47 protein-coding genes are annotated in these 42,780 nt (G+C 65.5%); 26 read left to right on the forward strand and 21 right to left on the reverse strand.

Going from position 1 to position 42,780, the window contains the following annotated elements; all coding sequences use genetic code 11:
• The 5 genes from lnt to ACFC3J_RS10765 form a co-directional block, all read left to right on the forward strand.
• On the forward strand, nucleotides 1-704 hold a 704-nt coding region (lnt, locus tag ACFC3J_RS10745), incomplete at its 5' end, for an apolipoprotein N-acyltransferase (RefSeq protein WP_375196162.1).
• A 58-nt stretch (nucleotides 705-762) separates the two neighbouring features.
• On the forward strand, nucleotides 763-1,968 hold the full coding sequence (metK, locus tag ACFC3J_RS10750; RefSeq protein ID WP_375196163.1) for a methionine adenosyltransferase: 1,206 nt from the start codon (nucleotides 763-765) through the stop codon (nucleotides 1,966-1,968).
• A 105-nt stretch (nucleotides 1,969-2,073) separates the two neighbouring features.
• Entirely contained in the window at nucleotides 2,074-2,784 is a 711-nt protein-coding gene (locus ACFC3J_RS10755) for a methyl-accepting chemotaxis protein (protein ID WP_375196164.1), read from the forward strand.
• 134 nt (nucleotides 2,785-2,918) lie between these two features.
• Nucleotides 2,919-3,113: a hypothetical protein gene (locus ACFC3J_RS10760; RefSeq protein ID WP_375196165.1), complete on the forward strand. Its 195-nt coding sequence runs from the start codon at nucleotides 2,919-2,921 to the stop codon at nucleotides 3,111-3,113.
• Between the two features lie 219 nt (nucleotides 3,114-3,332).
• The gene (locus ACFC3J_RS10765; RefSeq protein WP_375196166.1) at nucleotides 3,333-4,028 is read left to right on the forward strand and encodes a tRNA (guanine(46)-N(7))-methyltransferase TrmB; all 696 of its coding nucleotides are present in this window, start codon (nucleotides 3,333-3,335) and stop codon (nucleotides 4,026-4,028) included.
• A gap of 259 nt (nucleotides 4,029-4,287) precedes the next feature.
• Here ACFC3J_RS10765 and ACFC3J_RS10770 read toward each other — a convergent pair whose 3' ends face one another.
• From ACFC3J_RS10770 to ACFC3J_RS10780, 3 genes are all read right to left on the reverse strand, one after another.
• The gene (locus ACFC3J_RS10770) at nucleotides 4,288-4,836 is read right to left on the reverse strand and encodes a hypothetical protein (RefSeq protein WP_375196167.1); all 549 of its coding nucleotides are present in this window, start codon (nucleotides 4,834-4,836) and stop codon (nucleotides 4,288-4,290) included.
• A 301-nt stretch (nucleotides 4,837-5,137) separates the two neighbouring features.
• Nucleotides 5,138-5,389, reverse strand: coding sequence for a hypothetical protein (locus tag ACFC3J_RS10775; RefSeq protein ID WP_375196168.1), 252 nt, complete (start codon nucleotides 5,387-5,389; stop codon nucleotides 5,138-5,140).
• A gap of 85 nt (nucleotides 5,390-5,474) precedes the next feature.
• Nucleotides 5,475-5,687: a hypothetical protein gene (locus ACFC3J_RS10780; RefSeq protein WP_375196169.1), complete on the reverse strand. Its 213-nt coding sequence runs from the start codon at nucleotides 5,685-5,687 to the stop codon at nucleotides 5,475-5,477.
• A gap of 133 nt (nucleotides 5,688-5,820) precedes the next feature.
• Between ACFC3J_RS10780 and ACFC3J_RS10785 the strand changes: the two genes are divergently transcribed.
• Together ACFC3J_RS10785 and ACFC3J_RS10790 are read left to right on the forward strand one after the other, a co-directional pair.
• Nucleotides 5,821-6,933 (forward strand): sensor histidine kinase, encoded by a 1,113-nt coding sequence (locus ACFC3J_RS10785; RefSeq protein ID WP_375196170.1) that lies wholly within the window; start codon nucleotides 5,821-5,823, stop codon nucleotides 6,931-6,933.
• Between the two features lies 1 nt (nucleotide 6,934).
• Complete coding sequence (locus ACFC3J_RS10790) at nucleotides 6,935-7,675, forward strand: LytR/AlgR family response regulator transcription factor (RefSeq protein WP_375196171.1); 741 nt, start codon at nucleotides 6,935-6,937, stop codon at nucleotides 7,673-7,675.
• 46 nt (nucleotides 7,676-7,721) lie between these two features.
• On the opposite strand, the gene ACFC3J_RS10795 is transcribed toward ACFC3J_RS10790, so the two are convergent.
• The gene (locus ACFC3J_RS10795; RefSeq protein ID WP_375196172.1) at nucleotides 7,722-8,825 is read right to left on the reverse strand and encodes an NAD(P)/FAD-dependent oxidoreductase; all 1,104 of its coding nucleotides are present in this window, start codon (nucleotides 8,823-8,825) and stop codon (nucleotides 7,722-7,724) included.
• A complete protein-coding gene (locus ACFC3J_RS10800; RefSeq protein WP_375196205.1) occupies nucleotides 8,822-9,814 on the reverse strand; it encodes an alpha/beta hydrolase in 993 nt (330 codons plus the stop codon). Before ACFC3J_RS10800 ends, ACFC3J_RS10795 begins: the two co-directional genes overlap by 4 nt.
• Before the next feature lie 42 nt (nucleotides 9,815-9,856).
• Here ACFC3J_RS10800 and ACFC3J_RS10805 point away from each other — a divergent pair, with 42 nt between their 5' ends.
• The 8 genes from ACFC3J_RS10805 (at nucleotide 9,857) to ACFC3J_RS10840 (ending at nucleotide 17,526) form a co-directional block, all read left to right on the forward strand.
• A complete protein-coding gene (locus ACFC3J_RS10805; RefSeq protein ID WP_375196173.1) occupies nucleotides 9,857-10,330 on the forward strand; it encodes a prepilin peptidase in 474 nt (157 codons plus the stop codon).
• Nucleotides 10,331-10,382: 52 nt separating this feature from the next.
• Nucleotides 10,383-11,399 carry a Flp pilus assembly protein CpaB gene (cpaB, locus tag ACFC3J_RS10810; RefSeq protein WP_375196174.1) on the forward strand — a complete coding sequence of 339 codons (1,017 nt, stop codon included), beginning with the start codon at nucleotides 10,383-10,385 and terminating at the stop codon, nucleotides 11,397-11,399.
• Nucleotide 11,400: 1 nt separating this feature from the next.
• Entirely contained in the window at nucleotides 11,401-12,954 is a 1,554-nt protein-coding gene (locus tag ACFC3J_RS10815; RefSeq protein ID WP_375196175.1) for a type II and III secretion system protein family protein, read from the forward strand.
• A 17-nt stretch (nucleotides 12,955-12,971) separates the two neighbouring features.
• A complete protein-coding gene (locus ACFC3J_RS10820) occupies nucleotides 12,972-13,628 on the forward strand; it encodes a CpaD family pilus assembly protein (protein ID WP_375196176.1) in 657 nt (218 codons plus the stop codon).
• A 1-nt stretch (nucleotide 13,629) separates the two neighbouring features.
• A complete protein-coding gene (locus tag ACFC3J_RS10825; protein WP_375196177.1) occupies nucleotides 13,630-14,907 on the forward strand; it encodes a pilus assembly protein CpaE in 1,278 nt (425 codons plus the stop codon).
• A gap of 49 nt (nucleotides 14,908-14,956) precedes the next feature.
• A complete protein-coding gene (locus ACFC3J_RS10830; RefSeq protein ID WP_375196178.1) occupies nucleotides 14,957-15,955 on the forward strand; it encodes a type II secretion system F family protein in 999 nt (332 codons plus the stop codon).
• A 16-nt stretch (nucleotides 15,956-15,971) separates the two neighbouring features.
• Complete coding sequence (locus ACFC3J_RS10835; RefSeq protein WP_375196179.1) at nucleotides 15,972-16,964, forward strand: type II secretion system F family protein; 993 nt, start codon at nucleotides 15,972-15,974, stop codon at nucleotides 16,962-16,964.
• 130 nt (nucleotides 16,965-17,094) lie between these two features.
• Nucleotides 17,095-17,526, forward strand: coding sequence for a DUF2147 domain-containing protein (locus ACFC3J_RS10840; protein ID WP_375196180.1), 432 nt, complete (start codon nucleotides 17,095-17,097; stop codon nucleotides 17,524-17,526).
• Nucleotides 17,527-17,697: 171 nt separating this feature from the next.
• Here the strand turns inward: ACFC3J_RS10840 and ACFC3J_RS10845 are convergent, their stop codons facing one another.
• The 5 genes from ACFC3J_RS10845 to ACFC3J_RS10865 all read right to left on the reverse strand — a co-directional run bounded on the left by ACFC3J_RS10845 (nucleotide 17,698) and on the right by ACFC3J_RS10865 (nucleotide 20,844).
• Nucleotides 17,698-18,390, reverse strand: coding sequence for an aspartate/glutamate racemase family protein (locus ACFC3J_RS10845; protein WP_375196181.1), 693 nt, complete (start codon nucleotides 18,388-18,390; stop codon nucleotides 17,698-17,700).
• Between the two features lie 47 nt (nucleotides 18,391-18,437).
• On the reverse strand, nucleotides 18,438-19,250 hold the full coding sequence (locus ACFC3J_RS10850) for an NAD(P)(+) transhydrogenase (Re/Si-specific) subunit beta (protein WP_375196182.1): 813 nt from the start codon (nucleotides 19,248-19,250) through the stop codon (nucleotides 18,438-18,440).
• Nucleotides 19,247-19,507 (reverse strand): proton-translocating transhydrogenase family protein, encoded by a 261-nt coding sequence (locus ACFC3J_RS10855; RefSeq protein WP_375196183.1) that lies wholly within the window; start codon nucleotides 19,505-19,507, stop codon nucleotides 19,247-19,249. Before ACFC3J_RS10855 ends, ACFC3J_RS10850 begins: the two co-directional genes overlap by 4 nt.
• A gap of 68 nt (nucleotides 19,508-19,575) precedes the next feature.
• Complete coding sequence (locus tag ACFC3J_RS10860; RefSeq protein ID WP_375196184.1) at nucleotides 19,576-20,694, reverse strand: NAD(P) transhydrogenase subunit alpha; 1,119 nt, start codon at nucleotides 20,692-20,694, stop codon at nucleotides 19,576-19,578.
• Between the two features lie 42 nt (nucleotides 20,695-20,736).
• Nucleotides 20,737-20,844 carry an aa3-type cytochrome c oxidase subunit IV gene (locus tag ACFC3J_RS10865; RefSeq protein ID WP_375196185.1) on the reverse strand — a complete coding sequence of 36 codons (108 nt, stop codon included), beginning with the start codon at nucleotides 20,842-20,844 and terminating at the stop codon, nucleotides 20,737-20,739.
• A 168-nt stretch (nucleotides 20,845-21,012) separates the two neighbouring features.
• Between ACFC3J_RS10865 and ACFC3J_RS10870 the strand changes: the two genes are divergently transcribed.
• The gene (locus ACFC3J_RS10870) at nucleotides 21,013-22,461 is read left to right on the forward strand and encodes a sigma-54-dependent transcriptional regulator (RefSeq protein ID WP_375196186.1); all 1,449 of its coding nucleotides are present in this window, start codon (nucleotides 21,013-21,015) and stop codon (nucleotides 22,459-22,461) included.
• Nucleotides 22,462-22,579: 118 nt separating this feature from the next.
• Entirely contained in the window at nucleotides 22,580-23,206 is a 627-nt protein-coding gene (locus ACFC3J_RS10875) for a hypothetical protein (RefSeq protein ID WP_375196187.1), read from the forward strand.
• 198 nt (nucleotides 23,207-23,404) lie between these two features.
• Here the strand turns inward: ACFC3J_RS10875 and folP are convergent, their stop codons facing one another.
• Nucleotides 23,405-24,529, reverse strand: a complete 1,125-nt coding sequence (gene folP, locus ACFC3J_RS10880) for a dihydropteroate synthase (RefSeq protein ID WP_375196188.1) — start codon at nucleotides 24,527-24,529, stop codon at nucleotides 23,405-23,407.
• 61 nt (nucleotides 24,530-24,590) lie between these two features.
• Nucleotides 24,591-25,715, reverse strand: a complete 1,125-nt coding sequence (locus ACFC3J_RS10885) for a site-specific DNA-methyltransferase (protein WP_375196189.1) — start codon at nucleotides 25,713-25,715, stop codon at nucleotides 24,591-24,593.
• Nucleotides 25,716-26,004: 289 nt separating this feature from the next.
• On the opposite strand from ACFC3J_RS10885, the gene ACFC3J_RS10890 reads away from it, so the two are divergent.
• On the forward strand, nucleotides 26,005-26,346 hold the full coding sequence (locus ACFC3J_RS10890) for an ArsR/SmtB family transcription factor (protein WP_375196190.1): 342 nt from the start codon (nucleotides 26,005-26,007) through the stop codon (nucleotides 26,344-26,346).
• On the opposite strand, the gene ACFC3J_RS10895 is transcribed toward ACFC3J_RS10890, so the two are convergent.
• Both ACFC3J_RS10895 and ACFC3J_RS10900 read right to left on the reverse strand, forming a co-directional pair.
• Nucleotides 26,340-27,128 carry a nucleotidyltransferase family protein gene (locus tag ACFC3J_RS10895; RefSeq protein WP_375196191.1) on the reverse strand — a complete coding sequence of 263 codons (789 nt, stop codon included), beginning with the start codon at nucleotides 27,126-27,128 and terminating at the stop codon, nucleotides 26,340-26,342. The genes ACFC3J_RS10890 and ACFC3J_RS10895 overlap by 7 nt on opposite strands.
• A gap of 36 nt (nucleotides 27,129-27,164) precedes the next feature.
• Nucleotides 27,165-28,706: a M23 family metallopeptidase gene (locus ACFC3J_RS10900; RefSeq protein ID WP_375196192.1), complete on the reverse strand. Its 1,542-nt coding sequence runs from the start codon at nucleotides 28,704-28,706 to the stop codon at nucleotides 27,165-27,167.
• A gap of 224 nt (nucleotides 28,707-28,930) precedes the next feature.
• Here ACFC3J_RS10900 and ACFC3J_RS10905 point away from each other — a divergent pair, with 224 nt between their 5' ends.
• The 4 genes from ACFC3J_RS10905 (at nucleotide 28,931) to ACFC3J_RS10920 (ending at nucleotide 33,149) form a co-directional block, all read left to right on the forward strand.
• Nucleotides 28,931-31,603 (forward strand): helicase-related protein, encoded by a 2,673-nt coding sequence (locus ACFC3J_RS10905; RefSeq protein WP_375196206.1) that lies wholly within the window; start codon nucleotides 28,931-28,933, stop codon nucleotides 31,601-31,603.
• On the forward strand, nucleotides 31,596-31,892 hold the full coding sequence (locus ACFC3J_RS10910; protein WP_375196193.1) for an RNA-binding S4 domain-containing protein: 297 nt from the start codon (nucleotides 31,596-31,598) through the stop codon (nucleotides 31,890-31,892). Before ACFC3J_RS10905 ends, ACFC3J_RS10910 begins: the two co-directional genes overlap by 8 nt.
• A 112-nt stretch (nucleotides 31,893-32,004) precedes the next feature.
• Entirely contained in the window at nucleotides 32,005-32,343 is a 339-nt protein-coding gene (gene fdxA, locus ACFC3J_RS10915) for a ferredoxin FdxA (RefSeq protein WP_375196194.1), read from the forward strand.
• A gap of 278 nt (nucleotides 32,344-32,621) precedes the next feature.
• Entirely contained in the window at nucleotides 32,622-33,149 is a 528-nt protein-coding gene (locus ACFC3J_RS10920; RefSeq protein WP_007683582.1) for a CarD family transcriptional regulator, read from the forward strand.
• A 100-nt stretch (nucleotides 33,150-33,249) separates the two neighbouring features.
• Here the strand turns inward: ACFC3J_RS10920 and ACFC3J_RS10925 are convergent, their stop codons facing one another.
• Together ACFC3J_RS10925 and ACFC3J_RS10930 are read right to left on the reverse strand one after the other, a co-directional pair.
• A complete protein-coding gene (locus tag ACFC3J_RS10925; RefSeq protein ID WP_375196195.1) occupies nucleotides 33,250-33,489 on the reverse strand; it encodes a hypothetical protein in 240 nt (79 codons plus the stop codon).
• Between the two features lie 163 nt (nucleotides 33,490-33,652).
• Nucleotides 33,653-34,123, reverse strand: coding sequence for a hypothetical protein (locus tag ACFC3J_RS10930; protein ID WP_375196196.1), 471 nt, complete (start codon nucleotides 34,121-34,123; stop codon nucleotides 33,653-33,655).
• A gap of 127 nt (nucleotides 34,124-34,250) precedes the next feature.
• Between ACFC3J_RS10930 and betI the strand changes: the two genes are divergently transcribed.
• The 3 genes from betI to ahpF all read left to right on the forward strand — a co-directional run bounded on the left by betI (nucleotide 34,251) and on the right by ahpF (nucleotide 37,475).
• Nucleotides 34,251-34,913 carry a transcriptional regulator BetI gene (gene betI, locus ACFC3J_RS10935; RefSeq protein WP_375196197.1) on the forward strand — a complete coding sequence of 221 codons (663 nt, stop codon included), beginning with the start codon at nucleotides 34,251-34,253 and terminating at the stop codon, nucleotides 34,911-34,913.
• 120 nt (nucleotides 34,914-35,033) lie between these two features.
• Nucleotides 35,034-35,597: an alkyl hydroperoxide reductase subunit C gene (gene ahpC / locus ACFC3J_RS10940; protein WP_375196198.1), complete on the forward strand. Its 564-nt coding sequence runs from the start codon at nucleotides 35,034-35,036 to the stop codon at nucleotides 35,595-35,597.
• Nucleotides 35,598-35,891: 294 nt separating this feature from the next.
• Nucleotides 35,892-37,475, forward strand: coding sequence for an alkyl hydroperoxide reductase subunit F (ahpF, locus tag ACFC3J_RS10945; protein ID WP_375196199.1), 1,584 nt, complete (start codon nucleotides 35,892-35,894; stop codon nucleotides 37,473-37,475).
• A 192-nt stretch (nucleotides 37,476-37,667) separates the two neighbouring features.
• Here ahpF and ACFC3J_RS10950 read toward each other — a convergent pair whose 3' ends face one another.
• From ACFC3J_RS10950 to glmM, 5 genes are all read right to left on the reverse strand, one after another.
• Nucleotides 37,668-38,345 carry a L,D-transpeptidase family protein gene (locus ACFC3J_RS10950; protein WP_375196200.1) on the reverse strand — a complete coding sequence of 226 codons (678 nt, stop codon included), beginning with the start codon at nucleotides 38,343-38,345 and terminating at the stop codon, nucleotides 37,668-37,670.
• Nucleotides 38,346-38,472: 127 nt separating this feature from the next.
• A complete protein-coding gene (locus ACFC3J_RS10955) occupies nucleotides 38,473-39,072 on the reverse strand; it encodes a ribonuclease HII (RefSeq protein ID WP_375196201.1) in 600 nt (199 codons plus the stop codon).
• Entirely contained in the window at nucleotides 39,065-39,826 is a 762-nt protein-coding gene (gene thiD, locus ACFC3J_RS10960) for a bifunctional hydroxymethylpyrimidine kinase/phosphomethylpyrimidine kinase (protein ID WP_375196202.1), read from the reverse strand. The genes ACFC3J_RS10955 and thiD overlap by 8 nt, the downstream gene beginning before the upstream one ends.
• Complete coding sequence (locus ACFC3J_RS10965) at nucleotides 39,823-40,047, reverse strand: DUF1272 domain-containing protein (RefSeq protein ID WP_375196203.1); 225 nt, start codon at nucleotides 40,045-40,047, stop codon at nucleotides 39,823-39,825. The genes thiD and ACFC3J_RS10965 overlap by 4 nt, the downstream gene beginning before the upstream one ends.
• A complete protein-coding gene (gene glmM / locus ACFC3J_RS10970) occupies nucleotides 40,047-41,387 on the reverse strand; it encodes a phosphoglucosamine mutase (RefSeq protein ID WP_375196207.1) in 1,341 nt (446 codons plus the stop codon). The genes ACFC3J_RS10965 and glmM overlap by 1 nt, the downstream gene beginning before the upstream one ends.
• A gap of 90 nt (nucleotides 41,388-41,477) precedes the next feature.
• Here glmM and ACFC3J_RS10975 point away from each other — a divergent pair.
• Nucleotides 41,478-42,780, forward strand: a 1,303-nt coding sequence (locus ACFC3J_RS10975; RefSeq protein WP_375196204.1) for an alanine/glycine:cation symporter family protein, incomplete at its 3' end; no start/stop codon positions are given.

Consider the following 42,780-nt stretch of genomic DNA (forward strand, 5'->3'; position numbering starts at 1 on the left):
GCCCCGGCGACCTGCTGATGACCGGCGCCACCAAGGTCTATTTCAAAGAGGTCGCGAAAAACGGCGTTCTCGAAAACGTCCTCGCCGGCGCGAACAACAGCCTGTTCATCATCGACCCCAACGCCCGGCTGCTCGGCCGCTATGACAAGTCGCACCTCGTCCCCTACGGCGAATATCTCCCCATGCGCTCGATTCTCCAGCCCATGGGCCTGTCGCGCCTCGTTCCCGGCGATGTCGATTTCTGGCCCGGCCCCGGCCCGCAAAGCCTGACTCTGCCCGCCACGCTTGGCCGCCCGCAACTCAGCATGGGCGTGCAGATCTGCTATGAAATCATCTTTTCAGGGCGGGTGGTGGACGAGACCCATCGCCCCAGCTTCGTCTTCAACCCCTCCAACGACGCATGGTTCGGCAGTTGGGGTCCGGTCCAGCATCTCGCGCAGGCCCGACTGAGGGCATTGGAGGAAGGCATCCCCATCATCCGATCGACTCCCACCGGCGTCTCCGCCGTCGTCGACGCGCGGGGCCATGTGCTGGCCGCCATCGGCCGCCAGCGCGCGGGCTTTCTCGACACCGCGCTGCCGGCTCCGCTTCCTCCCACGCTTTTCTCCCGCCTTGGCAACTGGGCGCCCTTCGCCTTCCTGATCGCGCTCGTTGCACTTGCTTTGGCGCCAGGGGCCATTGCCACCCGCAAAACGAGCCGCTAATAGGCACATAAACTTTTCTTTATATCGCTCGTCCATCGAGCGTGGTAACGGGAGCCCCATGCGCAACAACTATCTCTTCACCTCGGAATCGGTTTCCGAAGGCCATCCCGACAAGGTCGCGGACCAGATTTCCGACGCCATTGTCGACCTGTTCCTCTCGAAGGATCCGGAAGCCCGCATCGCCTGCGAAACGCTGACCACGACGCAGCTGGTGGTGCTGGCAGGCGAAATCCGCTGCAAGGGCGTTTACGAAGATGGCGCATGGGCGCCGGGCGCACAGGAAGAGATCGAGCGCACCGTCCGCGAAACGGTGAAGCGCATCGGCTATGAACAGGACGGCTTCCACTGGGAAACGCTGCGCTTCGAAAACAACCTCCACGCCCAGTCCGCGCATATCGCGCAGGGCGTCGACGCCGCGGGCAACAAGGACGAAGGCGCCGGCGATCAGGGCATCATGTTCGGCTTCGCCTGCGACGAAACGCCCGACCTCATGCCCGCCACGCTGGACTACAGCCACAAGATCCTGGCCAAAATGGCGGCTGACCGCCACAGCGGTCGCGCACCCTTCCTCGAACCGGACGCCAAGAGCCAGGTCACGCTGCGCTTCGAGAACGGCAAGCCCGCCGCCGCGACGGCCATCGTCGTCTCGACCCAGCACGCGCCGGGCTATGACGAAGGCGCCAAGGAAGCCGAACTCAAGGCCTATGTGAAGGGCGTCGTGGCGGAGGTACTGCCGGGCGAGCTGCTTTCGGACGAAACCGTCTATCACATCAACCCGACCGGCAGCTTCGAAATCGGCGGTCCCGACGGCGACGCTGGCCTGACCGGCCGCAAGATCATCGTCGACACCTATGGCGGCGCCTCGCCCCATGGCGGCGGCGCGTTCAGCGGCAAGGACCCGACCAAGGTCGACCGTTCGGCCGCCTACATCACCCGCTATCTGGCGAAGAACATTGTAGCCGCGGGCCTTGCCAAGCGCTGCACGATCCAGCTGGCCTACGCCATCGGCGTTTCGGAACCGCTGTCGCTCTATGTCGACACCCACGGCACCGGCACGGTGGGCGATGACCGGATCGAACAGGCGATCAAGAATATCAAGGAACTGGGCGGTCTGACCCCTCGCGGCATCCGCACCCATCTGGGCCTCAACAAGCCGATCTACCAGCCGTCGGCCGCCTATGGCCATTTCGGCCGCAAGGCCGAGGGCGACTTCTTCCCCTGGGAACGCACCGATCTGGTGGACAGGCTCAAGGCGGCGCTCTGAGCCGACCGACAAGGGGCCGCCGGACCTTCCGGCGGCCCATTCGATTCAGCCTTACTTTTTCTTAACTACACACACCATAGGGCCGGGCCATAAGGAGTATATGGTTTGCCCTCTTCCCTTTCTTACGGCACCAACGGCGCGGAGGCGGCATGGACGGCCCTCCACCGCAGCCAGGCGATAATCGAGTTCGCCCTCGACGGCACGATCCTGACCGCCAACGCCAATTTCCTCGCTCTGATGGGCTATGCGCTGGAGGAGATCGCCGGTCAGCACCACCGGATTTTCTGCACCCCCGCCCACGCAGAATCGCAGGATTATGCAGCATTCTGGCAAAAGCTGGGCTCCGGCGCCTTTGACGCAGGCACATATGGCCGCCTGGCCCGGGACGGTCGGGAAATATGGCTTCAGGCCACCTATAACCCGGTTTTCGAAGCCGATGGCACCCTGCGCAAGGTGGTGAAGATCGCCACGGACATCACCCGCCAGGTGCAGCAGGAACGCGAGGCCCGCCACCGCCTGGCCGACAGCCGCCGCCTGCAACAGGATCTGGAGCAGCAGAAGGACGCGCTCGAAAAGACAATGGACCAACTGTCGGGGATCGTAACGACGATCAGGAGCATTGCAGCCCAGACCAACATGCTGGCTCTGAACGCCACCATAGAGGCTGCACGTGCCGGCGATGCCGGGCGCGGCTTTGCGGTCGTCGCTGGCGAGGTCAAGAAGCTGGCGGACGACACCCGTGCCGCCACGGAACGCGCCGCCGCGATGATGCAGCAGGAAACGACCGGCATGGCGGCAAGGGCGTTTCCGGCCTGATCCTCATCGCCGCAGCATGGCGACAACATGACGAAAAGTTCATTAGCCTGCTGCCCGCAAAACGCCCATAGACAGGGCGTCGGACCCGCACCCCTGTCGGGTCCGGCAACTCCCTCTCTCGAAAGGGGAATGCGATGACAAGCGGATTCGTTTCCCGCGCGCTGCCTTCCGTCCTTCTTGGCTTTGCTCTCATGGCCGGCAGCGCAGCTCCCGCGCTCGCCGCACCCTGCAAGGACGCCAGGGGCAAGTTCGTCAAATGTCCGCCCAAGCCGGTCGCCAAGAAGGGACCGTGCAAGGACGCCAAAGGCCGCTTCACCAAGTGCAAGTGACCTGACCGCTCCGGCCGTTCAGGGCAGCCCTCCTGCGCGGCCGCAACGTCGTCTCATCTCCATGAAAAAGCCTGTCGCCAGCCCACCGGCGTCAGGCCCCAGCCTCCTGTCCCCGTCTTATCTCCTCAACACCGGGGGCAGGAGGCGCCCCTTTTCGGACAGCGCCGCCTCTTTAGATAGCGGTTGCCCCCGCCACGCCCCGCAGCTATCGGGCGCGCCATGACAGCGCATAAATCCGGCGATCCCACCACGCTCAACCGCCTCTACGGCCGCCAGTCCGGACCCAAGCTCCGCAAGGGACAACAGGAACTGGTCGATACGCTGCTGCCAGCCCTGTCCGTTCCCGAAGAGGGCGAGGTCACGGCCGCTGGCCTGTTCGGTTACGATCGCCCGCTGCATTTCGAAATCGGCTTCGGCGGAGGCGAGCATCTCGCCTATCGCGCCGACCTGCTGCCCGATCATGGCTTCATCGGTTGCGAACCCTTCCTGAACGGCGTCGTCCAGGCGCTCGGCCATGTGCGCGATCAGGCGCTGGGCAATGTCCGCCTGCATATGGGCGATGCGCTTTCCGTGCTCAGCCGCATTCCCGACGGCGCGCTCAGCTTCGTCTATCTGCTGCACCCCGATCCCTGGCCCAAGGCGCGCCATGCCAAGCGCCGGATGATGAATCCCGGCCCGGTTTCTTTGATCGCGAAGAAATTGAGGCCCGGCGGCGAATTCCGTTTCGGTACGGATCATCCCGTCTATCTGCGCTGGGCGCTGATGGTGATGAACGGCCATCCCGATTTCGACTGGCTGGCGAGCGAGCCGAAGGATTTTCAGACCCGCCCCGGCGGCTGGCCCGAAACCCGCTACGAAGCGAAGGCGCGCCGCCTTGGCCATGAAGTCTGGTATTTCCGCTACCGCCGCCGCTGATGCCGCACAAATTTTCTGGTAGCATCTTGAAACTGAATTGACGCACCCTATTTCACGGTCGTCCCGGCGTTCCCTCCCCCCCTTGAGCCGGGACATCCCTCTTGACGGCCCCGGCGTTCCCTTGCGCCGGGGCTTATTTTTTCGTGCGGGGCGCCCCCCCCCCGAAAAGGCAACGGCGCGGCGAGCCATTGCCCGCCACGCCGTCATGGCATGATCCTCGTGCTGCGCCCCTCCCCCCGGACGGCCGCAGGCCAAAGGCTCAGTTCGCCTTGCTCAGATCCACCTTCTCGACCCATTCGGGATAGAAGGTCGGTTCGCGGTTCGACCAGCCAACCGCCGTCGCCGCCGCTTCGCTGATGGACTGGAGCAGCGCCCGGCGCTTTTCCGGATGCAGGTGCGGCAGGCTCGCCGCCGCGCAGAAGGCGCCCGGCAACCAGGGACGTGCCCCCGCTCCCAAAAGGCGTTCGTAGAGGAAGCGATAGGCCGAAAAGCTGCTAAGCCGGTCCTGCCCCAGATCGAAGGCCGACACCGTCACCAGCGGCGCCATGAACGGCTCCATCTGATCAAGCCCACTGTCGTCAGGCACCATCGCCTTGATTTCCTCCAGCCGCCCGTAAATCCTGGCCTGGGCGCGGATGCTTGCTTCCTCCACCATGTCGCGCGACCATAATTTCATGGCGTCGCGCCGATGGAGGCCGATGTCCAGCGATCTTCGGATATAGCGTTGCGTAGCGGCCGGGAAGCTGGCGAATTCACGCAATTCCGCCAGGGTGATGGCTCCGTCCGCAGGTCTTGCACTCGTGCCCATGTCATGCCCTCCGACTTCAAGTCGTAAGCAGATCATGCGCCCAATATGGTTTCTACAAGATTAAGCGCCGGATCTGCCGACAGTTACAGGGAATCATGTTTCCTTGTGCAGTGCAACATGTAATTTTTGTGAATGCGCCGAAATGCTTGTGCATTGGCGGTCAAGAGCCGTCCCCCTGCGCCGCCAGCGGCTTCCAACGCAGACAAGCTGCCATATGCGGTCGATCCGCCCCATCAGCATGCCTGCGACGGGTGCCTGCATCGTCCGGTAACGCGCCAGCGAGCCGATGCGCCCTGCCAGTTTAATCGACGGGGCGCTCCAGCACCGCCCCGATCATGTTGCGCCACACCGCCACGTCGCCTGCCTGCGCCATCTGCGCATCAGGTTCGCGCAGAGTGTGCAGGATAGCATAGGCGTCGTCGACATGGTCCTTCCAGCTGGCATCGACTGCGCTCGCCGCGTGCGGATCGCTGCCCCCGCCGTTCAGGCTGAGCTGACGGCCTGCCAGTACGCGGGCAATGCGCTCGATCGCGGGAGTGGCGGAAGTCGGCATTGGCTATAGCTCCTCTCACCTGCGGATGGGCCGCGTTTTCGCGCCCTCCGCAGTCGATCATATCATGATTTGCCTGCCCGTCTATTCAGTCCTCATCCTCCTTATATCCGGAGGAGGGCACCGGATCGCCATGGTCCCCCGGCGCCGTGGCGGCAGGCGGATCGGAGGCATCCATGGAATCCTTGAGTCCCTCGTCCAGCTTTTCTTCCGGCGTAACGGCATGGTCCTGCGCATCGGTCGAGCGCCTGTCATGCGCTTCCTCGCGGCTGTTGGGCCGGATATCGGTCTTCTCGCTCATATCGCTCTCCTTGCTTTCCCGGATCAACGGGCAGCGGCGAGAGCGGGTTCCCGATCGACCAACATGGCAAAGCCTTCGACCAGCTTCACCGCCAAGGGGCGACAGAGCGCGCGCCATCGCATAGACTTGCACCATGAACATGAAGAATGAAGACGGCGAGCCGGGTGTGCCGCCGACGGTCGCGCTCTATTCGCTACTGGGCTTCTGGTTCTTCTATGCTGTGCTGATCACGCTGCGCGCCTCGATCATGGGGTTCGAGGCGCAGGGCGCGATGGCCGCCCGCCGCGCCGTGGTGACGGTGATCGGCATCGTCGTCACCTGGGTCTTCTATCTCTGCCTGCGCCGCTTCGACGGAAGGCCGCTGATAGCCCGCATCGTCGCCGCTTTCACCCTCGCCATTCCCTTCGCGCTGGCGACGGCGGCGGCCAATTTCTACGTCTTCAACATTTACGACCCCGCCTCGCTCTTCCCTGACGCCGACTATCAGAAATATGCCAGCGAACGGGGTTTCGCACTGATGCAGATCGTCGAGGACGCGATCAGCCGCTATTTCTTCCTCGCGGCCTGGGCGGGTCTGTATCTGGCGCTCAGCTATGCCAGCGAAGCGCATCGCGTCGAACGCCGCGCCGATCGACTGGAACGCGCCGCGCAACAGGCGGAACTGCGGTCCCTGCGCTATCAGGTGAACCCGCATTTCCTGTTCAATACGCTCAACTCCCTCTCCTCGCTGGTGATGAAGGACCGGCGGGACGAGGCCGAGCAGATGATCCTCTCCCTCTCCAACTTCTACCGCACCAGCCTGACCGGCGATCCGCTAGAGGATGTCTCTCTGGAAGAGGAAGTGCATCTCCAGAAACTCTATCTGGATATCGAAGCGGTGCGCTTTCCCGATCGGCTGTCGACCAGCATCCAGATTCCGGACAGGCTGCTCAACGCATGCGTGCCCGGCCTCATTCTGCAACCTCTGGTCGAAAATGCGATCAAATATGGCGTGTCGCGCACCCCCAGCCCGGTGACCATCACGATAGCGGCGCGCGAGGACGGCGGACTGCTGCATCTCACCGTCAGCGACAACGGCAACAAGCCGCCCCAAGGCGCCGACGCGGGCAGCGGCATCGGCCTTGCCAATGTGCGCGACCGCCTGACCGCGCGTTTTGGCGAGCAGGGCCGGATCGATTATGGTCCCCGCCCCGGCGGGGGGTTCACCGTGCGCCTCACCCTGCCCATCATCCGGCGGAGCTGCTGAAATGACTATCCGCACCCTGATCGTCGACGATGAACCCCTTGCGGTCGAACGGCTCCAGATGCTGTGCGCCCGCGAACCCCGCATCGCGCTGGTCGGCACGGCGAGCGACGGCGAAGCGGCGCTGCGGCTGATCGAGGGGCTGGAGCCGGACCTCGTCATGCTCGACATCGCCATGCCCCTGCTCGACGGGATCGGCGTGGCGCGGGCGACCTCGCGCATGGGCATCTGTCCCGCCGTGATCTTCGTAACCGCGTTCGAAGGCTTTGCCGTCGAGGCGTTCGACCTTGCGGCGGTCGATTATCTGCTGAAACCGGTCGCGCACGAACGTCTTTCCCGCGCCATCGACCGGGTGGAGCAGGCGCTGGGCAACCGCGCCCCCGCACCTGCCACGACGACCGCGCCGGCATCCGAATGGGCCGAGGAATTCTGGGTTCCCCACCGATCCGAGCTGATCCGAATCGGCGCGGTCCAGATCGACCGGATCGAGGCGGAACGCGACTATATGCGTCTGCATGTCGGGCAGAACAGCTATTTGCTGCACCAGACGATCAGTTCGCTGGAAAACCGGCTGGACCCCCAGCAGTTCGTGCGCCTGCACCGCTCCCATATCGTGCGGCGCGACCACATCGCGCGGCTTCGCCATGACGGCAGCGGCGTCTGGTCGGCCTGCCTGATCGACGACACCGAAATCCGGATCGGCCGCACCTATCTCGCCAACGCCCGCGCAATGGCCGGCCGGTAAGGCGCAGGCGGCAAATTGGGCTGAAGCCGCTCTCCGGACCGTTGCGCTACCGAAACCGCGCTGGAGAATAGGCGGCGGCGTCGATGCCCGCAATCGCCGGATCCGGCGCATCTCCGGTCAGCAGGCTGGCCGCCAGCAAGGCCGCCGCCGGGGACGTTTGGATGCCAAATCCCCCCTGCCCGGCAAACCAGAAAAAGCCCGGCACCACGGGGTCGAAGCCATAGACCGGCGCCCGATCCTGGGAAAAGCTGCGCAGTCCCGCCCATTTGCGTTCCACCGCCGCGACCGGCCAGTCCACCACGCTTTCGAAGCGCGCAATGGCCTGCGCCACCGCCAGTTCCTCCGGCGCAGCGTCGCAGGGCGGGGACGGCTCCTCATCATGCGGTGTCAGCCAGATGCGCCCCTCCCCCTCCGGCTTGAAGTAGAATTGGGAGGCCAGATCCATGACCAGCGGCAGGTCGACCGAGGGCAAGGACGGGACGCGCAACTGCGCCACCGTCCGTCTGAGCGGCGCGATTCCGACAGGATCGACGCCGCAACCGCGCGCCACGTCATCGGCCCACGCCCCGGCCGCGTTGACCAGAATGCCGCAATCGATCGCGCCCTCATCCGTCTCCAGCCGCCAGCCGCCGCTAACGGCCTTCCCGGCCCGGAGCCTGCTCGCCAGCCTCAGCGCGCCGCGCCGCCGCGCAAACTGCCGCAGCCATGCCTGATGCAGGGCCGCCACGTCGATGTCGCACACTCCCGGCTCCAGCACGCCCAGCGTCCATTCGGGCCGCAACCCCGGCACCAGCGGCGCAGGATCAACGATGTGCAGTTCCACCTTGCCTGCAAATTCGTCAAGCAGCCGGTCGCGCGCGGCCTCATCCCCCGCCCTGCCGACGTGCAGCGTCTGCCGCGGCGAAAGAAAGGAGCGTTCGGAAAAATCGGGATCTGGCATGGCCAGCATCGGCCCCGAAGCCGTCGTCAGGGGCTGGACGGAAAGGCCGCCATAGGTCTCTTCCCAAAAGGAAACGGCCCGTCCCGTCGCATGATAGCCCGCGCTCGATTCCATCTCCAGAATCAGCACGCTCGCCTTTTCCGCGAGCACCGCGCCCAGGCTCGCTCCGGCAATCCCTCCTCCTATGATCACGATATCGGCGCGAGTCATCGGACTGCGCCTTGCGGCGCCACTTCATCCAGAAAACCGTCGATCCGCGCGAGCGCGTCCAGCCGCACCGGGTCCAGCTCGCGCAGGATTTCATGTGCCGCTTCGCGCCCGTAGACGTGCAGCCTTGCGCCGGGAATCCGGGCCGCCGCCCGCCGGATCGCCGCCGTCGACACCAGCCGGTCCTGCTGCGCGGCCAATATGAGCAGCGGCACCGCTATCCGCTCCAGTCCCCGCTCCCGCTCCATCAGCCGCGTCGAATGCAGCGCCTGCTCCACCCACCGCCAGCTCGGCGGCCCCAGCGCGATGTCGCGGCTATGGTCACGCCACCAGAGTTCATCGGCATAGCGATCCGGATCATGCGTCAGCCGTTTCTGCCGCATTCGTCGCTGCCGGTCCGACTCCTCCTTCTGGGTCCAGGCCTGCTTCTTTGCAAAACCCATCGCACACATGCTCTCAGCGATCCCCGCTGCCAGCCAGCGGGGCAGCGGCGCGCTGTGCACGCCCATCATCGGCGCCACCGTCACCGCAGCATCGGGCGCCGTCATTCCCTCCGCCAGCGCACGCAGCAGCAGATGCCCGCCCATGCTGTGCGCGACGATCACGGCAGGCCCGCTTCCTTCGGCGCGCCAGTCCGCGACGAAGGCGTGGAGGTCCCCAATCCACTGACCGAAATCCTGGATATGGCCGCAGAGCGGATCATCGGTCATCCGCCCCGATCCGCCCTGCCCGCGCCAGTCGAAGCTGGTGACGCTCCAGCTGCGCTGCGCCCAGTGATGGATGACCTCCAGATATTTCTCGACCATGTCGCCCCGGCCGCCCAGCACGAGCATCCGGCCCCGTTCGCCTTCGCCGAGCCGATAGCGGCGCAGCGCCCAGCCATCGGGCGCATGCCAATAGTCCAGCCGCCCATCCATCGGCCAGGCGCGCCTGTCGATCAGCGAAGGGTCATGGGCAGGCGAAATCAAGCGGGGCGAATCCATCGGCGGCATGGTTACGGTTTGGTAAGCCATCGGGTCTAGACTTTTGATCCCATGACGGGGGAATATTTCAGACTGGCGCTGATCGGCGCCCTGGCAGTGATGCTGATCGTGGCTTCGGTCACCGATTTGCGGTCACGCATCATCTCCAACCGGCTGAACCTGGGAGTGGCCGCGCTGGCGCCCCTCTGGTGGCTCGCCTGCGGGCTGCCGCTATGGCCGGGCATGGCGGTGCAGATTCTTGTCGCGCTGATCGTCTTCCTGGCCTTCGCCACCCTGTTCGCGCTCGGCTGCATGGGCGGCGGCGACGTCAAGCTGCTGGGCGCTCTTGCCTTGTGGTTTCCATGGCAGGCGACCCTGTCGATGCTGATGCTGATGGCGGTGCTGGGGGGCGTCGTCACCATCATAACCGTCGTGCACCATCGCATGACCCGGCGGCTGGGACAGCCGCAAATCCCCTATGGCATCGCCATTTCGGTCGCCGCGCTTTGGCTGATTGGCGAACGATATATTAACCAATTTGCGTGAACATCGGGGATCTCAGACGCAACTCGTCTGATTGAGGGAGGCGAATTTCATCATGGATGCCAAGAAGATCGTGCTGCTGGTGGGGGCGCTGATCATAGCGGTCACTACAGCTCTACTTGCACGCAACATGCTGAGTTCGTCAGGTTCGCCGCAGGCGGGCGCTTCTTCCATGCCGGTCGAGGCGGACCAGCCTAACGTGCTGGTCGCGACCAAGGCGCTGCCGGTGGGCACCATCCTGGACGCGGAAAGCTTCCGTTTCCAGCCCTGGCCCAAGGACCTCATCGAACAGGCCTATTATATCAAGGGCCAGGCCGATCCGCAGAAGCTGGTGGGCAGCGTCGTGCGCACCGCCATTTCGGCGGGTCAGCCGATGACCATCGGTTCCGTCATCAAGCCGGGCGATCGCGGCTTCCTGGCCGCGGCACTCGGGCCGGGCATGCGCGCCGTGACGGTGCCGGTGTCGGCCACCAATTCGGTCGCGGGCTTCGTCTTCCCCGGCGACCGCGTCGACCTTGTCCTCACGCAAAGCGTCAGCGGCGGCGGCGACGGCGAACCGCTCAAGGTCTCCGAAACGATCCTGCGCAACCTGCGCGTGCTCGCCACCGACCAGCGCATGGACGCGCTGGGCGCCGACGGCAAGCCCGTGGTCCAGACCTATTCCAACGTCACCATCGAAGTGACGCCCAAGATCGCCGAAAAGATCGCGGTCGCGCAGACCATCGGTTCGCTCTCGCTCTCGCTGCGCTCGCTGGCCGACAACAGCTCGGAACTGGACGCCGCCATCGCGGGCACCGACATGAACCTGCCCGACGGCAGCAATCCGAACGCAGAAAAGAAGATGCTGGCCAGCCTGTCGGCCCGCCCGGTCGACCGCGGCAGCACCTATTCCACCGGCGCCGACGTCTCGCGCTATCAGCGCAGCAGCGTCCCCGCCAAATCCGTGCAGGCCCTGCCCGCGGGCGGCGTTCCCATGGGCGGCGCGCCCGCCATGGCTGCCGCGGTCCAGGGTCCGGTGATCCGCGTCGCCCGCGGCACCAGTGTGACCGTCGTTCCGGTCGGGGGGAAGTAAGATGAAGGGGTTTTCGGTTCTCTCGGTAAGCACGGCCAAACCGCTGCTCGGCCCGGCCATCGCGCTCGGGCTGGCCTTCGCCGCCGCCGCCGCGCCGACCAGCGCGCTGAACGCTGCGCCCGCCTCCATGCAGGACAATGCGATCCTGATGTCGGCAGGCGGCAGCAGGGTCATCAACCTGTCCGCCAGGATGTCCGACGTGGTGATCGGCGACCCGGATGTGGTCGACGTCCATGTCCGCTCGCAGAACCAGCTTTATCTGATCGCGAAGAAGGCCGGCGAAACCACCGTCTTCGTCACCGCGACCAACGGCAAGGTGCTGTTTTCCGGCACGGTGCGCGTCGGCAACAACCTGACCAGCATCGATGACATGCTGAAGCTGGCGATGCCGAACGCGGACATCGCGGTCAACAAGATGAACGGCATGGTCCTGCTGACCGGCACCGTCGCCGCGCCCGAAGATGCGGCCGAAGCCGAACGGCTGACGCAGGCCTTCGTCGGCAAGGAAGTGACCGTGGTGAGCCGCCTGCGCACCGCGACCCCGCTTCAGGTCATGTTGCAGGTCAAAATCTCCGAGGTGAGCAAGGATGTGGGCCACAAGATAGGCACCAATTTCGCTTCAGTCGATCGGAGCGGGGGGAACGTCGCAGGCAACATCGGCGGCGGCTCGCGAAACTTCGCAACGTATACGCGCGGCAATCTCACGCAGACCCTTAACTCCGACGGTACCTATACGACAACCGGTACGCCCAGCTACTGGACCTTCAATAATCCCATTGACGGAAGCTTCAGCCTGGGCGGTATCGCCAAGATACTGGGAATTGATGTCGCCGCAGCGCTGGACTTGGCGGAATCAAGCGGCCTTGCCACCATCCTCGCCCAACCTAACCTGACTTCGCTGTCCGGCGAAACCGCCAGCTTCCTGGCGGGCGGCGAATATCCCTACACCGTCAGCAACGGCACGCAGGGCAACAGCATCGAATTCAAGCAATATGGCGTGCAGCTGGCCTTTACGCCCACGGTTCTGGCCGACGGGCGCATCTCGCTGCGCGTCCGCCCGACCGTATCGAGCCTCGACTTCTCGGTCAGTGCCAGCGTGCCCGCGCTCAGGAGCCGTACTGCCGAAACCACGGTAGAACTGGGTTCGGGTCAGGCCTTCATGATCGCGGGCCTGCTCAACAGTGATACGGCGAACAATATCAACAAGGTTCCCGGCCTCGGCAATCTGCCGATACTTGGCAGCCTGTTCAAATCGCGCAATTTCCAACGACATGAAACCGAACTGGTCATCGTCGTCACCCCCTATCTGGTGAAGCCGATGAACGCATCGGACGTGCGCCTGCCGACCGACGGCTTCCGCAACGCCAATGAGGGTCAGGGCCTGTTCCTTCAGCAGGGCCATGACGGCGTCAGCGGCGCCCGATCGCCCATGCCGCGCCGCGCGCCCGGCGGCCCCGTCCCCGCCCCCGGCCCGCAGACAACGGCCGCAATGCCACCGCTCGCGGCACGGGACAACAAGCGGTCCAAGGACGCCGCGCCCGGCTTCAGCTTCTGATCCGAAGGACGATGACCATGACTTTCCCGTCTCGCAAGAACCTCGTCCGCCTTGGCTCGCTGGCCGTGCTGGCGCTGCCGCTGGCCGCCTGCCAGACCGATCAGGGGGCCAATCGCGGCGTCCAGTCGGTCCACCAGCCGGTCGTCAGCCATACCGCTTTCACCTATGATGTTCAGGGCGGCCCCGACGGCAGCCTGACCGGATCGGAAGCCCGCCGCCTGGACGACTGGTTCGTCTCGATCGGCCTTGGCTATGGCGATCAGGTCGCGATGGCGACCGACGCCGCTTATGTCAGCCCCGCCCTGCGCGAAGGCATCGCCAATGTCGTCGCCCGCCACGGCATGCTGGTGGGTGAGGACAGCTCGGCCGCCGCAGGCGCCGCGCCGCAGGGCAGCGTCCGCCTGATCGTGCGCCGCGCCAGCGCCAGCGTGCCCGGCTGCCCCGACTGGTCGGACAAGCCGGAAACCGACCAGCAACTGGGCGCGTCCACCAATTTCGGCTGCGGCGTCAACGGCAATCTCGCCGCGATGATCGCCAATCCGGAGGATCTGGTCCGCGGCCAGACCACCGACAGCGACCTGCGCACGGCGACCTCGAACCGCGCCATCTCCACCTATCGCGAAAAGGCGCCGACCGGCTCCGGCGACCTCAAGACCTTGTCGGGAGGCAACTAAGATGAACGCACCCTGGAAACCCGGCGCATCCGGCCAGCGCGATCCCTTCCACGCGTTCGTCTGCGACGATCACAGCTTCGACCTGCTGCGCGTGGTCGCCGCCGAAATGGGCTGGGCGCCCGAAAAGGTGAACAAGGGCGGCATGCGCAATGCGGTGCAGAGCCTTTCGATCACCGCCTCGCCCCAGATCCTGTTCATCGACATGTCGGAAAGCGGCGATCCGCTGGGCGACATCAACAGCCTGGCCGAAGTCTGCGAACCCGGCACGGTCGTCATCGCGGCGGGTCAGGTCAACGACGTGCGCCTCTATCGCGACCTGCTGGCCAGCGGCATTCAGGATTATCTGCTGAAGCCCTTCGGCGCCGACCAGCTGCGCGACGCGCTGGCGCAGGCGCAGGCCGTGTTCTTCGCCCCCCGCGACGCCGGGCCGGAACGCCCGCACATGACCACCGCCGTCATCGGCACGCGCGGAGGTGTCGGTGCCTCCAGCATCGCCACCTCGCTCGCCTGGCTGCTGAGCGAAAAGAAGAGCCGGCCGACCGCGCTGCTCGACCTCGACGTCCATTTCGGCACCAATGCGCTGGCAATGGATCTGGAGCCGGGCCGGGGTCTTACCGACGCGATCGAAAATCCCAGCCGCATCGACGGGCTGTTCATCGAACGCGCGATGGTCCGCGCCAGCGACAATCTGGCGATCCTGTCCGCCGAAGCGCCGATCAGCCAGCCGATGCTGACCGACGGCGGCGCCTTTTACCAGCTGCTGGAGGAATTTCGCGCCGCCTTCGAATGCAGCGTCGTCGACCTGCCGCGCGGCATGCTGATCCAGCACCCGCATCTGATGAGCGACGTCACCGTCACCGTGGTCGTTACCGAACTGACGCTGGCGGCGGCGCGGGATTCGATCCGCATCCTTTCATGGCTCAAGACCAACGCGCCGCAGTCGCGGGTGCTGGTCGTCGCCAATCGCGTCCATCCCGGTGCACCGGAGATCAGCCGCAAGGATTTCGAACAGTCGATCGAGCGCAAGGTCGACATCTGCATCCCCTTCGATCTCAAGATCGCGTCGCAGGCGGCAAAGCTGGGCAAGACACTGGCCGAAACCGCCAAGGGCAGCAAGGTCGGCGCGTCCTGTACCGCCCTGCTGGAAGCCTTGCTGGGCGCAGCGGAGGATGGCGAGGCTGAAACCAGCGCACCGTCGAAAAAGGGCGACTCGCTGCTCGGCAAGATCGCCGATCTCAAGGGCATGATCCCGTCGCGCAGGGACAAGAAGACCGCGTGATCTGAGACATAGCGGCAAGGGCAGGAATCGGATTGGAACGGGCAGGCTCATGAACGGCAATATCATCCTGATCGCGGTGCTGCTCGCGGCCATGCTGGGCATGGTCGTCATGGCCTTCGCCGGTCCGTCGCCGGAAAAGGCGCAGAAACGCCGCATCGATCTGATCCGCGGACGGCACAGCGATTCCCAGGATGCGATCCTGGAAGCGCGCATGCGCAAGGCGATCTCCAATCGCCCCGCCACCCCCGAATCCTCCATGCTGGTGTCGCTGGTTCCCAATCCGGAAAATCTGGCCAAGCGCATCCGCATGACGGGCAAGAAATGGACCGTCAGCCAATATATGACCTCCTGCGCGGTCATTTTTCTCGTCCTCTGCGCCCTGCTGATGCTGCGCGGCTTTCCGCCGCTGTTCGCAGTGATGCTGGGCCTCGCCGCTGGCCTTGGCCTGCCGCACATGTGGGTCAGCCGCCTCATCAAGGGACGCGTTCAGAAATTCACCGCGAAATTCCCCGACGCTCTTGAACTGCTGACCCGCGGTCTGCGTTCGGGCCTGCCCATCGCGGAAACGCTGAACGTGGTGTCGAGCGAAGTCCCCGGCCCGGTGGGCGAGGAATTCAGGATGATCACGGAGCGGATCAAGATCGGCAAGACCATGGATCAGGCGCTTCAGGAAACCGCCGACCGCCTCGGCACGCCCGAATTCCAGTTCTTCGTGATCAGCCTGGCGATTCAGCGGGAAACCGGCGGCAACCTCGCCGAAACCCTGTCCAACCTCGCCACCGTGCTCCGCCAGCGGTCGCAGATGAAGCTCAAGATCCGCGCCATGTCCTCGGAATCCAAGGCGTCCGCCTACATCATCGGCGTGCTGCCCTTCCTCGTCTTCGGGCTGATCTGCTATATCAACTATAATTATATGTCGCCCTTCTTCACGCCCGATCCGGCGGGGATATTCGGGCTGTCGACGATGCAGGTCATCGGCATCGGCGGCATGTGCTGGATGGCCATCGGCGCCTTCATCATGGCCCAGATGATCAATTTCGAGATCTGACAAGGAACCGATCGAGATGGAACCCACGCCCGTCGCCGCCGGCACCCTGTTCGGTCTGACCGCCACCGATTTCGGCACGCTGCTGGCCGCTCTGGCGACGCTGGCGATGCTGTTCGCGCTCTATGCGGTGATGACCGTGCGCGACCCGATGGCGAAGCGGGTCAAGGCGCTGAACGAACGGCGCGAGCAGCTCAAGGCCGGCATCACCGCCTCCACCAGCCGGCGCCGCGCCAAGTTGGTGCAGAAGAATCAGGCGACCGACCGGATGCGCTCCTTCCTGTCCAGCCTGAAAGTGCTTCAGGACGACCAGCTCAAGGACGCGCAGATCAAGCTGGCACAGGCGGGCATCCGGTCGAAGGACTGGGCCGTCGCCGTGATCTTCGGCCGCATGATCCTGCCGATCGTGATTGGCGGCACGGCGGCTCTCCTGCTCTACGCCGTCGGGATCTTTCCCGAATGGGGCGGCGCGAAGCGCTTCATGGCCTTTGCCGGGGCGCTGCTGCTGTCTTACAAGGCGCCCGACATCTTCATCGACAACAAGATCCAGAAGCGCTCCGCCGCGATCCGCAAGGGGCTTCCCGACGCGCTCGACCTGCTGGTGATCTGCGCGGAGGCGGGCCTGACCGTCGACGCCGCCTTCAGCCGCGTGGCCCGCGAACTGGGCAAGGCCTATCCGGAGCTGGGCGACGAATTTCACCTGACCGCCATTGAACTGAGCTTCCTCACCGAACGGCGCATGGCGTTCGAGAATCTTGCCAGTCGCGTGAAGCTGGACGCGGTGAAGGGCGTGGTGACGACCATGATCCAGACGGAGAAATACGGCACGCCGCTGGCGTCCGCGCTACGGGTACTGTCGGCCGAATTCCGCCACGAACGCATGATGCGGGCAGAGGAAAAGGCCGCCCGCCTGCCCGCGATCATGACGGTGCCTCTGATTCTCTTCATCCTGCCGACCCTGTTCGTCGTCATTCTGGGTCCGGCCGCCTGCTCGATCAGCCAAGCCTTCTAAATTTTGGAGCGGCGAAGGGCCGCTGCCGTAGCGTCCCTTCGAAATCCGCGCGAAACCGTCGATTTTCCCGCTTGGCGGCGCGCTCGAACCTGCTCTATCCCAGCCGCCAGGACATATGATGGAGAGGTTGATGCCCCTGTTTGCCCGTTACGCGATCCGCGCCGCGCTGATCGCGCTGCCTCTGGCCGCCGCCCTTCCGGCTCAGGCCGCGCAGCCCATTACGGGCCGCTGGGCCACGGTCGACGGCAAGGCCATCGTCCAGATCGCGCCCTGCGGCAAGACGCTTTGCGGGCGCATCGAAAAGGTCGTGAAGCCGACCCCCGGCCGCCCCCAGACCGACATCAACAACCCGAATCCGGCGCTGCGGTCAAAACCGCTGACCGGCCTTGCCCTGTTGAGCGGCTTCGAGGATGCGGGCGATCTCTGGAAGGGCACGATCTACGACCCGGAGAGCGGCAAGAACTACAACAGCAAGGTCAGCCGCAACAGCGACGGCACGCTGAAGGTTCAGGGCTGCATCATGTTTTTCTGCAAGACCCAGACCTGGACGCCGATGCGCTGAACCGGCCGGGATGCGTGGATTCAACACGCCGTCCTCAAACCCGTCACCCCAGCGAAGGTCGTTGGCAGGCATGTGACTCCCGGCGGGGCGGGGTCTCAAGCCAGATTGGGCGCACCGTCCTGAGATTCCGGCCTTCGCTGGAATGACGGAATATGACCAAAGCCCGCCGTCTTATTCCCCCAAAATCACATCCACGCCGGCGCGTGCGTGGATGCTGGTGCCGTCATAGATCGGCAACACATTGGCCTTCACGTCGACGATCATTTCCAGTTCGGTGCAGGCCAGTATCGCGGCCTGCACATTTTCCTTGGCGATGTCGGTCAGTTCCGATTTCATGTAGCGTTCCGACTCCCGGCTGACCTTGCCGATGGTCAGCTCGTCGTAAACGATCCGGTCGATCCGCTCCGCCAGCTCCATGTCCGGCGGCAGCAGCGAAATGCCGTGCGCCACCAGCCGCTGGCGATAGAATTTCTCCGTCATCACGTTGCGGGTGCCGATCAGCGCAGCCTTTTCGATGCCGTCGGCCTGCATCTTGCGCCCGACCGCCTCGGCGATGTTGATGATCGGAATGTCGACCCCGGCCTGCACCTCGTCATAGACGCGATGCATGCTGTTGGCGCAGATCAGCAGCGCCGCGGCGCCGCACTGCTCCAGCCGCCGCGCCGACGCGGTCAGAACCTGCGCGGCATGCGTCCATTCTTCCTCCGTCGTGGAGCGCCCGATATCGGCGAAGTCCAGGCTTTCGATCAGCAGCGGCGCACTGTGCTGGCCACCACGCGCGCGATATACGGCCTGGTTGATGATCTGATAATAGCGCGCCGTCGACGTCCAGCTAAGACCGCCTATCAGACCCAGTTTCTTCATCTATCCGCTTACCCCAATGCGCCCAGCAGGGCTCTTCCTGCAAATCGTTAGGGATGGCGGCCTGCATCGGCAAGCCCCTTCCTGCCCGCCCCACCGCAAAGGCGCAGCGCAAAAAGGCTGGCCGCCGCACCCGCCAGCCCCCCGGCAACAGCCAGACCCATGTTTTCCAGCAGAAAACCGCAGGCCGCGACAGCCCACCCGGCCATCCCGCCCGCCAGCGCCAGAGCCGGTCCAGTTCCAGCCTTCAGCGCCGCTTTCACAAGCCCATGACCGGCGATCAGCCCGACTCCGATGCCGCCGCCCATCAAGCCCAGTTGCGGATCATGCGCAAAGGCGCGGACCGCGCCGCCCGCCAGCATCGCCAACCCGCAGCCGAACAGCAGCGGCCCGATCCATGTCCCCCTGCGCCGCAGGATCGTGATCGCCCCGGCGCAGGCCATCGCACCGAAACCGGCGCCCAGCCCCATCGCCGCGACCGCACCCGGCGCCATGCCGTCCGTCGCATCGTCCAGCAGCCCGAAAGCGTGCGGATTGCGCCAGGCCGCCACGGCCACCAACACTGCCGCCAATCCCGCCTGCCCCGCAAAAACCCCAAGCCATGCGGGCAAGGCAGCCTTCGGCACGCCCCGCCCGATCAGCAGCCCCAGCGCGCCGCCGGCCAACAGTGCGGCGCACATCCGCGGCATGGCCATCACGTCATGGCTGTAGAGGGTCACCGCCCCCAGCACCGCCACGCCTGCAAAACCGATATGCGCGCCGCGCCGCAACTGCCCCGCGGCGGCCAGCCATAGCGACAGGCCAAAGAGCAGCGCCGCCAGCGACCAGCCGAACAGGATCGCCTGATTGAACCCTTCGGTCACGGCCGATCCAGCCGCCGCGCCGCGGCCAGCCCGCCGCAGAGCGCCGCGCTGCCCAACAGCACCGCCAGCAGCCCCAGGTTGCGGGCCGCCGCGCTCCCGGCCTCCGCCGCGACGATCAGCCCGCCGACCACTATGGCCGCGCATATGATCTGAACCAGCGCCACCAGCGCCCAGCCTTCATCCGGCCGCGCGCGCCAACCCGCGATCAGCCCCATCGCGCAGGCCGCCAAAAAGGAAATGAGGAGGAACAGGGTCATCTGTTCCTCCTCATTGCATTGTTTGCGCGCCGGTCAAGTCCCGCCCGGCGAGGAGGCCCGACCGCTCGTCAGAGCAGACGCTCGTTCACGATCTTTCCGCCCTGGGTGATGCGGATGGCGTTGCCGATCTCCTCATCCAGCACCGGCGCATTCTGGTCCTTGTTCCAGAAGGCGGAGAGGAAATTATAGAGGTTGCGCGCGAACAGCGCCGAAGCGTCCGCCGCCAGACGCGACGGCACATTCTTGTGCCCGACGATCTTGACCCCATGGCGCTCGACCACTTCGCCCAGCACCGCGCCCTCGACGTTGCCGCCCTGCTCGACGGCCAGATCGACGATCACGCTGCCCGGCCGCATCGATGCGATCTGCGCGTCCGAAATCAGGCGCGGCGCCGGCTTGCCCGGAATCAGCGCGGTGGTGATGACGATATCCTGCTTGGCGATATGGCCGGACACCAGTTCGGCCTGCGCCTTTTGATAATCCTCGGACATTTCGGTGGCATAGCCGCCCTTGCCCTCGCCCTCGATCCCCGCAACGCTCTCGACGAAGATCGCCTTGGCGCCGAGGCTCTCGATCTGCTCCCGGGTGGCCGAGCGGACGTCGGTGGCCGATACCTGCGCGCCCAGACGCTTGGCGGTGGCGATGGCCTGAAGCCCCGCAACGCCCACGCCCATGATGAAGGCCTTGGCCGGGGACACGGTGCCCGCAGCGGTCATCATCATCGGCAGCGACCGGCCATATTCCGCCGCCGCGTCCAGCACGGCCTTGTAGCCGGACAGGTTCGACTGGGACGAAAGAATATCCATCGACTGGGCGCGGGTGATGCGCGGCATGAACTCCATCGCCAGCGCCTCATAGCCCGCCGCTGCATAGGCATCGACGCGCGCCCGCTCGACAAAGGGATTGAGGCCCGCGACGATCCAGGCGCCGGGCTTCGCGCCCGAAATGCTGGCTACGTCCGGACCCTGAACGCCCAATATGATGTCCGCGCCCGCCACGGTCGCGGCGCGATCGGCCACGGTCGCACCCATGGCGGCGTAATCGGCATCGGCGATGGCGGCGGTCAGGCCCGCGCCCGATTCCACCGCGACATCGGCGCCCAGCGCCTTGAACTTCTTGACGGTTTCCGGCGTGCCGGAAACGCGGCGCTCACCTTCGGCAAGCTCCTTCACTATGGCAATTTTCATGAATTTCCCCCTGTCGCCGCCAGCCTCGCGAAGCGCGAGGCTTCAGCTGGCGATCAGCACCACAACCAGAGCACCGACGAGGGCGCAGGCAACAGTGCCCCATTTCATCAGGGACACGAACCCCTCATAAGTCTGGGTTGCGCTCTTCATATTCCCTTCCGACGCCATGCTCGGTCCCTCTCGCCTGTTTTGACGGCCTCCTCTTATCGTCAAGGCCGCCCCCCCTCAAGGCTTCACCGAACAAGAAAATCTTTCCGGTTAAGCCCGTCTTTACCCCCTCGCTCTACCTTCGCATCGTGGTTCAGAAAGAGGGTTAAGATGGCGCGCGACGGCGTTCCCATGCTGATGTTGATCGACGACGAGCCGGCCCAGCGCCGTCTGGTGTCCGCGCTCGCCGCCCGCGCAGGGTGGCGCACGATCTTCGCCAATGACGGCGATACCGCCATTGCGATGCTGGGCACGCAGGACGGGATGCGGCTGGACGCGGTCATCCTCGATCAATGGAGTCCCAGCTATGAGCCGACCGGGCTGGTCCGCGAGCTGCGGGCGCGCCGTCCGGCGCTGCCGATCCTGATTCTGACCGCGCACAACAATGTCGCCGTCGCGGTCGAGGCGATGCGCGCAGGCGCCACCGACTATCTGTCGAAACCGATCGCGCCCGAACGGCTGCTGGCCGCGCTCAACGCCACGCTGAACGGCGACCATGGCAAGGGCGAGCTGCGCCCGCTGACGGAAAAGATTCCCGCCTCTCTCTCCTTCGAGGATGTGGTGGGCGCCGCGCCGCAATTCCGCGCCGCGCTCGCGATCGCGGCCAAGGCCGCCCGCGCCCGCGTTCCCGTGCTGATCGAGGGCGAAAGCGGCGTCGGCAAGGATGTGCTGGCCCGCGCCATCCATGCCGCCTCCCCCCGGCACAGGCAGGCGATGATCACGGTCAATTGCGGCGCCATTCCCGCCAATCTGGTCGAATCGGACCTGTTCGGTCATGAACGCGGGGCCTTTACCGGCGCCTTCGACCGGCAGGTCGGCAAATTCGTCGCCGCCGACATGGGCACCATCTTCCTCGACGAAGTCAGCGAAATGCCGCTCGACGCGCAGGTAAAGCTGTTGCGCGTGCTTCAGGATGGAGAGGTTCAACCCATCGGCGCCCGCCGCCCCACCCATGTCGACGTCCGCGTCATCGCCGCCACCAACAAACGCCTGCATGAAGAAATAGAGGCGGGCCGTTTCCGCGAGGATCTCTATTACCGCCTCAACGTGGTGCAGCTTACCATTCCCCCGCTACGCGAACGGCTGGGCGACGTCCCTGCGCTGTGCCGCCATCTGCTCGCGCGCATCGCGACCCAGCCGGGGCTCAGGGGCCTCGGCCTCACCGACGATGCGCTGGCGCTGCTGATGCAACATGACTGGCCGGGCAATGTCCGCCAGCTTCAGAACGCCCTGTTCCGCGCCGCCGTGCTTTGCGAGGGCGACGCGCTGACCGCGCAGGATTTCCCGCAGATCGCGGCCGTCATCCGCAACCGCGCCCATGGCGATGCACCTCATGCGCGCCTGCGCGCCGTGCCGCAAACGCATCGCGAGGCCGCGGGCATCACCCTGTTCGAAGGCGACGGCCATGTCCGCCAGCTCGCCGAGATCGAGGCCGACGTCATCCGCCTCGCCATCGGCCATTATCGCGGCCGCATGACCGAAGTGGCCCGGCGGCTGGGCATTGGCCGCTCGACCCTTTACCGGAAGCTTGCCGAACTGGGCATCGACAGCGCAGCTTAAGGGTCGGGACGCGCTTGCCGGTGCATGTACGGCACCGACAGGCGCTCTTCCACGCATTTCCAGAAGAGCTGATGGCTGCGCCGTTGAAATATCGGAGCGCCTATGCTTTGGAAAGCGCATGAAAACCGCTTCCCTTGCCATCGCCATTCCCCTCCTGTTGCTGGTCGCCTGCGGCCGGGCCGAGCCGGTGGAGGATCTGCCCAGCCAGGAAGAGCTGGCCGCCGCCGCCAATGCCGCCGCGGCCAAGGCCATGGCGGCGGCCAAGGCCGACACCCCGGCGTCCCGCAATTATGTTAACGTCGAACGCGGCTATTCCTTCACCTTCCCTGAAGGCTGGGAAAAGGACGGATCGGCCGGCAACGCCGACGGGGCCGTCTATCGGGATCCCGGCGCCGGGGCGGATGTCCGCGTCTTCTGGCAGAAGAATGAGGGCGACCAGACGCTGCAGCAGCTGGTCAAGACGGTCAATGAAGGCTCCGAAGGCGTCAGCGGCGACTTTATCGGCGACAATGAATATCGCGGCACCGCCAATGACGGCGAAGGCAATAATGTCGCGCTGCGCCTCATCAAACAGGCGGACGGAACGCTGGTCAGCGCCACCTTCGTCTATCCCGAAATGCTCAGCGAACAATATCAGGCGATGGCGGAAAAGGCGCTCGACAGTCTGAAGATCTTTGCACCCAAGGCGCAGACGCCAGAGGGCGGCGCCGCCCCCGCTGCCGCCGATAACAGCGCCGCGCCCTGATGCCGTCCGAAATCGCCCCCGGCGCTGCGGGGACGAATATGGCATCGCCGTCACCGCGCAGGACCGGTCCGACCTGTCGGGCATAGCGGGCTTCTGCCGGAACGGCGCGGGCGACTTCCGGAACGCCGGTCAGGATAGGCGGGTAATCGGCACCATCGGACTGCGCGACAGGGGCGCGGGATTGCCGCGGGCAAAAAATCAGACAGCGCTCAACCCGGCGTCCGCCAGCCCGCGCCACAGGTGCAGCGCCTGCACGCTTTCCTTGACGTCATGCACGCGCACCATCTGCGCGCCCAGTTCCGCCGCCCGGAACGCCAGCGCGACCGATCCGCCCAATCGCTCCGGCGCAGGCGCCTCGTTCGACAGCGCGCCGATCAGCCGCTTCCGGCTGCCTGCGAACAGCAAGGGCACGCCCAGCCCCTGAAATGCCGCCAGCCCGTTCACCAGCGCCAGATTATCGCTGAGCGACTTGCCGAAACCCAGCCCCGGATCGACCATGATCTTCTCACGCGCAATCCCCGCCGCAAGGCAGGCCTCGACCCGCGCGTCCAGCATGTCGAACACATCGGCCACGACATCGCGGTAACCGGCAGGATTATCGTGCGGATCATCCCCGGCCGAGGGCGCGTGCATCAGGATCACCGGGCATCCCGCCTTAACCACCACCTCCATCGCGCGCGGATCGTGCAACAGCGCGCTCACATCGTTGACCACGCCCGCGCCCGCCGCCAGCGCCGCCTCCATCACCCCTGCCTTGCGCGTGTCGATCGACATGGGCACGCCCGCCGCAGCCAGCTTCTCGATCACCGGCACGACGCGGGCGATCTCATCGCCTTCCCACAAGCGCGGCGCCCTGGGCCGGGTCGATTCCCCGCCGACATCGATCAGCGCCGCCCCTGCCGCCGCCATGGCGAAGCCCGCATCGGCCGCCGCCTGCGGATCGTCCATATGCTTGCCGCCGTCGGAAAAACTGTCGGGCGTGATGTTGAGGATCGCCATCACCTGCGGCGCGTCGAAACGGATGGTCCGATCGCCCAGCACCAGAGGTCGCCGTAGCGCCGAGATATTCGCCGCCAGCAGCTGCGCCCGTTCCGCCAGCGCATCGGGCAGCCGCGCCACGGCGTCGGCAAATTCCTCGACCGGGATGGTCGCCCGCGCCAGCCGATCCCCGCCCCTGCGCGCCGTCAGCTCGTAGGCCTGAAACCACAGCAGCCCGTTGCCCATCCGTGCCGCCGACCCATCCGGCAGCCCGACGGGCGATGGCGCGAACCATGTGGGACGGAGGTAAAGCCGCGCATCGGCGGGAAGGGGGGGAAGTGTCATGACGCCCCTGTAATCCGCTGGAGCCGGGCCTGTCGACCCGGCAGCCGAACGGAGCCGAACGTCAAGGCTCGTTCGCCAGCAGATAGGTCTGGCGCAGCGTATCGATCGGCTTCAGCGCGCCATCGGTCTCATGATGCCAGAAGGTCCAGCCATTGCAGCTCGGCGCGCCCTGAAGCGTCGCCCCCATCTTGTGGATCGACCCGCTGTCCGTGCCGACGCTGAGCGAGCCGTCAGCCCGCACCACTGCCCGCCAGCGCCGCCTGGCGTCGGTCAGCACCGCGCCCGGCTGCAGATAGCCCGTCTCGACCAGCGTACCGAAGGCAACCTTGGGCTGCTGCCGCGCCGTCTGCATGATGGTGAGCGCGCTTTCATCCAGCGGCAGCGCCGCCTCGATCCGCTCCAGCGCCACCTCGATATAGTCGTCCTCGCGCTCGATGCCGATCCATTGGCGGCCCAGCCGCTTCGCCACCGCGCCGGTCGTGCCGGTGCCGAAAAAGGGATCGAGCACGACGTCGCCCGGCTTGGTGCAGGCCAGCATCACGCGATACAGCAGCGCTTCCGGCTTCTGCGTCGGGTGCGCCTTGGTGCCGTTGCGCTTCAGACGTTCCTGCCCGCCGCAGATCGGCAACACCCAGTCGGAGCGCATCTGCAACTCGTCGTTCAGCGTCTTCATCGCCTTGTAGTTGAACGTATATTTGGCGTCCTCGCCCTGGCTCGCCCAGATCAGCGTCTCATGCGCGTTGGTGAAACGCGTGCCCTTGAAATTGGGCATGGGATTGGACTTGCGCCAGATGATGTCGTTGAGGATCCAGAAACCTTCATCCTGCAAGGCGGTGCCGACGCGGAAGATATTGTGATAGCTGCCGATCACCCAGATCGAGCCGTTGGGCTTCAGGATGCGGCGCGCCTCGCGCAGCCACGCCTTGGTGAAACGGTCATAGGAGCCAAGCGTATCGAACTTGTCCCAGTCATTGTCGACCGCATCGACGCGGCTGCCCTCCGGCCGGAACAGGTCGCCGCCCAGCTGAAGATTATAGGGCGGATCGGCGAAGATCATGTCGATGCAGGCGTCGGGCAGCTTCGCCATCTCTGAAATGCAGTCGCCACGCAGCAGGCGGTTGGCCTCGATCTCGACCGGCGCAATCGCCTTTTTCCGCCGCGGCGCGACGCGTTCCATGACACCCATTATGTGACCCCCGTTCGGTTCTGAGGCCCAGCGATGAGTCCTGCGGAGTCCGCCGTCAAGATCAGCGACTTAGGGTTCATGCCTCACACAAGGGTTAACGCGCACCGGAACGAACCGGGTAGCCACGACATATTGAGTCTCACACGACTCGGCAGACTCAATATCGGGTAGTGTGACTCAAAAGACTCAGCGGAAAAGCCCCGAAAAGTTTTTTTGGTTAACGCGCCGTCGGAGGGCAAAAAGGGGGCGCAGCTTGACCAATTCATAACCTGATGATTATGAAAACGGAATGACAGAGAATATATTGAGGGGCGATCGCTCGGCCGCCTGCGACGAACTTTTCAAGGCGCTGGCCGATGGCACGAGGCGGGCCCTGCTCGAATATCTGGTGCGCGAAGGTGAACAGAGCGTCCATGCCCTCACCGCCATCTCCGGCGTATCCCAACCCATGGTGTCCCGCCACCTCGGCAAGCTGAAGCGCGCCAACCTCGTGACGGCCCGCCGGGCAGGCCGCGAAACCTGGTACACCGCCCGCGCCAAAGGGCTTGCTCCGGTGGTTCAGTGGATGGCGGTGTATGGCGCCCTCTGGTCGCAGCGCTTCACGGCGTTGGAGGAACTCGACGGTTACTGAGCGAGAATCCGCTCGATCAACACGACATCGTCCGGCTTGTCCGCATCGATGCAGGCCTCCGCCTGATCCATCGCGACCAGCCGGGCCGAGAGGCCAAAGCGCCGCCCCACCCGCGCGATTCCGCCGCGCAGCGTCGAAATCCGCAGCAAAGCCCCCAGCAACGCCAGAGGCCCGAAGGCGGAGAGGATCTTCCACCCCTTTTTCCGGTCCTGCTCGACCTCCTGCCACAAGGCGATCACCGGCCGCGCCCTGTCGCTGCCGAACCAGAAGATGTTCGCCCCCGACCACCAGCCGTCGCGGAATTTGAGCCATGTGCGCCGCGATGCCGGATAATGCGCCAGCAGGGTCGCCCGCTCGACCATCGCGACCGCGACGTCCGCACCGGAAGCCTGCGCCACCATCTGGTCCAGCATCGCCCCGTCCAGCAGAACATGATCCGCCGTCGTCATCATCATCGGAAAGGGAAAATCCCCCCGATCCAGAAAATCGACCAGCGAAGAGGCAATCCCGCCTCCGCTCCGTTCGAACCGCACTTTGGGATGCTCTGCCAGCCAGGCCGTCGCAGGATCGGCGGCAAACAGTTCCGGCGCCTGGCTGAGCACGACCAGCCGCCCGATCGCGGGATGCGCCAGCAGGGCCCGCGCCGGATAGTTGATCATCGGCTGCCCCGCCACCGGCACCAGCGGCTTCACCGACACGCCCGCCGCCACCGCGAGCGGATCGGCACCCGGACGCGAGCCTGCAAGCAGAATGGCGGTGATGTCGGAAGCCGGTTCGGTCATCCGCGCCCGTTAGCGAAGGCCGCTGCCCGCGAAAAGCTATTTTCCGGTCGCGGCCGGAGCGGCACTTGCGGCCTGCCGCTGTTGCGCCACCTGCACCGGCAGACCGATGCGCAGGCTTTTCAACTGCACCAGACGCGCCCGGAACGCCGCCAGCTCGCGGCCGGCCAGTTGCGAGCTGGTCGTGAACTTCACCGACAGCGGATTGACCGTCTGGCCATTGCGATACAGCTCATAATGCAGATGCGGCCCGGTCGACAGACCCGTCGACCCGACATAGCCGATCACCTGCCCCTGCCGCACCCGCTGGCCCGGCGCCGCCGCGATCCGGCTCATATGGCCATAGCCGGTGGCGAGGCCATGACCATGTTCCAGCCGCACATAATTGCCATGCCCGCCATGCCGCCCGGCATAGGAGACGACGCCGTCCGTCACCGCATAGATGGGCGATCCATAGGGCGCCGCGAAATCGATCCCGGCATGCATGCGGGTATAACCCAGAATCGGATGCCGCCGCAGCCCGAAGCTGGACGACACGCGCCCCGCCACCGGGGAGGACAGCACGCCGCGCCGCTGGCCGACGCCCGACGCCTCGAACCATTGGACCCGGCCGTCCTGCGTCCATTTCAGCATGTCGATCCCGCGCCCGCTGGCCCGGTGCAGCCCCGCGAACAGCAGATCGCCCACCTCCACGTCGCCGGTGTCGGCCCGCCGATATTCGGTGATGATGTCATAACGGTCGCCTGCCGAGATCGACCCCAGATCGACCTGCTGCGCCACCACGCGCAGGAAGCTCTGGATCGCCTTGGGCGGCGCACCCGCGGCCCGCGCCGAACGATAAAGGCTCTCGCCCACCACGCCCTGAATGCGCAGCGGCGTCTCATCGACGTGGATGGCGGTGCGCTGCACCTGCAACAGGCCGCCGACCCGCGCAATCTCGATCCCCAGATCCAGCCGCGCGCGGAAACTCAACCGGTCCAGCGGCCGCGGCATGTCGCGGCTCGCCCGGCGGCCCAGCACGATGTCGAGCGGCGTGCCGGGCTTCAGTCCGGCCCCGGCATCGCCCGCCACCAGGCTCGTCACGGTCGCCACATCACCGCCGCTCACGCCTGCCCGCGTCAGCGCGCTCCCCAGCGAATCGCTTCCGCCAATCTGCGCGCGCAGCTCGATCTGCGGCCGTTCCGGCGTCGCGCGCAGCGGCTGCACCGCGTCGGTCGGTCCCATGCGGCGCCCGCTGTCCGCGCCCAGACCAAGCGGCGTAATCATCTGGCTGCGCACTTCGTCGAACTGCCTGGACGCCAGCAAAGGCTGCGGCGCACCCGGCAGGGCATGGAAGCCCGGCGACAGATAGAGCGCCGCCGCGCACAGCCCGAAACAGGTCGCAAGTCCCCGAAACCATGTGAAACTGCCGACCCGCTGCCCCAGATCGGGGACCAGCTCGACATCCTCGGCCCAGTCGCGAACCTTTTCGCGCCAGCCGCGCTCGTCGGCCGCGGGCCGGCCATGGCGCAGGGAGTCAGTCAGCCACAGCGACGCAGAGGCGCCGCCCTGCTGGGCATTGATCTGACTTCCATGAAACACGGTGAAAAAGGCCCCCGGGGCAAACCGCCACGACCCCCGCCGCGCGTTCCTGGGCCAATTCTGTAAATGCACAGAGTTAAAGTCAAATAAACGCGGCTTTTTTAACCCTTTTTCTGCGGCCAGACGTGCCGCCCGAAGGATCGGCGCCCATTGGTCCCGACAATGCGCGGATTTACCAAAGCTTTCCCCTTGCCCTTGCCCTTTCCATGCCCGACATGAGGTCCATGGCCCAGTTCGCCCGTTCGCCTGTCACCGCCGTGCTAGGCCCCACCAATACCGGCAAGACTCACCTCGCCGTCGAACGCATGTGCGGCCATTCATCCGGGATGATGGGCTTTCCGCTGCGCCTGCTGGCGCGGGAGGTCTATGACCGGGTGGTCGGCATGAAAGGGCCGCAACAGGTCGCGCTCATCACCGGCGAAGAGAAGATCGTGCCGCCGAACGCCCGCTATTTCCTCTGCACGGCGGAATCCATGCCGATCAGCGGCGGAAGGGAAACGGGCGCGAAGGAGGATTTCGCGTTCGTGGCGCTGGACGAAGCCCAGCTCGGCTCCGACCCGGAGCGCGGCCATATCTTCACCGACCGTTTGCTGAGAGCGCGGGGCCGGGAGGAAACCATGATCCTCGGCTCCGCCAGCATCAGCCGCGTGGTGAAGGCGCTGGTCCCCGATGTGGAGATTATCGGCCGGCCGCGCTTCTCCACCCTCTCCTATGCCGGCGCGAAAAAGCTCTCCCGCCTGCCCAAGCGCTCCGCCGTCGTCGCCTTCTCCGCCGAGGAGGTCTACGCCGTGGCCGAAATGCTCCGCCGCTTCCGGGGCGGGGCGGCTGTGGTGATGGGCGCCCTCTCCCCCCGCACCCGCAACGCGCAGGTCCAGATGTTCCTGAACGGCGAGGTGGACTATCTGGTCGCTACCGACGCGATCGGCATGGGGTTGAACCTCGACGTCGCGCATGTCGCCTTCGCCTCGCTGCGCAAGTTCGACGGCCGCCGCAGCCGTCGCCTCACGGTCAGCGAAATGGCCCAGATCGCAGGCCGCGCCGGACGCCATCACAGGGACGGCACCTTCGGCAGCCTTGGGGCCGAGGATGGCGAAGCCGCCTTCACGCCGGAGGAAATCGAGGCGATCGAGGCCCACCGCTTTCCGCCGGTGGAGCAGCTTTTCTGGCGCGACGGCACCCCGCGCACCGACCGGCTCGACCATCTCCTCTTCGATCTGGAGCAAAAGCCCGAACGCCCCGAACTGCGTCCCGCGCCCGAAGCGGTCGACCTCGCGGTGCTCAAACGCCTTGCCGACGACCCGCTGGTCATCGAACGCGCCAGGGGCAAGCACCAGGTCGAAAGGCTCTGGGCCGCCTGCGGCCTGCCCGATTTCCAGAAGCTGGGCGCCGAACATCACGCCCGCACCGTCAGCCGCATCTGGCGCTACCTCTCGGAAGGGAATGGTCACATCCCCCGCGACTGGTTCGCCCAGCAAATCGCGCGACTCGATTCGGTTCAGGGCGATATCGACACGCTGTCGGGCCGGATCGCGGCGGCGCGCACATGGTCCTACATCGCCCATCGCGCCGACTGGCTGGCCCATCCGGCGGAAATGGCCGAACGCACCCGCGCCCTCGAAGAAAAACTCTCCGATGCGCTCCACGCCGCGCTGACGCAGCGATTCGTGGACCGCCGCACCACGGTTCTGCTAAGGGATATCGGCCAGAGCGCGGCCAATCTGCCGGTCGACATAGAACCGGACGGGACGGTCTGCGTCGATGGCGAGACGATCGGGCGACTTGACGGATTTCGTTTCTCGGTCGATCCCGCTACCCGGCATCAGGACAGGAAGATGCTGTTGGCGGCCGCTGAACGGCGCCTTGGAAGGATATTGCGAGTGAAGGCTGAAGAATTACTGGGCGCACCCGATACTGATTTCGCGCTCATGGACGAAGCAGGACAGGCCCCCGGCATCAGCTGGAAGGGTGACGCGGTGGCCACGCTGCATGGCGGCGCCGCGCTGCTGAACCCGGAAATCCGGCTGGATCGCGCGCTTCTGGCCGTGGGCCAGGATGTGCAGAAGCAGGTGGCGACCCGCCTGACGAACTGGTTCGACGCGCAGAAGGAAAAGCACCTCCTGCCTCTCACCAAGATGGTCGCCAGCAGCGCCGACCCCGAAGTGCCCGCCGTCGTGCGCGCCGTCTTCGCGCAGCTGGCCGATGCAGGCGGCGTGATCGCGCGCACCGATCTCGATTCGGCGCTCGGCCATCTCGACAAGGACCAGCGGCACCTTCTCCGCCGCGCCGGCATCGACATCGGCGTGCTCGACATCTATCATCCCGGCCTGCTGAAGCCCGGCTCGGCCCGCTGGCGCGCAGCCCTGCTCGCCGCACGCCTCGGCAGGCCCTGCCTGCCTTTGCCCGGTCCCGGCCTCACCCTGATCCCGGCGGGCGAAAAGCCTGAGCAGATGGGTGCCCGCATCGCGGGCTTCCGCGGCTTTGGCGAACAGATGCTGCGCATCGACATGGCCGAACGCATGGCCCGCACCGCGCATGAAGCCATCGCCAGGAATGAGGCCTTCACCGCGCAGAGCCCGCAGATCGTCTCGCTCGGCCTCTCCGAAGAAGCATTCCTGCAACTGATGCGCCTTGCGGGCTTCCGCCCGGTCGAAACCCCCGAGGAAGGCGCGCCCAACTGGGTCTTCCGCGGCCGTCAAAAGGCCCGCCCGCATCAGCAGCGCGGCGTCCCGGCAGAGGGTCAGCGTCAGGGCAAGCCCCATGGCAAGCCGCGTGACCGGGATAATCGGGCCAAGGATAATCGAGACAGACCGCAACGCCCGGCCGCCGCGACCGCTGCTCCGGCGACCAGCAACCACGCTTTTGCGGGTCTGGCCGAACTGCTGGGCCGCAATGGCTGACGCGGGCATGGCGTCGGCCCACGGGCCAAGCCTGCGCATCGACAAGTTCCTCTGGTTCGCGCGGCTCGCGAAGAGCCGCTCGGTCGCCCAGAAAATGGCGGAGGACGGCCATATCCGCCTCAACGGCCGCCGCATCGACCGCTCGCACTCCCCGGTGCGGGCGGGCGACCTCATCACCTTCCCCCACCCCAGCGGCGTGCGGGTGGTCCGCGTGATGCTGCTCCCCCACCGCCGCGGCCCGGCACCGGAAGCACAGGCCTGCTACGAGGAACTCACTGTAGGTGCCTGAAAACGCACCGGCTGAAGGCCAACAATCACCCTCGCAACAATATCCTCATTGACCTTCGCCACGACCGCGCATAGCAGAGCGCCCATTGTCCTTATTCCAAGAGTGTTGACCCATGACCTATGTCGTGACCGATAACTGCATCCGCTGCAAATATATGGATTGCGTCGAGGTTTGCCCCGTGGACTGTTTCTACGAGGGCGAGAATATGCTGGTCATCAATCCCAACGAGTGCATCGACTGCGGCGTGTGCGAACCGGAATGTCCGGCCGAGGCGATCCTGCCCGACACCGAAAACGGTCTGGAAAAGTGGCTGGAACTCAACACGAAATTCTCCGCCGAATGGCCCAACATCACCGTCAAGGGCGACGCGCCCGCCGACGCCGATGACATGAAGGGCGTCGAAAACAAGCTGGAGAAGTTCTTCTCGCCCGAACCCGGCTCGGGCAGCTGATCTGACGCAGCGCAGCGCCGCCCCGGACAGGCTCCGGACAGCAGCGTAAAAACTAGCTATTGCGTTTTATTTCCAGGCCCACTCCCGGATTTGGTGTCCGGGGGTGGCCATTTTGTTACGAATCTGCTAAATAGGACGCCAAGAAGCGGACATGGTCGCGTCCGCCCTGGAGAAAATGCCTGATGTTTTGATGGTGCGCCGCGTCCTCCTCGGCCTGTGCGTCTTCGCATATGCAACGCGAATGTCACCGCTCCCCCGGTAGAATAGAAAGGTTTCAAATGGCTGCCAAGGCGCTGTCCTTTGACGTTGGTGATTATGTTGTTTACCCCAAGCATGGCGTTGGCCGCGTCATCGAACTGCAGAAGGAGCAGATTGCGGGCATGGAGCTGGAGCTCTATGTTCTCCGCTTTGAAAAGGAGCGGATGACGCTCCGCGTGCCCACGAACAAGGCCGAAGGCGTCGGCATGCGCAAGCTGTCCTCCAACAAGACGCTGGAGGAAGCGGTCGAAACGCTGAAGGGCAAGCCCAAGGTAAAGCGCACCATGTGGTCGCGCCGCGCCCAGGAATATGAAGCGAAGATCAATTCGGGCGACCTGGTGTCGATCGCCGAAGTGACGCGCGACCTGTTCCGCGCCGACGACCAGCCGGAGCAGAGCTATTCGGAACGCCAGATTTTCGAAGCCGCCTCCAGCCGCCTCGCCCGCGAACTCGCGGCGATGGAAGAGACGGACGAACCGAGCGCGCTGAAGAAGATCCTGCGCATCCTCAACGAAGCGGCGCCCAAGCACGCCAAGGTCGAGGGTTAAGAGCTTCGGCCGAGCCGTCGACGGCAGGCCGATCCAAAAAAGGGCGTCCCGAACCGGGGCGCCCTTTTTTTTCATGGCTCCGTTCGAAGCAAGCAGACGATTACTGCTCCTTCACGGCGCCCGCCGCGTCCTTGGCGGCGTCACTGACGTCGCTGGCCGCCTGACCGACCTGACTTGCCGCACCTTCAACGGCGCTGTCCTTGCGCGTCTGACTGCTGATCAGGAAGAAGGCGGCAATCGCCACGACCACGACCAGCAGGAGAACGGCTATCATGGTGCCCCCGCCGCCACGCTTTTCGATCACCGTGGTCGTCGCCGGACGTTCCTGATAATCCGCCATGTAAGTCCTCCTCGTCTCTACGCCACCCGGGTCAACAATGCGCGGAGCCGCGGACCGGTTCCGGCACCGCAACGGCCCGCGCACCGGCCATCCCGCCATCCCGAACGACGCGCTTGCGAAATCCGGACTTCCGGCCCCTCCCTCCAAATCCCATGGCCGCTTTTCACCGGCAATAGCCCTCTTGCCCCGGCACGAGAATCAGGCAGTCCTTCTTCCCCGCAAGATATTTGAAGCCGGTCTCGTCGCCGATCCCCGGCCGGATGACCATATCCCTGCCGTCGCGCACGAAGCGGATCGTCGCCCCCTCCGCCACGCCGCCATAATCGCCCTGTCGGTCCAGATTGTCCTTGTTGGTGATGGCATAATGGCCCGGCTTCCCGTCCGGCGCGGGCTGAATGTCCAGAAACAGCCCTTCCGGCCCGGTCCACCGCCCGACCCAGTCGTCCGTGGGCAGCCCGGCCGTTTCGCCGGCAGCGCCGTTCACGGCGTCCGGCTCCTCGATCGCCTCGACGGCAGGCTGCTGCGCGGCATTGTTCCCGGTCGTGCCATTATCGACGCTTTTGGCGCATCCGCCGGTCAGGCCAGCCGCCAGCATCGCAGGCAGGACAACATAGGCAATCTTCCTGCATCCCATAGATCTTCCTCCTTGCATTTATGACGTCAAACGGGTGAACGCGGCGCTTCGATCCTTACTCTGTGCAGGGGAAGGACGGCTTGCCAGCCGGCCGGGCAGAGAGCAGGATAGCGGGCGGGGAAAAGAGATGGACCAGAAACTGGAAATTCATTCCGGCAAGGTGCAGCAGAGGGCGCGCTTTGTGCGGGAGTCGGCCGATGTGCGGCGGCAGGCGATGATAGAGGCAACGGCGCGATGCCTTGCCGAAAAGGGTGTGGGGGGCACCTCCGTCCGGGCGATCTGCGCCTATGCGGGCGTGTCCGCGGGCCTGCTTACCCATTATTTCGACGGCGTCGACGCGCTGATCCTCGCCACCTATCGGGATGTCGGTGAAAAGGTCGCCGCCGCGATGGAACAGGCCGTCGCGGATGCCGGACCCAATCCCCGCGACCGCCTGTGGGCCTATCTGCGCTCCAATTTCCAGCCGCCGGTCCTTGACCCCAATCTTCTGGCGACCTGGATTTCCTTCTGGAGCCTGAACAAGACGAACCCGGCCATCGCCGCGACCCATGCCGAAACCTATGGCGGCGGGCGTGAACGCATGGAAGTGCTGCTGCGCGAAGCCGCGCCGCAGATACCGCGCCCCGCCGCCCGCATCGCCGCGATCGGCCTGACCGCCATGATCGACGGGCTCTGGCTCGAACTCTGCCTCGATTCCTCCACCTTCACCATCGATGAAGCGCTGGGCATGATCGAAGAGGCGATGAATTACGTTCTTGAAAAACCCAGAGACGGCTCGGTCGATCAATAAGGCGGGTCGTGATCGGTTTTCTCAATCAACACGTCCAATAAAACCAATTTCCCCTGAGCCGTCATCTTCCCTAGGTAAGCCCGGCAAACAGCAAACCTCTCAAAAGGAACTGGAAAGCCAATGGCTCTTATCAACACGACCATCAAGCCGTTCAAGGCCACCGCATACAAGGAAGGCAAGTTCGTCGACGTCACCGATGCCGATGTGAAGGGCAAGTGGGCCGTTTTCTTCTTCTACCCCGCCGATTTCACCTTCGTCTGCCCGACGGAGCTGGAGGATCTGGCCGACATCTACCCAACGCTCCAGAAAATGAATGTCGAGGTTTACTCGGTGTCGACCGACACGCATTTCAGCCATAAGGCATGGCACGACACTTCGCCGGCGATCGGCAAGATCAACTATTTCATGCTGGGCGACCAGTCGGGCACGCTGACCAACAATTTCGACGTGATGCGTCCGGGCGTCGGCCTGGCCGACCGCGCCACCTTCCTGGTCGATCCCGAAGGCGTGATCCAGTTCATGGAAATCACCTCGGAAGGCGTCGGCCGCAACGCGACCGAACTGCTCCGCAAGGTCAAGGCTGCGCAATATGTCGCCGCCAACCCCGGCGAAGTCTGCCCGGCCAAGTGGGAAGAAGGCGAAGCCACTCTGGCGCCGTCGCTCGACCTCGTCGGCAAGATCTGACGGCCTCGCCGACATTCCGCCCAGCCGGGCCTGCGAAGCGCGATTTTCTGCGCTTCGGTGCTCACGGACCAAAAGTCCGCTGCGCTCCGATGCTCAAAAATCCCGCTTCTCGGCTCTACCTGAACGAAATGTCGACAAGGCCTTAAGTCTCGTCGGGTCGGGTCGAGCCATGCTCCCCGGCCCGGCGGGGTTTTAACTCACGAAATCATCGCTATCCTTTGAACGCTGGCCCCTACCCCGGCGAAAGGATAGCCGCGTGCCCCGGATCGGCGCGCCCAACCTATGGAGAACTCAATGTTGGACGCAAATCTCAAGGGCCAGCTCAAGGCCTATATGGCGAACATCACCCAGCCGATCGAGCTGGTGGCGTCGCTGGACGACGGCGCGAAATCCCGCGAACTCGAAGGCCTGCTGACCGAAATCGCCGAACTGTCGGACAAGGTGTCGCTGGTGCTGGCCGGGCACGACGCCCGCAAGCCCAGCTTCATGATCCGCCGCGCGGGCACCGACATTGGCGTCACCTTCGCCGGTATTCCGATGGGGCATGAATTCACCTCGCTGGTTCTTGCCCTGCTGCAGGTCGGCGGCCACCCGTCGAAGGCTGCGCAGGATCTGATCCAGCAGATCAGGGATATTGACGGCGACTTCGCCTTCGAAACCTATTTCTCGCTGTCCTGCCAGAACTGCCCCGACGTGGTGCAGGCGCTGAACCTGATGGCCGTGCTCAATCCCCGGATCAGCCACACCGCCATCGACGGCGCGCTGTTCAAGGCGGAGGTCGACGCCCGCAAGGTCATGGCCGTCCCCACCGTCTTCCTGAACGGCGAACCCTTCGCCAGCGGCCGCATGGAGCTGGAGCAGATCGTTGCGAAGATCGACAGCGGCGCGGCGGCGCGCGCGGCGGAGAAGATCAAGGCCCAGGACCCGTTCGAGGTGCTGGTCGTCGGCGGCGGCCCCGCGGGCGCCGCGGCGGCCATCTATGCGGCGCGCAAGGGCATCCGCACCGGCGTCGCGGCGGAGCGGTTCGGCGGTCAGGTGCTCGACACCATGGATATCGAGAATTTCATCTCGGTCAGCCGCACCGAAGGCCCCAAGCTCGCGTCGGCGCTGGAAGCCCATGTGAAGGATTATGACGTCGAGATCATGAACCTCCAGAAGGCGGCGAAGCTGATCCCGGCGAAGTCCGAAGGCGGTTATCATGAGGTCGTGCTGGAAAATGGCGCCTCGCTGAAGGGCCGCACCGTCATCCTCTCCACCGGCGCCCGCTGGCGGCAGATGGGCGTGCCGGGCGAAGAGGATTATCGCAACAAGGGCGTCGCCTATTGCCCCCATTGCGACGGTCCGCTGTTCAAGGGCAAGCGCGTGGCCGTGATCGGCGGCGGCAATAGCGGCGTGGAAGCCGCCATCGACCTCGCCGGGATCGTCGCCCATGTGACGCTGATCGAGTTTGACAGCCAGCTGCGCGCCGATGCGGTGTTGCAGCGCAAGCTCGCCAGCCTGCCCAACGTGAAGATCATCACGTCGGCGCTCACCACAAAGGTAGAGGGCAATGGCGAGCGCGTCACCGGCCTCAGCTACAAGGACCGCAACCACGGCACTGAACATGATGTCGAGCTGGAGGGAATTTTCGTCCAGATCGGTCTCGTCCCCAACACCGAGTGGCTGAAGGACGCGATCGCCCTCTCCCCGCGCGGCGAGATCGAGATCGATGCGCGCGGCGAAACCAGCCAGCCGGGCATCTTCGCGGCGGGCGACTGCACGACCGTTCCCTACAAGCAGATCGTGATCGCCATGGGAGCAGGCTCGACGGCGGCGCTTTCCGCCTTCGATTATCTCATCCGCCTGCCCGCGACGGAGGAAACCGCCGAAGCGGCCTGACCGTCCAGCCCGGCAAAGAGAACTCCCTCTCCCACCGGGAGAGGGAGGGAGCCGTGCGAAGCGCGGCGGAAGGGTGAGGGCGAGAGGCGGCGTGGATCGTCGCCCTCGCCTTCTCACTCTGCGCCGACCTTTCCATCGCCCAAGGGAGAAGAGATCAGCCCACTCCCCTACCCCTCACCCGGATTAGACGCTTCAGCGCTGCCGCAGATGGTGCCGGAAGATCGCCGGATCGATGGCAAGCAAGGGGTTGGCGACCTCCGCTTCCGCGCCATCGCCGGCTGCCAGTTGCACCGGGGCCGGCGTTTCAGGCCCGTTCCGCGGCGTGAAGGTCACCAGCGCGCTTGCCGGATCGGCGGGATCAGCCGCAACCTGCGCATCCACCATCAGCGCCGGACCAAGCCGGTCGGACGTCACGCTGACCAGCGTGCCGAGCTGCGTCATGCCGAACAGCCTGCGGGCGAAGGCATAGGGCAGGCGAATGCAGCCATGGCTGGCCGGATATCCCGGATTCTGCCCAGCATGCAGCGCGATCCCGTCCCAGGTCAACCGCTGCATGAAGGGCATGGGCGCGTTGGAATAGATGTTGGACCGGTGCCATTGCCGCTTTTGCAGGATCGGGAATTCGCCGGTCGGCGTCCGGTGCCCCTTCATCCCCGTCGACACGCTGGCCACGCCGACCAGCCGGTCACCGTCATAGACATGGATCCGCTGCTTTTCGATGCTGATGATCATGTAGAGCGGCCCGGTCAGCGGCCCTTCTTCCAGCCAGCGATAACTGCCCGGCTCCACATCCCCCTGCGCGCGCACCGGCTGCGCGAGCGGAGCCAGCGCCAGAAGCGCCAGAACAAGGAAGGGGCGAACGGAGGGCATAAACCCTTTTTTAACCACAAGACGCCGCGGCGCCAGCCCCTACCAATCCCGCCATGGGACAGGTCGGCATCGTTGCGCGCCGGCAGACTGCCGGGACATGCGCCGAAAGGCGCATTCGACCAGTCTCTTACAGCAGGTTCAGTTGCGCGACCGGCGCAAAGCTTCTGCGATGCAGCGGCGTCGCCCCATGTTCCCGCAACGCCGCGAGATGTTTCGCGCTGCCATAGCCCTTGTTGGTTTCCCAGCCATAGTGCGGATGCGCCGCCGCCGCCTCGATCATCATCCGGTCGCGCGCCTCCTTCGCCAATATGGAGGCGGCCGCGATGGACAGGCATTTGGCGTCGCCCTCCACCACGGCGGTCGAGGCCCAGCGCCACTGCGGGCAGCGGTTCCCATCCACCAGCACATGCGCGCAATCATGGGTCAGCGCCTCGACCGCCCGCGTCATCGCCAGCATCGTCGCCCAGAGGATGTTGAGGCTGTCTATCTCGTCGACCGAAGCGACGCCCAGTCCCCAGCAGAGCGCCCGCGCCTTGATCTCCCCCTCCAGCACGGCGCGCTTCGCGGCGCTCAGCTGCTTGCTGTCGTTCAGTCCGTCAGGGCAATCCTCCGCGCGCAGGATAACCGCCGCCGCGACCACCGGCCCGGCCAGCGGGCCGCGCCCCGCCTCGTCCACTCCGGCGACCAGCCCCGGATGGTGGCGCAGTTCATGGGCGAAATCAGGCATGATGGTGAAAGCCCAATGGCGCGCCCATCGGCCCATGCCCCTGCCCCAGCCCCGGCGCGAGGGCGAGCGCTTCGCGCACATATTTGCGTGCCCGTTCGATGGCGTGGGTCAGGTCGCAACCCTGCCCCAGCCCGGTCGCGATCGCGCTGGCCAGCGTGCAGCCGGTGCCATGGGTGTGCGGCGTATCGATCCGCGCATTGCTCCACGCCTTCACCACGCCGCGCGGCCCGATCAGCCGGTCGGTCAGCATCGGCCCTTCGCCATGCCCGCCCTTGGCCAGCACATGGGTCGCAAAGCGGATCGCGATTTCCTCCCCGCCCAGCGCCTCCAGTTCCGGGATGTTGGGCGTGACCAGCGTGGCGAGCGCCATCAGCCTTTCGAAGGCGGCGATGGTCGCCGCATCCGCCAGCACCGATCCGCTGGTCGCGACCATGACGGGATCGAAGACGATCGGCACGCCTTCCAGCTGCGCCAGCCGCTCCGCCACCGCTGCCGCCGTTTCGGCCGACCCGATCATGCCGATCTTCACCGCATCGACGCCGATGTCGCCGATCACGCTGTCCATCTGCGCGATCACCATATCCGTCGGCACGGGATGCACCCCCTGCACGCCCAGCGTATTCTGCGCGGTGATCGCGGCAACGGCCGTCATGGCATGGCCGCCCAGCAGCGTTACCGTGCGGATATCCGCCTGAATACCCGCGCCGCCCCCGCTGTCGGACCCGGCAATGATGAGAATGCGGGCGACACTCATGCCTTGAAATGCCGCTCCGTCGATGCCGGATGCCGCTTCAGCGCATCCCCCACCCGCGTCGGCCGGTCCATCAGCTCCCCGCCGCAATTGGGGCAACGGTCATCCAGCGCCTCGGCACAGGGCGCGCAGAAGGTGCACTCGAACGAACAGAGGAACGCGCCCGGCGCATCGGCGGGCAGGTCCGTGCCGCAGCGTTCGCAATCGGGCCGCATCTCCAGCATCAGGCCGCCGCCTTCGCCACCGCGTCGCAGATGCGCTCGACCACGTCCCTGACCTGCTCCTCGCGGTCGCCTTCAGCCATCACCCGGATCACCGGCTCCGTGCCCGAAGGCCGGATCACCAGCCGCCCGCAACCGTTCAGCTCCGCCTCCGCCTGCGCGATCACCCGCTTCACATCCTCATGCTCCAGCGGCTTGCCGCCCGAAAAGCGGACATTCTTCAGAAGCTGCGGCACCGGATCGAACTGATGCAGCACTTCGCTGGCCGGCTTGCCCGACCGCACCAGCGCGGCCAGCACCTGCAACGCCGCCATCGTGCCATCGCCGGTCGTGGCGAAGTCGGACAGGATCATGTGCCCCGACTGCTCGCCCCCGACATTGAAGCCCCCCTCGCGCATCCGTTCCAGCACATAGCGGTCGCCGACCTTGGTCCGCTCCAGCGCCATGCCCTGCCCGACCAGGAACCGCTCCAGCCCCAGGTTCGACATCACCGTCGCCACCAGCCCGCCGCCGCGCAGCGTGCCCGCCCTGGCGAAATTGCCCGCGATCAGCGCCATGATCTGGTCCCCGTCGACGATCGCGCCATGTTCGTCGACCACGATCAGCCGGTCCGCATCGCCATCCAGCGCGATCCCGATGTCCGCGCCCGACGACACCACCGTCTCCTGCAACAGCATCGGCGCGGTCGAACCGCACTGGTCGTTGATGTTGATGCCGTTTGGCGTGACGCCGATCGCGACCACTTCGGCACCCAGTTCCCAGAAGGCAGAGGGCGCCACCTGATAGGCGGCCCCATTGGCGCAATCGACCACGATCTTGAGTCCGTCGAGGCGCAGGTCCGCCGGGAAGCTCGATTTGACCGCATGAATATAACGCCCGCGGGCGTCCTCAACGCGGCGGGCGCGGCCGATGTCCTGCGACGCGGCGAGCGCGATGTCCTGCTCCAGCATCGCCTCGATCTTCAGCTCATCCTCGTCGGACAGCTTGTAGCCGTCCGGGCCGAACAATTTGATGCCGTTGTCGAAATAGGGATTGTGGCTGGCGGAGATCATCACGCCCAGATCGGCGCGCATCGAATGGGCCAGAAGCGCCACGGCCGGCGTCGGGATCGGCCCGAACTGCACCACGTCCATGCCCACGGCGGTAAAGCCCGCGACCAGCGCATTTTCGACCATATAGCCCGACAGGCGCGTATCCTTGCCGATCACCACGCGATGGCGGTGGGTGCCGCGCTGGAAATGCTTGCCCGCCGCCATGCCGACCTTCATCGCCAGCTCGGCCGTCATCGGCCATTGATTGGTGCGTCCGCGAATGCCGTCGGTGCCGAAATATTTTCTGCTCATCATCCTCGCCCGCTGATGCGGTGAACCCTGTTTCCACCCCATAGCAATCTTTGTTCGACTTTCCACCGTCCACCCGCCATGCCGTTGCGAATGGACGGATTTAACGCAGCAGTGGACGCGCTTTCGGGCGCGGTCTTTTTCAGGGTGCCGGTGCTGGGCGCGCAGATCGAACTGATCGTGCTCTATCTGGCGCTGCCGATGCTGTTCTTCACCGTCTGGCTGGGCTTTCCCAATCTCACCGCGGTCGGCCGGGCGCTGCGCATCCTCAAGACCCAGCCCCATGAGGGCGAGGCGAGGGGTGACGTCAGCCAGTGGGGGGCGCTGTCGACGGCGCTGTCCGGCACGATCGGCCTTGGCAATATTGCGGGCGTCGCGGTGGCGCTGACCATGGGTGGACCCGGCGCGATCCTCTGGATGTTCGTCATCGGCTGGTTCGCCATGACGGTGAAGATGGCGGAGGTGACGCTGGGCCTCAAATACCGCACGTTCGACGGCAGGGGTCATGTCCATGGCGGCCCCATGTATGTGCTGAAGGCGGTGGGCGCGGCACGGGGCTGGCCCAGGATCGGGCTGGCGCTCGGCGGCGCCTATGCCTTTTTCGCGCTGTTCGGGGCGATCCCCATGGTGCAGGTCAATCAGAGCTTCGCGCAGGTGAAAGTGGTGACGGGCTTCAGCAACGGCTGGGCCTATGGCACGATTCTCGCCGGGGCGGTGGCGATGGTGACGCTAGGCGGCGCCGCCTGGCTGGGTGAGGTCGCGAAGCGGCTGACCCCGCTCAAGGTCGCGGTCTATCTGACCGGCGTCGCGACGGTGCTGATCCTGCATGCGTCCGCCATTCCGGCCGCCCTCGCCGAAATCTGGCATGGCGCGTGGAGCGGACAGGCCGCAACCGGCGGCGCGGTGGGCGCCTTCGTCGCGGGCATGCGTCGCGCCGTCTTCGCCAGCGAAGCAGGCGTGGGATCGGCGGTGATGGCGCACAGCCTCGCCCGCGTCCGGCACCCTGTTTCGGAGGGTCTGGTCGCGCTGCTGGAACCCCTGCTCGGCACGATGATCGTCTGCGCCGTGGGCGGCCTCGCGCTGGTGGTCGCCGGGACATGGCGATCCGGGCTGGAGGGCATCGCCATCACCTCCGCCGCCTTTGCGCAGGTCTCTTCATGGTTTCCCTGGCTGCTCGCGGTCGTAGTGGTGCTGTTCGCCTATTCGACGCTGGTGGCCTGGGGCTTTTACGGCCTGCAGGCCTGGGGCTATCTGTTCGGCAATGGGCCGAAGGCGCAATGGACCTACAAGATCCTCTATATCGTCGCCCTGCCCCCGGCGGCTGCCATCGATCTGGGCCGGGTGGTCGGCATCGTCGACAGCAGCTTCTTCCTGATGGCGATCCCCAATGTGATCG

The sequence above is a fragment of the Sphingobium sp. genome (genome assembly GCF_041987595.1).
Classification (GTDB): domain Bacteria; phylum Pseudomonadota; class Alphaproteobacteria; order Sphingomonadales; family Sphingomonadaceae; genus Sphingobium.

Excerpts from the sequence above, each read along its gene's own strand:
- metK (WP_375196163.1), top strand. The coding sequence starts at position 763 with ATGCGCAACAACTATCTCTTCACCTCGGAATCGGTTTCCGAAGGCCAT.
- ACFC3J_RS10760 (WP_375196165.1), top strand. The coding sequence starts at position 2,919 with ATGACAAGCGGATTCGTTTCCCGCGCGCTGCCTTCCGTCCTTCTTGGC.
- ACFC3J_RS10765 (WP_375196166.1), top strand. The coding sequence starts at position 3,333 with ATGACAGCGCATAAATCCGGCGATCCCACCACGCTCAACCGCCTCTAC.
- ACFC3J_RS10770 (WP_375196167.1), bottom strand. The coding sequence starts at position 4,836 with ATGGGCACGAGTGCAAGACCTGCGGACGGAGCCATCACCCTGGCGGAA.
- ACFC3J_RS10775 (WP_375196168.1), bottom strand. The coding sequence starts at position 5,389 with ATGCCGACTTCCGCCACTCCCGCGATCGAGCGCATTGCCCGCGTACTG.
- ACFC3J_RS10780 (WP_375196169.1), bottom strand. The coding sequence starts at position 5,687 with ATGAGCGAGAAGACCGATATCCGGCCCAACAGCCGCGAGGAAGCGCAT.
- ACFC3J_RS10785 (WP_375196170.1), top strand. The coding sequence starts at position 5,821 with ATGAACATGAAGAATGAAGACGGCGAGCCGGGTGTGCCGCCGACGGTC.
- ACFC3J_RS10790 (WP_375196171.1), top strand. The coding sequence starts at position 6,935 with ATGACTATCCGCACCCTGATCGTCGACGATGAACCCCTTGCGGTCGAA.
- ACFC3J_RS10795 (WP_375196172.1), bottom strand. The coding sequence starts at position 8,825 with ATGACTCGCGCCGATATCGTGATCATAGGAGGAGGGATTGCCGGAGCG.
- ACFC3J_RS10800 (WP_375196205.1), bottom strand. The coding sequence starts at position 9,814 with ATGCCGCCGATGGATTCGCCCCGCTTGATTTCGCCTGCCCATGACCCT.
- ACFC3J_RS10805 (WP_375196173.1), top strand. The coding sequence starts at position 9,857 with ATGACGGGGGAATATTTCAGACTGGCGCTGATCGGCGCCCTGGCAGTG.
- cpaB (WP_375196174.1), top strand. The coding sequence starts at position 10,383 with ATGGATGCCAAGAAGATCGTGCTGCTGGTGGGGGCGCTGATCATAGCG.
- ACFC3J_RS10815 (WP_375196175.1), top strand. The coding sequence starts at position 11,401 with ATGAAGGGGTTTTCGGTTCTCTCGGTAAGCACGGCCAAACCGCTGCTC.
- ACFC3J_RS10820 (WP_375196176.1), top strand. The coding sequence starts at position 12,972 with ATGACTTTCCCGTCTCGCAAGAACCTCGTCCGCCTTGGCTCGCTGGCC.
- ACFC3J_RS10825 (WP_375196177.1), top strand. The coding sequence starts at position 13,630 with ATGAACGCACCCTGGAAACCCGGCGCATCCGGCCAGCGCGATCCCTTC.
- ACFC3J_RS10830 (WP_375196178.1), top strand. The coding sequence starts at position 14,957 with ATGAACGGCAATATCATCCTGATCGCGGTGCTGCTCGCGGCCATGCTG.
- ACFC3J_RS10835 (WP_375196179.1), top strand. The coding sequence starts at position 15,972 with ATGGAACCCACGCCCGTCGCCGCCGGCACCCTGTTCGGTCTGACCGCC.
- ACFC3J_RS10840 (WP_375196180.1), top strand. The coding sequence starts at position 17,095 with ATGCCCCTGTTTGCCCGTTACGCGATCCGCGCCGCGCTGATCGCGCTG.
- ACFC3J_RS10845 (WP_375196181.1), bottom strand. The coding sequence starts at position 18,390 with ATGAAGAAACTGGGTCTGATAGGCGGTCTTAGCTGGACGTCGACGGCG.
- ACFC3J_RS10855 (WP_375196183.1), bottom strand. The coding sequence starts at position 19,507 with ATGACCCTGTTCCTCCTCATTTCCTTTTTGGCGGCCTGCGCGATGGGG.
- ACFC3J_RS10860 (WP_375196184.1), bottom strand. The coding sequence starts at position 20,694 with ATGAAAATTGCCATAGTGAAGGAGCTTGCCGAAGGTGAGCGCCGCGTT.
- ACFC3J_RS10865 (WP_375196185.1), bottom strand. The coding sequence starts at position 20,844 with ATGAAGAGCGCAACCCAGACTTATGAGGGGTTCGTGTCCCTGATGAAA.
- ACFC3J_RS10870 (WP_375196186.1), top strand. The coding sequence starts at position 21,013 with ATGGCGCGCGACGGCGTTCCCATGCTGATGTTGATCGACGACGAGCCG.
- ACFC3J_RS10875 (WP_375196187.1), top strand. The coding sequence starts at position 22,580 with ATGAAAACCGCTTCCCTTGCCATCGCCATTCCCCTCCTGTTGCTGGTC.
- folP (WP_375196188.1), bottom strand. The coding sequence starts at position 24,529 with ATGACACTTCCCCCCCTTCCCGCCGATGCGCGGCTTTACCTCCGTCCC.
- ACFC3J_RS10885 (WP_375196189.1), bottom strand. The coding sequence starts at position 25,715 with ATGGGTGTCATGGAACGCGTCGCGCCGCGGCGGAAAAAGGCGATTGCG.
- ACFC3J_RS10890 (WP_375196190.1), top strand. The coding sequence starts at position 26,005 with ATGACAGAGAATATATTGAGGGGCGATCGCTCGGCCGCCTGCGACGAA.
- ACFC3J_RS10895 (WP_375196191.1), bottom strand. The coding sequence starts at position 27,128 with ATGACCGAACCGGCTTCCGACATCACCGCCATTCTGCTTGCAGGCTCG.
- ACFC3J_RS10905 (WP_375196206.1), top strand. The coding sequence starts at position 28,931 with ATGGCCCAGTTCGCCCGTTCGCCTGTCACCGCCGTGCTAGGCCCCACC.
- ACFC3J_RS10910 (WP_375196193.1), top strand. The coding sequence starts at position 31,596 with ATGGCTGACGCGGGCATGGCGTCGGCCCACGGGCCAAGCCTGCGCATC.
- fdxA (WP_375196194.1), top strand. The coding sequence starts at position 32,005 with ATGACCTATGTCGTGACCGATAACTGCATCCGCTGCAAATATATGGAT.
- ACFC3J_RS10920 (WP_007683582.1), top strand. The coding sequence starts at position 32,622 with ATGGCTGCCAAGGCGCTGTCCTTTGACGTTGGTGATTATGTTGTTTAC.
- ACFC3J_RS10925 (WP_375196195.1), bottom strand. The coding sequence starts at position 33,489 with ATGGCGGATTATCAGGAACGTCCGGCGACGACCACGGTGATCGAAAAG.
- ACFC3J_RS10930 (WP_375196196.1), bottom strand. The coding sequence starts at position 34,123 with ATGGGATGCAGGAAGATTGCCTATGTTGTCCTGCCTGCGATGCTGGCG.
- betI (WP_375196197.1), top strand. The coding sequence starts at position 34,251 with ATGGACCAGAAACTGGAAATTCATTCCGGCAAGGTGCAGCAGAGGGCG.
- ahpC (WP_375196198.1), top strand. The coding sequence starts at position 35,034 with ATGGCTCTTATCAACACGACCATCAAGCCGTTCAAGGCCACCGCATAC.
- ahpF (WP_375196199.1), top strand. The coding sequence starts at position 35,892 with ATGTTGGACGCAAATCTCAAGGGCCAGCTCAAGGCCTATATGGCGAAC.
- ACFC3J_RS10950 (WP_375196200.1), bottom strand. The coding sequence starts at position 38,345 with ATGCCCTCCGTTCGCCCCTTCCTTGTTCTGGCGCTTCTGGCGCTGGCT.
- ACFC3J_RS10955 (WP_375196201.1), bottom strand. The coding sequence starts at position 39,072 with ATGCCTGATTTCGCCCATGAACTGCGCCACCATCCGGGGCTGGTCGCC.
- thiD (WP_375196202.1), bottom strand. The coding sequence starts at position 39,826 with ATGAGTGTCGCCCGCATTCTCATCATTGCCGGGTCCGACAGCGGGGGC.
- ACFC3J_RS10965 (WP_375196203.1), bottom strand. The coding sequence starts at position 40,047 with ATGCTGGAGATGCGGCCCGATTGCGAACGCTGCGGCACGGACCTGCCC.
- glmM (WP_375196207.1), bottom strand. The coding sequence starts at position 41,387 with ATGAGCAGAAAATATTTCGGCACCGACGGCATTCGCGGACGCACCAAT.